Below are 55,034 nucleotides of genomic sequence, written 5' to 3'. Positions count from 1 at the left end.
AAGGAAAACTACGCTTCGAACGGTTTTGCGCTCGCCTTCGCGCTGAACGTCCCGATGGCCCATGTCTCGGCGCCGCCCGGCTATTCCGACAAGGCGATCGAAGCGATCGGCAAACCGCAGGTGACGGCCTCGGTACCTGCTGAAAAGCCCGACATCATCGTCGTCATGAGCGAATCCTTCTGGGATCCGACCAAGCTGCCCGGCGTCACCATCACACCCGACCCTATCCCCAATGTGCGGGCACTGCGCACGGGCTACATGTTCTCCCCCGAATTCGGCGGCATGACGGCCAACATCGAGTTCGAGGCCCTGACCGGCTTTTCCAACGCCTTCCTGCCGGCGGGCAGCATTCCCTACCAGCAATATGTGCGGACACCGACCCCTTCGCTGGCGACCTTCCTGAAAAGTCAGGGCTACCGGGCGCGTGCCATCCATCCCGGCACCAACTGGTTCTGGAACCGAGGGGCGGTCTATGCCGATTTCGGCTTCAACGACTTCAAGTCCGAGGAGACGTTGCCCCCCATGCAAAAACGCGGACCGCTCGCGTCGGACGCAGCTATGACGGACGAGATCATCCACGAGGCCGATACCAGCGCCGAGCCGGTCTTCTTTTTCGCCGTCAGCCTGCAGAACCACGGACCATATGAGCCGTATCGCTATAACAATCCGACCCATAAGGTGCAGGCGCCGATCAGCCAATGGGCGCGTGAATCGCTGTTGAGCTATGCCGAAGGCTCTTCCGACGCGGACCGCGGCCTCGAGCGGCTGATCGAATGGGCGAAGAAACGCGAGCGGCCGACGGTCATCGCTTTCTTCGGCGACCATCTGCCGCCGCTTGGGCCGGTCTACGTCGAGACCGGTTTCCTGAAGGACAATGTGGCGCCGCGCAAGGAGGCGGCCGACCAGATGCTGCTGCACCACCAGACGCCGCTGATCGTCTGGTCGAACCGCAGTGGCCCGGCCGAGGATCTGGGTGCCGTCAGCCCGGCCTTCCTGCCCTACCATATCCTGAAGACAGCCGGCATCACCCATCCCTATTACACCGGCTTCCTCGGCCAGTTGCGGGACCGTTATCGCGTCATCGACCGCAATTTGCTGTTGGCACCGGGGGGCGACGCCACCCCCGATTGGTCGCGTCGGAAAGAGATCGACCCGGCAATCCGCGACTTCCGTCTGCTGCAATACGACATGATGTTCGGCAAGCGCCATGCGGCGCCCGATTTCTTCCCCGAAACCACAGGCAAAGTGGCTGCGCATACGAGTTGAGCAGCGGCGGCGGGAGAGCGGCCTGTGGCCGGCGACATTGGTCTGGAAATAACGGTCGAAGACGTCCTTGCGCGTAGCGTCGATGTCGCCGAGATGCGAAGATGCAAGCCACGCCCGCCGGTGCTGGAACTTCGCATGGTGGTTAAGGTCCGGTTTCAGGAAATCCGTAAAACCTTGCCGTCGAGGCCCGTGGCGCTCTGGGACGGTGGGACACTAATCGAGCCGTTTGCCCTGTCGTTTGGCCTTGCTTTGCGGTCAAATTCCTGTATAGACGCCCGCAATCTGCCGGTCCTTGCTGGGGGCTGAACGGAGGGCCGGAGGTTTTTCGAACCTTCGCGTGAAGCCAGAAGCGCTTCCGCCTCCCGTGTCTCCGCTCTCGACCGTCTCGTCATGCTCCTTTCTTCCCCGCCTTCGCAAGGATTGCGGGTCAGAGAAGTTGCAGAGGCTTTTGCCGCCGGGAACCGGGAGAGAAACGAAGAAAGGCACGAACACTATGGCTCTATACGAACATGTGTTTCTTGCCCGGCAGGACCTCTCGCAGCAGCAGGTCGATGCGCTTGTCGAACAGTACAAGGGCGTCATCACCGCGAATGGCGGGTCCGTCGGCCGGGTCGAGAACTGGGGACTGAAGTCCCTCACCTACCGGGTCAACAAGAACCGGAAGGCATATTATACACTCATGGACATCACCTGCCCGCCGGCCGCGCTCAATGAAATGGAGCGCCAGATGGGCCTGTCCGAGGACGTACTGCGTTTCCTGACCATCAAGGTCGATGCGCATGAGGAAGGTCCGTCGGCAATGATGCAGAAGCGCGAAGAGCGCTCGGAACGCGGCGGCTTCGGCGATCGCGACCGTGGCGATCGTGGCCCGCGCTCATTCGGCGACCGCGATCGCGGTGACCGTGGTGATCGTCCGCCGCGCAGCTTCGGCGATGGCGGTGCCGATCGTGGCCCGCGCCGTCCGCGCGAAGGCTTTGAAGGAGCCGCAGAATAATGGTCGACATCAATCAGATCCCAACCCGGCGCCCCTTCCATCGTCGCCGCAAGACCTGCCCGTTCTCCGGCGCCAACGCGCCGAAGATCGACTACAAGGACGTGCGGCTTCTGCAGCGCTACATTTCCGAGCGCGGCAAGATCGTGCCATCGCGCATCACCGCCGTCAGCCAGAAGAAGCAGCGCGAACTCGCCAAGGCGATCAAGCGTGCCCGCTTCCTCGGCCTGCTGCCCTACGTGGTCCGCTAAAATTTACGCGGGCGGTTCGCCGCCCGCTTTTTTTCACCGGCCACGACGGGCGTAGCCGGATCGAACACTAAATCCCGGGTTGGATTTCGACAAGAGATCCTAACTGCCGCGACAGGCAGGACAGCGACACAGGCGGCGACGCCCCAGCTTCCTGACCTGTTCCAGACAATTCGGCGCCGATCCTGAGGATAGCGCCCAAGCGAAGGAACAAAACCATGGAAGTCATTCTTCTCGAACGCGTTTCCCGCCTCGGTCAGATGGGCGACACCGTCAAGGTCAAGGACGGATTCGCCCGCAATTTCCTGCTGCCGCAGGGCAAGGCGCTGCGCGCCAACGAAGCTAACAAGAAGAAGTTCGAAGGACAGCGGGCCCAGCTCGAAGCCCGCAACCTCGAGCGCAAGTCCGAGGCCGCGCAGATTGCAGAAAAGCTCGACGGCAAGAGCTTCATCGCCGTGCGCTCGGCCGGCGAAACCGGTCAGCTTTATGGTTCGGTCTCGACGCGCGACATCGCCGAGCTGGTGACGGCGGAAGGTTTTTCGGTCAACCGCAACCAGATCCTGCTCAACCAGCCGATCAAGACCATCGGCGTCACCAATGTGGCGATCGCGCTGCACCCGGAAGTCGAGGTTACCATCACGCTCAACATTGCCCGCACGGCCGACGAAGCCGAGCGCCAGGCCAAGGGCGAAACGCTGACCACCGCCGAAGCCATCTACGGCGAGGACATCAACGATAATGCGCGGCCGGAAAACTTCTTCGATCCGAATGCGGAGTTCGAGGGCGGCGAAGACAACGGCTGATCGTCATTCGTCGGCATTCGCCGGCTAATCGCTATTCTGGACCAATGCCCGGGCCTCGTACCCGGGCATTTTTATGCCAAATGGAACTTTTCGAACCCCTATATCTTGATGCAGAATAAGACAGCCTGTCTGACCGAGAGGGGACATTTGGTCATGAATATTCTGCTGAAACGCGTTCTCGACCGCCTGGTCCGCACAGGCAATCTCAAGGTGACAGGGCCGCAAGGCTCGATGGTGACTTTCGGTGACGGCAGCGGCGAGCCGGTGCACATGCATATCAAGACAAGGCATGCCGAGCGCGCCATCACTTTCGATCCGATGCTGGCGGTGCCGGAAGCCTACATGGACGGTGAACTCGACATTCTCGAGGGCGGCGTGCTGGGGGTGATGCGCATTGCGTTCCAGAACATGGGCAGCGGCGGTATCGATGCCACCTGGTCGAAGGCGATCGAGGGTCTGCGCCACGCCTTCCGGCGCCTGCAGCAGATCAACACGGCGTCGCGGGCGCGCCGCAACGTGCAGCGCCATTACGATCTGTCGGGCGACCTGTACCGCCTCTTCCTCGATGAGGACATGCAGTATTCCTGCGCCTATTTCGAGCAGCCGGACATGACGCTCGACGAGGCACAGGCAGCCAAGAAGCGCCATATCGCCGCCAAGCTCAGGCTGAAAGCGGGCCAGACGGTACTCGACATCGGCTCCGGCTGGGGTGGACTTGGGCTCTATCTCGCCAAGGCGTTCGACGTCGACGTACAGGGCGTGACGCTGTCGACCGAGCAGCACGGCGTCGCCACCGACCGCGCCCATGCGCAAGGCCTGCAAAACCGGGTTCATTTCGACATCAAGGACTATCGCGAACTCAATGAACGTTTCGACCGCATCGTCTCGGTCGGCATGTTCGAGCATGTCGGCGTCAATCATTTCCGCACCTTCTTCGACAAGTCGGCGACGCTGCTGAAGCCGGACGGCGTCATGCTGCTGCATACGATTGGCCGCTCCGGCGTGCCGTGGGCGACCAGCGCCTTCATCCGCAAATACATCTTCCCGGGCGGTTACATCCCGTCGCTCTCCGAAGTGATGCCGGCCATCGAAAAATCGGGGCTCGTCGTCACCGACATCGAGGTTCTACGGCTGCATTATGCCGAGACACTGAAGCATTGGGGCGAGCGCTTCGCCGCCAATCGCGACAAGGCCAAAGCGATTTATGACGAGCGCTTCTGCCGTATGTGGGAGTTCTATCTTGCCGCCTCGGAAGCTGCCTTCCGCTGGCAGGATCTCGTGATCTTCCAGATCCAGATCGCCAAGAAGAACGACACGCTGCCAATGACACGCGACTACATGGCCAGTTGCGAGAAGGCGCTGGAGATGCGCGATCTTGGACGTCGTGAAAAGGCTCCGGCGGCCAAGCCGGCTCGCCGCCGCAAGGTGGCGGATCCGGAGTAGACGGTCGGCGATCGCGCCATTGCCGCTTGCCATCGCCGGCTGGCACGCTGAAAAGGGTCCCGTCAACGCGGGACCTTTTTTCATGACCTACCTCCTCTACGTCGCCGCCGCACTTGCCGAGATCGCCGGCTGCTTTTCGTTCTGGGCGTGGTGGCGGCTGGACAAGTCGCCGCTGTGGTTGGCGCCCGGTCTCGTCTTGCTGGTGCTATTCGCGTGGCTGCTGGCGCTGGTCGACACCAGCGCGGCGGGCCGGGCCTACGCCGCCTATGGCGGCATCTACATTGCCGCCTCGCTGGCCTGGCCGTGGCTGGCGGAAGGCGTGCATCCCGACCGCTGGGACCTTGCCGGTGCCGCGATCTGCATCGTTGGCGCCTCGGTCGTTCTGCTCGCACCCCGGGCTGCGTGAGCGATGGAACTGCCCGTCCCGCTTAGACAAGGCGTCGACCGCCTTCTCGAACAGGTGCCGTTGCCGATGCTTAAGCAAGCGGCAAAGACGCTGTCGGACCGCTACCGCGCAGAGTTGCGCGACGGTCGCCTGCACATGGCCGAAGACATGGCGGTGAAGGCCTATCTGGCAACGCGGCTGCCGGCGACCTATGCGGCCGTTCGCGCCAGCCTCGATGCGGTGGGCGAGTCTCGACCCGACTATGCTCCGAAGACCTTGCTCGATGTCGGCGCCGGCCCTGGCACGGTGCTTTGGGCCACAATCGATCTCTGGCCCGATCTCGAACAGGCGGTGCTACTCGAGGCCGGCGCCGCGGTGCGACGGGTCGGCGAAGTACTTGCCGCGGATGCGATCACGGCCAGGACCGCCTGGCGGACCGGCGACGTCACCGTCGACCTGGTCGATCTGGAGCCGGCCGAGCTGGTGACTTCAGCCTATGTGCTGGATGAGATCGCGCCGGCATCGCTGGCAAAACTCGTCGATCGACTCTGGCAGCTGACCGCCGACACGCTGCTGGTCGTCGAGCCGGGCACGCCGGCCGGCTGGCAGCGCATCCTTGCCGTGCGTCGGCAACTGATCGAGGCGGGGGCGCACGTGCTTGCGCCTTGCCCGCATGAGGCGCCCTGCCCGCTCGTCGCGCCCGACTGGTGCCATTTCGCCCGCCGCGTCGCCCGCTCGCGCCTGCACCGTCTGGCCAAGGATGCCGAGGTGCCGTGGGAGGACGAGAAATTCATCTTTGTCGCCGCTTCCCGCCATCCGGCCGCTCCGCCTCGAGCGCGAGTGATCGCACCGCCGAAGTCGGGCTCCGGCAAGGTCTTGCTGAAGCTTTGCCAACAGGATGGGGGTGCTGCCGAGCGACTGTTCACCAAGCGCGACGGCGAGACATTCAAGGCCGCGCGGCGACTGGACTGGGGTGATGCCTTGCCGGAATGACCGGCAGCTATTTTCCTGTTTTGTTCTCGCCTGAGAACGGCTAGGCTCGCCATCTTGATTCGAGTCAATCGAGATTCTTTCCACCGAAAGATCCTGGCTGTGAATCGCGGGCATCAAAGTTGGTTGGTTGGGGACTGATGCAGATAAGTCATCACCGACTTGTCTCGTTCTGATATCGAGAGACGGGGATCAGGACCGGGGACATCATGGCAGAGGCAGCACGAAAATTCGGCGTGGCGGAAACACCGCTCTATCGCGAGGCGCCGAACAACATCGAGGCCGAGCAGGCACTGCTCGGCGCCATACTGGTCAACAACGATGCCTTCTACCGCGTCTCCGACTTCCTGAAGCCCGGCCATTTCTACGAGCCGCTGCATAGAAAGATCTTCGAGGTCGCGGCCGAGCTCATCCGCATGGGCAAGATCGCGACGCCGATCACGCTGAAGACCTTCCTGCCGGCCGACGAGAAGGTCGGCGACATGACGGTGGCGCAATATGTCGTGCGGTTGGCGGTCGAGGCCGTCACCGTCGTCAACGCCACCGACTATGGCCGCGCCATCTACGACCTGGCGACGCGGCGCGCGCTGATCACTGTCGGCGAGGACATGGTCAACATCGCCTATGACGCGCCGGTCGACATGTCGCCCTCCGACCAGATCGAGGATGCCGAGCGGCGCCTGTTCGAATTGGCCGAAACCGGCCGCTACGATGGCGGCTTCGAGAGCTTCACCGATGCCGTCAAGACGGCCGTCGACATGGCCAATGCGGCTTATATGCGCGACGGGCATTTGTCGGGCGTTGCTACCGGCTTGCGCGACCTCGACCGCCGCATGGGCGGCCTGCAGTCGTCCGACCTGATCATCATTGCCGGCCGCCCCGGCATGGGCAAGACCTCGCTCGCCACCAATATCGCCTTCAACATCGCCGAGGCCTATGTCCCGGCGCAGCAGGCGGACGGCTCGTTCAAGGCGGCCAATGGCGGCGTCGTCGGCTTCTTTTCGCTCGAAATGTCATCCGAACAGCTGGCCACCCGCATTATTTCCGAACAGACGGAAATCCCGTCGTCGAAAATCCGGCGCGGCGAGATCAGCGAGATGGATTTCGAAAAGCTCGTCGCCTGCTCGCAGACCATGCAGAAAATCCCGCTGTTCATCGACCAGACCGGCGGCATTTCCATCGCTCAGCTGTCGGCCCGCGCACGTCGCCTGAAGCGCCAGCGCGGCCTCGACGTCATCGTCATCGACTATATCCAGCTGATGCAGGGATCGAGCGCGAAATCGTCGCAAAACCGCGTCCAGGAAATCACCGAGATCACCACCGGCCTCAAGGCACTAGCCAAGGAGCTGGCGGTGCCGATCATCGCCCTGTCGCAGCTGTCGCGCCAGGTCGAAAGCCGCGACGACAAGCGCCCGCAGCTTTCGGATCTGCGCGAATCGGGCTCCATCGAGCAGGACGCCGACGTAGTGCTGTTCGTCTACCGCGAGGAATATTATCTGAAGAACCGCGAGCCGAAGCCGGGCACCGACGAATACATCAAGTGGGAACATGAGATGAACGAAATGCGCGGCAAGGCCGAAGTCATCGTCGCCAAGCAGCGCCACGGTCCAACGGGATCGGTCAGCCTCGCCTTCCAGGGCGAATTCACCCGCTTCTCGGACCTTGCCGAGGAACATCATTTGCCGGATCGGTTCGAGTAGCTTTTTGACCGACCGTCGCGCTCCGCCACACCCCCCTCTGGCCTGCCGGCCATCTCCCCCGCAAGGGGGGAGATCGGCAGTTTTGCCGCCGGTTCTCCTCTTGCGGCATCGGAGATTGGTGAAAGCATCAATGACAGCCAATCTCCCCCCTTGCGGGGGAGATGTCCGGCAGGACAGAGGGGGGTGCGAAGGATCGCCAGCCCTCGACCATTTGCGAACGGTATCCGCCTGATGGCCAAATCTCGCATTCAGTTCATCTGCCAGAATTGCGGTTCGGTGCATCAGCGCTGGGCCGGCAAATGCGATGCCTGCGGCGAGTGGAACACGCTGGTCGAGGAAGGCACGTCGGGCGGTATCGGCTCTGGCCCGGCCAATACGCGCAACGCCCGCAAGGGCCGCGCGGTGGTGCTGACCAGCCTCTCCGGCGACATCGAGGACGCGCCGCGTATCGTCTCCGGCATCGGCGAGCTCGACCGCGCCACCGGCGGCGGCTTCGTGCGTGGCTCGGCGCTGCTGGTCGGCGGCGATCCCGGCATCGGCAAGTCGACACTGCTCACCCAGGCCGCCGCGGCACTGGCAGCAAAGGGCCACCGCATCGTCTATGTCTCGGGTGAAGAAGCGGTCGCCCAGATCAGGCTGCGCGCCCAGCGGCTCGGCGTCGCCGGCACCTCCGTCGAACTCGCCGCCGAGACCAATGTCGAGGACATCCTCGCCACCATTGCCGACGGCAAGCGGCCGGATCTGGTCATTCTCGATTCGATCCAGACGCTGTGGACCGACATGGCCGATTCGGCACCCGGCACGGTCACCCAGGTGCGTGCCGCCGCCCAAGCGATGATCCGCTATGCGAAATCCACAGGAGCGGCGATCGTTCTGGTCGGCCACGTCACCAAGGAGGGCCAGATCGCCGGACCACGGGTGGTCGAGCACATGGTCGACGCGGTGCTCTATTTCGAGGGCGAAGGCGGCCACCACTACCGCATCCTGCGCACGGTCAAGAACCGCTTCGGGCCAACCGACGAGATCGGCGTGTTCGAAATGTCGGACAAAGGCTTGCGGGAAGTCGCCAACCCGTCCGAGCTTTTCCTCGGTGAACGCCATGCGAAGTCGCCGGGTGCCGCGGTTTTCGCCGGCATGGAAGGCACACGGCCGGTGCTGGTCGAGATCCAGGCGCTGGTGGCGCCGTCGACGCTGGGCACACCGCGCCGCGCCGTCGTCGGCTGGGACGGTGCCCGGCTGTCGATGATCCTGGCGGTTCTGGAAGCCCATTGTGGCGTCCGCTTCGGCACGCACGACGTCTATCTCAACGTTGCCGGCGGCTACCGAATTTCGGAGCCGGCGGCCGACCTGGCGGTGGCGGCGGCACTGGTTTCCTCGCTCACCGGTCTTGCCCTTCCCGCCGATTGCGTCTATTTCGGCGAAATCAGCCTTTCGGGTGCAGTGAGGCCGGTTGCGCATGCGCAGCAGCGCCTCAAGGAAGCCGAAAAGCTGGGTTTCGGAAGCGCGGTTCTGCCCTTGGGCAGCGAGGAACTTGTTGGTGGTAATGGAGCCGGGGGGATCGGAGCCGGCGCTTTCCAGCCCACCGAGCTGGCCGATCTCGTGGCGCGCATAGCCGGCTCACGGCGCAGCCGCGCCGACGAGCAAGAGTGATGCGGCTCGTCGAGCCGTGAAAAAGAGATCGGAGTGGGGCGAAAAACATGCCGATTACGCTGCTTGACGGAATTCTCGTCGGCTTCACCCTGGTCTCGGCGATGCTCGCTATGGTTCGCGGCTTTTCGCGCGAGATCCTGTCGATCATCTCCTGGGCAGCCGCCGCGGCGGCCGCCTTCTTCTTCTACAAGCCGGTGCTGCCTTACATTCAGCCCTATATCGATAACGAAAAGGCCGCCATGGCGGCGGCCGCCGGTATCGTCTTCATTGTCGCGCTGATCGTCGTTTCGGTCATCACCATGAAGCTCGCCGACTGGATCATCGATTCCAGGATCGGCGCGCTTGATCGCACACTTGGCTTCCTCTACGGCGCGGCGCGTGGCATCCTGGTCGTCGCTGTCGCGCTGCTTTTCTTCAATTGGTTGGCCGGCGCCAAAGCTCCAGGCTGGATTGCCAATGCCAAGTCAAAGCCGCTGCTCGAATCGATCGGCGCAAAGCTGGAAAGCCTGCTGCCCGAGGACCCGGAAAACGCCATCCTCAACAAGCTCAACCCGAATCAACCGGCCACCGAGACGCCTCTGGGCCCCGATGCGCCCGCAGCAGAAGCCCCTGCCGCCGGCGACGACGCCACTGCTCCAGCACCCGACGACAGCGACGCGCCGCCGGCCGACAATGCGCCCGCGACGCCGGCACCTGAAAACCCGGCGCCGGCAAACTGATTTCGGCAGACTTGCGAGGCTCAAGACTGCCGATCATGTGCACGACGTGCGTTGCTTTCGATGCGCTATGACCTTATATGGCGACTTTAGCGGAGCTTGAGCCCCAATGGCAGCCTCAGTGGCAGACGCAGACGACGTGCTTTCCGCCGAAGCCGACGACCATTTCCACGACGAATGCGGCGTGTTCGGCATTTTCGGCCGCCAGGACGCCGCAGCCATCGTCACACTCGGCCTCCATGCGTTGCAGCATCGAGGCCAGGAAGCGGCCGGCATCGTTTCTTATGACGGCACCCAATTCCATGTCGAACGCCATGTCGGCCTGATCGGCGACACCTTTACCAAGCAGCGTGTCATCGACAGCCTGCAAGGCAACCGTGCCATCGGCCACACACGCTATGCCACCACCGGCGGCGCCGGCATGCGCAATATCCAGCCTTTCTTCGCCGAACTTGCCGATGGCGGCTTTGCCGTCGCCCACAACGGCAATCTCACCAACGCCATGACCGTGCAGCGCGCGCTGCAGAAGCAAGGCGCCATCTTCTCTTCCACCTCCGATACCGAGACGCTCTTGCATCTGGTAGCCACCAGCAAGGAGCGCGACCTGAATTCGCGCTTCATCGATGCGGTGCGCCAGGTCGAAGGCGCCTTCTCGCTGGTGGCAATGACGTCCAAGAAGATGATCGGCTGCCGCGACCCGCTCGGCATCCGACCGCTGGTGCTCGGCGATCTCGACGGCGCCTGGATCCTCGCCTCCGAGACCTGCGCGCTCGACATTATCGGTGCGCGTTTCGTTCGCGACCTGAAGCCCGGCGAAATGGTCGTCGTCACCAGCAAGGGCATCGAAAGCCTGTTCCCGTTCGAGCCGCAAAAGACCCGCTTCTGCATTTTCGAATATGTCTATTTCGCGCGGCCGGATTCGTCAGTCGAAGGCCGCAACGTCTACGAAGTGCGCAAGCGCATCGGCGCCGAGCTGGCACTGGAAAGTCCGGTCGAGGCCGACATCGTCGTGCCGGTGCCGGATTCGGGTACGCCGGCGGCGATCGGCTTTTCGCAGGCCGCGGGCATTCCGTTCGAGCTCGGCATCATCCGCAATCACTATGTTGGCCGCACCTTCATCCAGCCCGGCGATTCGATCCGCCACATGGGTGTCAAGCTCAAGCACAACGCCAACCGCCGTATGATCGAAGGCAAGCGCGTGGTGCTAGTGGACGATTCGATCGTGCGCGGCACTACCAGCCAGAAGATCGTGCAGATGGTGCGCGATGCCGGCGCCAAGGAAGTACATATGCGCATCGCTTCACCGCCGACGCGCGCGTCCTGCTTTTACGGCGTCGACACACCGGAAAAGTCGAAGCTGCTGGCGTCGCGCATGTCGGTGGAGGAGATGGCCGAGTTCATCCGCGTCGATTCGCTCGGCTTCCTCTCGATCGACGGGCTCTACCGGGCCGTCGGCGAAACCGGCCGCGACAACGAGCAGCCGCAATTCTGCGACGCCTGCTTCACCGGCCAGTATCCGACCCGGCTTGCCGATTTCGAAGGCTCCGACAATGTGCGCACGCTGTCGCTGTTAGCGGCCGGCGGGTCTTAGCAGACGTCGCTTCAATGCTGAAGCTGTTCTGGCTGGATTTTGAAGCAGGACGCCGCCACGGTTTTCCGATGGGCGTCGGCATCACCGCAGAAGACGAAACGGATGCGGTAGATCTCGCCAAAACGCGGTTGTTTGCCAGCGGAAGATTTCCGACCCCCTACAGGATCAAGATCATCCCCGATCTCGACACCCTGGACCCGAACCATGTCAGGCCGAATATCGGCCACTACCTGCGTCGAGGAATCTGGTTTCCAACCGGTTATGATAGTAGCTGGTCTCCGTAACCTTTGATCTCAGAGTGACCTCATGATTTCTGCCCTCGATCTCTCCGGCCGCGTAGCGGTCGTCACCGGCGCCTCGCGCGGCATCGGCTATTTCATCGCCAGGGAGCTTGCCGCCGCCGGTGCGCATGTGATTGCGGTTGCTCGCACCGTCGGCGGGTTGGAAGAACTCGACGACCAGATCAAGGCAGGCGGCGGACAAGCGACGCTCGTCCCGCTCGATCTTGCCGACATGGCGGGGATCGACCGGCTGGGCGGCGCCATCCACGAGCGCTGGGGCAAGCTCGACATACTGGTCGCCAACGCCGCTGTGCTCGGCGTCATCGCCCCGATCGGCCATGTCGAGGCCAAGACCTTCGAGAAGGTGATGACCATCAACGTCACCGCAACATGGCGGCTGATCCGCTCGGTCGACCCGCTGCTCAGGCTTTCCGATGCCGGCCGCGCTATCGTGCTGAGCTCCAGCCTTGCCCACTCCGCACGCGCCTTCTGGGCGCCTTATGCGGCGTCGAAGGCGGCGGTCGAGGCCATGACGCGTTCATGGGCGCATGAGACCGAAAACCTGCCGCTCAGGGTCAATGCCGCCGATCCCGGGGCAACGCGCACCGCGATGCGGGCGCAGGCTGTACCCGGCGAGGATCCTGAAACGCTGCCGCACCCTTCGGAGATCGCCAAGCGTATCGTGCCGCTGGCCAGCCCTACGCTCAAGGAGACCGGGCTGATCTTCCAGGCCAAGCACAACCGCTTTGTCGCTTACCGGCAGCCGGAGTAAGCGGCCTAACATCACGCGGCTGTGATGCCGTGGCTTAACGCCGCGCTTTGGCCCAGCTTTCGCCGCTGGGCCGGAGTTGCTAGGATCGTGCGACTCCCAAAACAAGCAGAGCGAGGAAATACCCATGGCGGCACCGAGCGTAGCGTTAGTCTGGTATCTGGTGATCGCCGGCCCGCAAGGCGGCATGGTCGTGTTGCCCAGCACATTCGACACCCGCGAACAGTGCACCTTCGCCATAACCGAATACCAGAAGCAACCGACGCCGGCCGGCTGGTCGGTGCAGTGCGTGCCGAGCGCCTCGCCCTTCGCCGACGAGGGCGACGCCGAGGAGCCGTCGGCGCAGTAGGACAGCGTGATCTCCCCCCTTGAGGGGCCCTTGAGGGGGAGATGCCAAGTTTTGGCAAAGAGGGCAGGCCAGAGGGGGTCGCCACGCGTGGAGCGCCGGCCTCCATCTGCTGCAGCGGGCCGAGCCCGGTCGGACCAACCCCCTCTGCCCTGCCGGGCATCTCCCCCTCAAGGGGGGAGATCAGCAGCCCCAGCGTCGTGCGCTTACCGCCAGCTCCGGCTTCTGGCTGATGGTCTGGAACACGACGCAGTAGCGCTCGGTCAGCTTGATCAGCGCATCGACGCGCTCCTGCGGCTCGTCGGTGTCGAGGCCGAATGTCAGCCGGATGGCACGGAAGCCAACCGGCGCATCCTTTGCCACACCAAGCGTGCCGCGAAAGTCGAGATCGCCTTCGGCTTCCACCGTGGCGGCCCCAAGCTTGAATTCCAGCGCCGTCGCTACCGCCTTCAGCGTGACGCCGGCGCAAGCCACCAGCGCCTCCAGCAGCATGTCGCCGGAGCAGAGTTCGAGCCCGGTGCCGCCGGTCGCCGGATGCAGCCCGGCAATGGCGATCGCCGTGCCTGTCTCGACCTTGCAGGCGATCGATTGGTCGTCGATCGAGCCTTTGGCGCGGAGAGTAATCAGCGCGCGCGAGGCGTCGTCGCGATAGGCCTCCTTCAGCGGCGCCTGCATGGCCTTCAATGCGATCGCATCCATTTCGTCGTCTCCTATAGTTGCCTGGCTTCGCTGCTTAACGGCTATGCCGCCTGCCCCAAACGCAAGCGCGCGCTGGCGTAGCGCTTAGCAGGGTCTCGCCCGTATAGCCTGACGATACGGGGGCATCCAACGCTTTCACACCGTCTCTCGCAACACATTCGTAAGGCCGCCGGACAATGGCCGACATCGCCATCCTGGAAACGCGCGAAAGGCTTTCGCCGGCATCCTGTTCACCGGGGCTGCCGGTCTGCTGTTTCGATGCACGACGCCTCGATCAAGCTGACACTATGGTGTCAGGACGGGGCAGAGTAGGCTGGTGAGATGACGGAATTGCTGGACATGCCAGGCACAGTGGAAAGCGCCCGCGAACGTACCCTCGGCATCATCCTGGTCTCGGCATCGGCGGCCGTCTTCGGCCTCACCGGCGTGCTGACCAAATCGATCCATGCCGACCCGCTGACCATTACCTGCTGGCGCGGCTTCGTCGGCTCGATCCTGATCAGCCTCTATGTGCTATGGCGCCGCCAGCGCTCCGGCGGTCGCGACAGCCTGCGGCTCGGCTGGCGAGGCTGGCTGCTGGCGATCGAAGGCGCGCTCGCCAGCATCGCCTTCATCTCGGCGTTCAAGTTCACCTTTGTCGCCAATGTCGCGATCATCTATGCCACGGCTCCGTTCGTCACCGCGCTGCTGGCCCTCCTGTTGGTCCGCGAGCCGTTCCGGCTGCAGACGCTTGCCGCCGCCGCCGTGTCACTATGCGGGGTGGCGATCATGGTCTGGTCCGGCTTCGGCACCGGCCATTTGTTCGGCGACGGGCTGGCGCTGCTGATGACGATCGGCAGCGCGCTCTACATGATCATGGTGCGCGCCTTCCGCGACACGCCGGTGGTGTGGGCGGGTGCGGTGTCGGCATTCCTTCTGTTCGTGCTCGGCTGGTTCGTCGCCGATCCGCTGGCTGTCTCGGCCAGGGACGCTGTGCTTCTAGCCACCTTCGGCTCCTCGTTCGCGCTGGCTTCGATCCTGTGGACGGAGGGCACCCGGCTTATTCCGGCGGCCGAGTCCGGATTGCTGGGTTCAGCTGAAGTGCCATTCGCGATCCTGTTTGCCTTCCTGTTCCTGGCGGAGATCCCGCCGGCAGCCAGCATGGTCGGCGGCGCCATCGTGCTTTGCGCTGTGTTCGCCCACGCCGGCCGCGACTGGCTGATGGCCAGGCAGCGCGCAGCGGATGCATGACCAATCCTCGCCGCGTCCGAGCGCGAGTTGGTGGTCCGATCACGAGAAATCCGTTCCTGAAAATAAATTTTAAAAGTCACGGAACCATCATAGGGCTCAGGCATTATGGCTGCGACGGGCCACCCCAAGTCCCCCCAAACCCCTCGGCCCGTCTTACTCAGAAGCCGACCGCAAGGTCGGCTTTTTCTTTGCTGGCTCAATTGGCCAAGGCCAGGTTGCCGCTGAACAACGCGGCCAGATCCTGCGCCGGCCGGTCGGCATCCTCACGCAAGCGGACGGCGAATTCGGCGACCGGCACCGGCGGCAGATCAAGATCGCGCGGCGCCTCGACGATGCCGGAATGAGCGAAGCGCGCCGTCCTCAACGTCAAGGCGATGCCGGCGTGCACCGCCGTGCGCAGGCCGGCAAGGCTGGCACTGCCGGCAGCAATGCGGTAGCGACGGCCGGCCGCATCGAGTGCACTGGTCGCCGCTTCGCGAAACCCGCAATGGGGATCGAGCAGCGCCAAGGGCAGTTCGTCGTGGCGGGCGGCCAGCCCGTTCTGTGAGCAAAGCCAGATCATTGGTTCCTTGAGCACACCGACTTCGTCCCGTGTCGGCACCTGCCGCATGGCAATGGCCAGATCAAGGGTGCCGGCCTGCAAAGCCTGCGCCAGTTCGGCGGAACGGCCGACGCGCAGTTCGATCCTGACGCGCGGATGGCTGACAGCAAAAGCCCTGAGAAGCTGCGGCAAGCCGCTATCGGCGAAATCCTGCGTGGTGCCGATGGCGACGCGCCCGTCGGCGTGCGCCCCTTTGAGGGCCAGCCACGCCTCGCGGTGCGCGGCAAGGATGCGACGCGCGTGAGCGATCAGATCCTCGCCTGCCGGCGTCAGGCCGCGCCCTCGCCCCTGCGGCACCAGCAGCGGTTCGCCGACAACATCCTCCAGCCGCTGCATCTGCGCGGTCACTGCGGACGGCGAGCGACCGACGATCGACGCGGCCCGCGCCAGGGAACCGCCATCGACGAAAGCGAGGAAAGTCTTGAGGAGGTCGGGATCGAACATCTGCATAATTCGATATTATCAAAGTGTTTATCAAAAACAATTCGATTTTTTTGATCAAAGGACGATGGCATGATTTTCTCGACGGCGAAGAGGCGCCGCTTGAAACCGAGGAGAAGAAATATGCCGATCATCAATGTCAGCGTTACCGGCAAGCCCGATGCCGCTTTGTCCGCCGCCATTGCCAAGGAAGTGACCGAACTGACGGCCACGCATCTGCGCAAGGACGCGACGATTACAGCTGTTGCCATTTCCTATCACGACCCCGAGCACTGGTTCGCCGGCGGCAAGTCGCTGGCCGAGCATGGCGCCAACACGGCTTGGCTCGACATCAAGGTTGTCGACGGCACCAACACCAAGCTCGAACTGGAGGCGTATCTGCAGGCAATTTTCGCCGCATTCGGCCGGCTGCTGGGCAAGGTGCATGAGGAAAGCTACGCCCTCGTGCATGAAGTGCCTGCGGCCGCCTATGGCTTTGGCGGCAAGACGCAGGAATTCCGCTTCATCAGCGGAAGGATGAAAGCGGCGTAGCTGCGATAGGCAGCCGAGCCCAATTAAAGATAGGAGAGAAGGAAAAATGGAGCCGCATTGACGTTGATCCAACTTCGGCTAGGTTCTCACCCGAAGCGGCCACTGAAGAGCCGTGACGTGAGATCGTTGGGAGATGCGGCGATGATCCTGACACTGGCGCTGCTTGCGGGTCTTGTCGCGGCCTGTCTGCTGATCGGCGTGGTGGAGAAGTTCCGCCTCGGCCTGCGCTTGAGCCAGGCGCTGCTCTACGTGCCGTTCAAGCTCGCCTACCGGATCAGCGACGAGCGCATCAAGATTGCCCGCAAGTCGGCGGCCCCCGTCATCTACGTCATTTGGCATCAGTCACGCATCGAGCCGGCGCTGATGCTGTCGCTGCTGCCGGAGGACACGCTGCACATCCTCGATCAGGCTTCGGCCGGATCGCCGTGGCTGGAGCCGTGGCGCGAGCTCGGCCGCACCATCGCCTTCAACGCCGAGCATGTCTTCGTCAGCCGCAGATTGGTGCGGGTGCTGAAGGGCAAGGGCCGGCTCGCCGTTTACCTGCCGGATGCAGTCGAGCCCGACGTCAAGTCGTTTCGGTTGTTTCGCGCCATCACCCGTATCGCCATGCAGGCCGACGCCCGCATCGTGCCGGTCTTTGTTGCCGGCGCACGCAGCCTGCCGGCTTCGCTGACGCCGGCAGACAAGGCGCCGCGCCATTGGTTTCCGCAGCTGTCGATCAGCGCGCTGGAGCCGATGACCATCGCCGAGCTGGTGGCGCGGAACCCAGATCAGGCCTCCAACACCAATGCGCTGTTTGACCGCTTCGCCGAGGCCAGGCTTTTCGGCAGCGATCTCGATCGCGGCCTGTTTCTCGCCATGCGCGATGCCGCCGACCGTGTTGGCGCTTCGCACCCAATTATCGAGGACGTCATTGGCGGTGCGCTGAGCTACCGGAAAATGTTCATCGGCGCCAGGGTTTTGGGCCGCCGCTTCGAGGCAATAACAGCGCCGGGCGAAGCGGTTGGGCTGCTCCTGCCCAACGCCAATGGCGTCGTGCTGTCGTTCGTCGGACTTTTGTCGGCTGCGCGGGTGGCAGCGATGATCAACTATACCTCCGGCCCGGCGAGCGTCACCGCCGCCATCCGCACGGCGGTGATCCGGACCGTGGTCTCCTCACGCGCCTTTGTCGAAAAGGCCAACCTCGTCGACATCGTCGAGGCGGTGGAAAAGGGCGGGGCGAAACTGCTGTGGCTGGAGGATGTTCGCGCAAGTGTGACCGTCCTGGACAAGGCCGCAGCCGCGTTGCTGTGGCGCTGGCCGTTGCAGCGCCAGGATGCGGCCAAGCCGGCGGTGATCCTGTTCACCTCCGGCTCGGAAGGCACGCCCAAGGCCGTGGTGCTGTCGCACCGGAACCTTCTTGCCAATGCGATGCAGGCGGAAGCCCGCATCACTATCTCGCCGGCCGACATCCTGCTCAACGTGCTGCCGGTGTTCCACTCGTTCGGGTTGACCGGCGGCACCATCCTGCCGCTGGTCACCGGAGTAAAGCTGTTCCTCTACCCCTCACCGCTCCACTACAAGCTTATTCCGGAGGTGGCGCGCAAGGTCCGGCCGACGGTGATGTTCGGCACCGACACGTTCCTCGCCAACTATGCCCGCACCGCCAAGGACGGCGATTTTTCCAGCCTGCGCTTCGTCGTGGCCGGTGCCGAAGCGGTAAAGCCGGAGACGCGCCGGGTTTATCGCGAACGCTTCCAGGCCGAGATCATCGAAGGTTTTGGCTTGACCGAGGCCGCACCGGTGGTTGCCGTCAACACAGCCATCCACGGCCGCGACGGCACGGTCGGGCGGCTGCTGCCGGCCATGCGCATGAAACTCGAACCGGTCGAAGGCATCAGCGACGCCGGCCGGCTGTGGCTCGACGGGCCGAACCTGATGATGGGCTACATGACTGGCGACCGGCCTGGCGAGCTGCAGCCGCTCGAAGGCTGGCACGACACCGGCGATATCGTTTCGGTCGATCGCGAAGGCTTCATCACCATTCGCGGCCGCGCCAAGCGCTTCGCCAAGATAGCCGGCGAGATGGTATCGCTTGGTGCGGTCGAGATGCTGGTGCAGTCGCTATGGCCGGAAGAGCATCACGCCGTGGTGGCGGTGCCAGACAAGCGGCGCGGCGAGCGCCTCGTTCTCGTCACCACCGCCGACAATGCCGATCCCGACGAATTGCGCGAATTCGGCAAAAAAGCCGGCGCGGCCGAACTGATGGTGCCGAACGACATCGTCAAGGTCGAGGAGATCCCGGTACTGGGCTCCGGCAAGACCGACTATGTCTCGACTAGAAAGCTGGCACTCGAGAGGCTGGGACTGAGCGCAGCCGCCTGAGGTTTGCTGTCGAGAACTCTAGAGGACCACCACCGACAACAGCAGAATGGCGCCGACGGCCATCATCAGCAGGCCCGGCCAGTTCTGCGACAGGCCGAGAAAACGGAGCCCGCGCCGCCGCGGCTCCAAGGTTGGACCTGGTGTTGCGAGATTAGGCGTCGCACTATCCGGCGCGGTGGAGACAGCGGTCGGCTCACTGAGCCGCCCGCGCATGATGACTGCTACCGCCATATAGACAAAGCCGGCGACAGTCAGTAACACGCCAATGAGGATGACAGCCATTTCTCCTCGTTTTCCGATGGTCCTGCCGCCCGATGCGGCAGCTTGCGCGACGCTGACGACGTATCACGAGCAGCCGCTCAAACGAATCTACCGATACAAACGGTCAGGCGCCCAGCAAGTTCCGAAAACGCGGCGATGCCCCCACAGCGCCGCGTCCCCTGCGAGCCGCTCCCTGATCTAAACTGGTGACCCTTTTCGTGCACTGCCAGGCGCAGGAGGAATTGGCACCAAATCTGTCAGCCAATGTCCGAGGACGGCACCTTCTCGCCTTCGCGCTTGGCGCGTCTCGAATAGGCGCGCACGCTGAACGGCAAGAAGAGCAGATAGCCGGCAACCGAGGCCGTCAGCGTGTACCAGGGATAGGTCATCAAAAGCAGGACGTAGAGGACGACTGCGAGGATGATCGGCAGCACCCTGTCGCCTGGTATCCTGACGCTCTTGCCGGAATAGACGGGCAGTCTGCTGACCAGCAGGAACGCCACCAATATTGTAAAGCCGGTGGCAATGAAGGCTGCCAGGCGGCTGGGTTCAAGGCCAAGCCTGAGGAAGAACAGATAGAGCGGCAGCATCACCAGCACCGCACCCGCCGGCGCCGGCACGCCAACGAAATATTCGGTCTGCCACTGCGGACGGTCGAGCTCTTCGTCGAGCACGTTGAAGCGGGCAAGCCTCATCCCACAGGCGATGGTGAACAGCAGCGCCGCGATCCAGCCCGGCGAACCTGCCCTGTCGAGCAGAAAGGCATAGAGCACCAGCGCCGGTGCCACGCCGAAATTGACGATATCGGCCAGCGAATCCATCTGGGCGCCGAATTTGGAAGTCGCCTTCAGCATTCGCGCCAGACGGCCGTCGATACCATCGAGGAAGGCGGCGAGCAGCACCATCACCACCGCCGGCTCGAAGCGGCCCTCGAAGCCGAAGCGGATGCCGGACAGGCCGGCGCAGATGGCGAGCACCGTGACCAGATTGGGCAGCACCATGCGCATCGGGATTTCGCGAATGCGAGGGCCACCGCCGCCATGCGCCTCGAATTTCTTGAACGGCGGCGCCACCGGTCAGGAGACCCGCACGAGCGGCGTTGCGGCAACGCCGCCGAATTCCGCCAGCACCGTCTCACCGCCAACCGCGGTCTGGCCGACGGCGACACGCGGCGTCGCGGTCGAGGGCAGGAATACATCGACGCGCGAGCCAAAGCGGATCAGCCCGAAGCGCTCGCCGGTCCCGATGGCGCCGCCGGGCTCGGCCCAGCAGACGATGCGCCGCGCCACGAGGCCGGCAATCTGCACCGCGGCGACCGTTCCATTGGGGCTTTCGATGACCAGCCCGTTGCGCTCGTTCTCGGTGCTTGCCTTGTCGAGTTCGGCGTTGAGGAATTTTCCTGGCCGATGCTCGATCCTGGAAATGCGGCCACGCACCGGGGAGCGGTTAACGTGGCAGGAAAAGACGTTCATGAACACCGAGATGCGGGTCATTTCACCGCCGCCGAGGCCAAGCTCGCGCGGCGGCACGGCCGGGCCGACCGCCGAGACGATGCCGTCGGCAGGGCTGACAACCAGCCGGTCGTCGATCGGCGTGACACGCTCGGGATCGCGGAAGAAATAGGCGCACCAGGCGGTCAGGATGAGACCGATCCAGAACAGGGTCGAGGAGAAATAGCCCAGAAAGAGCGTCGCCGCGCCGAACGCAGCGATAAAGGGATAACCCTCGCGATGGATCGGAACGAACGCATTCTTGATCGTGTCGACGAGGCTCATGGGATGAGGACAACCTTGGTTCCAAGTCCGGCCTCAATAGCGGAAACACCCCGCGGTCGCAACGCGACAATGGGAGCGCTTGGAGGTGGCGGTCGTCGCCGTCTCAGAACGGCCAAGCGAAATCCACTCAGGCACCCGCTGCCGCCGCTTGGTCGAAATACTCCTCGAGCTCGCGCCGATCGGCCTCCGCCAAGCTCTCTTCGTGGGTGCCGCGTAGCACGCCGCCTTTCAGGGTCGACTGGAGGAGGAATACATGCTCGTCGGCCATAACCACCCAGTTCACAACCGCGCCGCCTTCCCTAGGCACGACCGAGTTCGCAGAGACGACAGCATCGGTCGGATCGAACCCGGCCCTGCGCAGCAAGAGGTCGACAGCGACCGGCGCATGATAGGCTGCGGCCAATTCGAGCACCGTTTCTATTGCCTGCGCTTCAACACGGCCAAGTCTCTTGCCGACGAGGGCGGTGCGTGCGTCGGCAATGACGGTGTCGAGTTCTTCGCCAGAATTATAGATGAACTGGCTATGGCCGCCATTGTTGACCTCAGCCAAATAGTCATCGGCATGACAGGCCTGCATTGCCTTGGGGCTGATTTCGGTGGAACGGTAAAGGCCTTGGGAGACCATGGCTTCGACGAATTCTCTGACGGCTACAATGAGACCGAAAGGATTGTCGGCCGCGTCTTCCACGACTGAGCGCGGCACGATCACCGAAGATGATGGCTTGCCTGGGAATGACTGCTTGGACCGAGCCGGTGAAATGGTCGCTGATCGCTGAAATTTCTTCTTGGCCCAGCGGGAAAATCTTTCGAACACGCCAAACGCCCTTCCTGCTTGCCACAACAGGATTTCTGCGGGCCAACGTGATTCTTGCATTTGACTTTCCCGTCCGCAAGCACCGGCCGGTTATACTTCATTGAAGAAGGATGAGTGGAGGCGCACGGCGCATCGCGCGGTTCCGTGCGGCTACTCAGGTCAAATATAAACGACGCCGTCGCCATCCTCATTGTCGGAACGCAGCACTCTGGCCCGTCCTTGGCAAGACAGCGCCTCTCATCGGCCTTTCAGCCATGACGATTTGCGCAAACCCGGAGGTTCTCGGCCCATGCAGGAATTAGCAGCTAGGCAAGTGCAAGTGGTGATGAACGGCTTGGCCTTCGGCGAGTCGCCGCGCTGGCACGATGGCCGGCTGTGGTTCTGCAACTGGGGCACAGGCCAGATCATCGCCGTTGACGCTCTGGGCAACAGCGAGATCGTGCTCACCGTGCCGGCCACCCTGCCCTACTCCATTGACTGGCTTCCGGACGGGCGCCTGCTTGTCGTCTCCGGCCGCGAAGGGCTGATCCTCAGGCAGGAGGCAGACGGAACATTGGTCACCCATGCCGATCTGAGACAATTATCAAAGGGCCCGTGGAACGAGATCGTCGTCGATGGACGCGGCAACATCTATGTCAATGGCGGTGGGCCTGCTCCGGCTCCCGGCCAGCATTTCGGCCCCGGCACCATCGTGCTGGTTGCACCTGACGGCTCGGTTCAGCAGGTGGCTGAGAACCTCGCCTTCGCCAATGGCATGGCAGTGACGCCTGACAACAAGACGCTGATCGTTGCCGAGTCCCACGCCAACCGGCTGACCGCCTTCGACATCGCTGCCGATGGCCACCTTTCCAACCGCAGGATCTGGGCCAATCTCGGCAACGGTTTTCCCGACGGCATCTGCCTCGATGCCGAAGGTGCGGCCTGGTACGCCGACGTTCCGAACCGGCATTGCGTGCGGGTGCGCGAAGGCGGCGCGATGATCGAAAGCGTCGATGTCGACCGCGGCTGCTTTGCCTGCATGCTCGGCGGCAGCGAGGGAAAAACGCTGTTCATCGTCGCCGCCGAATGGCGCGGCTTCGAACATATGATCAGCGATGCCCGTACCGGCCAAGTGCTCAGCGTCGAGGCTACTGCGCCGGGCGCCGGCTGGCCGTAGAGAGCTTACACCCCGGGAATCCGCTGATAGTTGGCAATATCGGCCTTGACGCCAAGTCGCGCAATGGTCTCCTGAGGATTGAAGCCGATGCGCTCATGCGCAGCCTTGATGATCGGCACGACCTTGTCGACAGCGGCCTGCCCTTCCCATTCGACAATGGTCACGAGGTTGAACTCGCCCGGCCCCGAGAATTGCTCAAGCAGGAAATCCTGGACGAACCCTTGCTGCTGGCGCAGCAATTCATGCGTCATCCGGACCTTGGCAAGAATCTCCTCGCGGGCGTTGGCCGGAACAACAAACTTGTCCACCCGGAATACGCTGCCGCCACTAACTGCCTGATTTATCTCACTCATATCGATTGTCTCCGTTTTCAACGACGCATCTTGCTGCGATCCAAAACGGTCTACGATCTCAACTTAAGTTGAGGTCAAGCACGAATTTTCAGCTCACCTCCGAGGTGCGGCGGCGGACGACGACGCCGAACTCGTCGCTTTCGCGGGCAATGCGCAGCCGCTCCTCGGCCTCGCTTGCCTCGCGCTGGCGGTCCCACATCGATGCATAAAGGCCGCGCTTGGCCATTAAGGCGGCATGGGTGCCGCGCTCGGCGATCTGGCCGTCCTGCAGGACGATGATCTCGTCGGCCGAAATCACTGTAGACAGCCGATGGGCGATGACGAGGGTGGTGCGGCCTTGGCTGACCAGGTCGAGTGCCGCCTGGATCTCCTGCTCGGTGTGGCTGTCCAGCGCCGAGGTCGCCTCGTCGAGCATCAGGATCGGCGGTGCCTTCAAGATGGTGCGGGCAATCGCCACCCGCTGCTTCTCGCCGCCGGACAGTTTCAACCCGCGCTCGCCGACCATTGAGCGATAGCCGTCGGGCAGCCGCTCGATGAACGGTCCGATCTGGGCCAGTTCTGCCGCCTTGCGCACATCCTCCTCGCTGGCGCCGATGCGGCCGTAGCGGATGTTGTAGGCGATGGTGTCGTTAAACAGCACCGTGTCCTGCGGCACCATGCCGATGGCGGCGCGCAAGCTCTCCTGCTTGACGTCGCGAATGTCCTGGCCGTCGATCAGAATCTTGCCGCGCTGAATGTCGTAGAAACGAAACAAAAGCCGCGAAATGGTCGACTTTCCGGCTCCGGAGGGGCCGACGATGGCCACCGTCTTGCCGGCCGGCACCTCGAAGCTGATGCCCTTCAGTATCTTGCGGTTGGGGTCGTAGGAAAAATGCACGTCACGGAACTCGACCTTGCCGGCTTCGACGACCAGTGGCTTGGCGCCCGGCCGATCGACGATCTCGCGCTTGACGTCGAGCAGATCGAACATGTTTTCGATGTCGGTCAGGCCCTGGCGAATTTCGCGGTAGATCATGCCGATGAAATTCAGCGGCACCGAAAGCTGCATGAGCATGGCGTTGACGAAGACGAAATCGCCGACGCTCTGTGTGCCTGCCTTCACCTCGAGCGCCGACAGCACCATGACGACGGTCATGCCGATGCCGAAGATGACGCCTTGGCCGAAGTTCAGCCAGCCAAGCGAGGTCCAGGTCCTGGTCGCCGCCACCTCATAGCGCGCCGTGGAACGGTCGAAGCGCTCGGCCTCCATGGCTTCATTGTTGAAATATTTGACTGTTTCGTAGTTGAGCAGCGAATCGATCGCCTTCGTGCTGGCTTCATTGTCGCTGTCGTTCATCTCGCGGCGGATCGAAATACGCCAATCGCTCGCCCTGACGGTGAACCAGACATAGAGCCAGACCGTGACCGCGATCACCAAGACGTATAGCCAGCCATAGGTGACGGCGAAGATGCCGGCGGTGAGCGCGAATTCGACGATCGTCGGCGCCGTCGCCAGCATGGTGAAGCGGACGATCGTCTCGATGCCCTTGGTGCCGCGCTCGATGACGCGCGACAGTCCGCCGGTGCGCCGTTCGAGGTGGAAGCGCAGCGACAGTTCGTGCATGTGCACGAAGGTGCGGAAGGCGAGCCGGCGCACCGCATGCTGGCCGACCCGTGCAAACAGGGCGTCGCGCAACTGGTTGAAGCCGAGCTGCACCAGCCGCACGGCATTGTAGGCGACGACCAGCATGACCGGCGCCAGCAGGAAGGCCGGCAGCGGCGGCGGCGATTTGCTATCGCCGGCCAGCGCGTCCGTCGCCCATTTGAAGAAATAGGGTCCGGCCACCAGGGTCAGCTTGGCGACAACCAGCAGTACGGTTGCCCACACCACGCGCGCCCTCAGATCGGCGCGGTCGGCCGGCCACATATACGGCCAGAGATTGCGCAACGTTCTGAAGGTCGAGCCGGAATCGGCGGAAACGGTTTTCTCGGCCATTCTTGTTTACCTTTTATATCTTAGCGGCCGGAGCAGCAGGAATCGACCAGCGCGGCTAACGATGCGGAAACATCGGCGAGCGCGGCACGGTCGAGTTCATAGCGCGAGCGCTGGCGGTCAGGCTCGAAGCGGATCAGCCCGGCCTCGACCAGTATCTTCAAATGCTGGGAAACGGTGGACTGCGCCAGGTCGAGATGCTCGACGACCTCGCGGCAGCAGCAGGAACGGCTGGCGGAAAGGTGTTTGAGAATGTCGATCCGCGCTGGATGCGAAAGGGCCGCGAGCTGGACAGCGACGGCGCGGCTAACCGGCGTGCAGTTGGCCGGCGCGTGTTCATCTGCCGCGCGGCGTCGGTCCGTTACGAGGGGGGATTCGGTCATCGTCCATCGGCGATAAACGATGACTGGCCCTGCCGCAAGCTATCCTGATGGGCAGAACGCTACTCGGTCTTGGCTGGCGCCGTCGTCATTTGGTCACCCATTGCCTTGAGATCGGCGGGCTCGCCTTCCTTCGATTTCTCCGGCACCTTGAACACCTGCCCCGGCCAGATGCGGTTCGGATTGCTGATCTGGTCCTGGTTGGCGAGATAGATGGTCGAGTAGCGCATGCCCTGGCCATAGACCCGCCGCGAAATCCGCCACAGCGTGTCATGGCGGCGGATAATGACTGCGCCATCGGCATGTTCGAGCTTTGGAGCCACCGTCTCGGGAGTTTCGCCCGAAGGCGTTGTGGCGGCCATTTCGGCCGGGGCCTCGGTGGCAGGAGTGGGCGCAGTTGCGGGCGTTTCGGCGGCTGTTGCCGGCGTAGCCGGCGCGGCTTTGGTCGCCGGAGCATTCGGCTCGGCTGGTTTTATCTCGGCAGGCTTTGGCTCGGCGGGCGCGACGGCGGCAACCGCCTCGCCCGGCTCGCGCTCGAACGGCACGGCGGCACGAGCCACCACCGTCACCCCGTCGGCGTCGAGCGCGTCGACATGAATGGTGTAGGTGCCGACCGGAATGTCGCGTGTCGCTTCGACCAGGAAGTGGCGGTCGGGCGAGGTCTTCGCGTCGCCGAGCAGGATATCGTTGGCATAGGCGCGCACCTTGCGGCCGGGATCAGCGACGCCGGCAACGAAAATCTTGTTGCCGTCGATTTCGACGGCTTCGACGACGATCTTGGGCTCCGCCACGGGAGCAGCAGGCGCTGCCGGTGTGGCGGGCGCTGCCGGAGCCGGTGGGGCTTCAATGGCGGCCGGGGCGGCTGGCGCCGGCGCGGCGGCGGCCGGCAGTTCGGTGCCGGTGGCAGGCGGCGAGGCATCAGATTTTGCCTCAGGGGCTGGAACAGTGAGCAGTTCGGACGGCTTGCCCGGCTCCTCGACCATTGCCAGCACTTGGCCGGTGGAATTCTGGGGGATCGAAACGACGGCGGTCTGCGCCGAGGCGATCACGACATTGCCAGCCGTCGAGCGCAGCGTGATCGTGTAGTCGCCGGGCTTCAGCGGATCGTCGAGAATAATGGCAAAGGCGCCGTCGGGACCGGCCACCGTCGAGCCGAGCACAGTCGAACCGTTGAGAATCTCGACCTTGGCGTTGGGCGCCGCATTGCCGGCGACGACGATCGAGCCGTTGCTTTCGACACGCACGATATCGAAGGTCGGCACGATTGCACCTGCTGCGGCCGGGGCGGCGGGCGCTGCCGCATCGGTGGACGCGGCAGGCGCAGGCGGCAGCCGGCCCTCGGTCGCCGGAGCGGCCGGTTTCGAAGCCGGCGGCGTCAGCGCCGCGACCTCCGCAGGCGGGGCGGAATTGAGATACGGGTCGAGTGCGCCCGATACATAGGCGGTTCCCGCCGCGGCGACAGAGCCGCCAGCCGCGAACAAAAACGCCTTCAATGGATTAATTGCCATGTTTCCCTGCCCCTTAGCCACCTAATTTCGGTCTAGCCTGTTTTACCAAAGCCGACAAGAAAAAGCCCGCCCCAGGGCTTGACCATGCCAATAGTCCCTATCACCAATCATAACATGAACACGATTCGATCTGTCTGCGTCTATTGCGGCTCGTCCCCGGGCCGAGATGAGACCTATATCAAGGCCGGACACCTGCTTGGCCGCTCGATCGCCAAGTCCGGCCTGCGTCTGATTTATGGCGGCGGCACTAAAGGGATCATGGGTGCCGTCGCTGAAGGGGCATTAAAGGCCGGCGGCAAGGTAACCGGCATAATTCCACGTTTTCTGATCAACCGGGAGGCGACCGAAACCGCACTTAACCGGCTCGACGAACTCGTCATCACCGACAACATGCACGAGCGCAAACACAGGATGTTCGAGAAATCCGACGCCTTTGTGGCGTTGCCCGGCGGCATCGGCACCGTCGAGGAGATCGTCGAAATCATGACTTGGGCGCAGCTCGGCCATCATCGCAAGCCGATCGTCTTCGGCAACATTGGAGGGTTCTGGGATCCGATGCTGGCGTTGCTCGACCACATGGCAACGGAGGGCTTCATCCACACGGCGCAACGGGTCAAGCCGCTGGTGGTCGAGGACCCGGAAGCAATCGTCGCCGCTATCATGGTGGCGGGCTCCTCCGTAGATGCACCGACGGAGGGCGTGCAGTCGGTGATTGATAAGATGTAGAGTGAATGGTGAATGGTGAAGTACAAGACCTTCCGAACCGGCGCCTGTCTATCCCCTACTGACTATTCACTATTCACTGTTCACCCCTGCCCTACCGCCCTCCTTAAGTCGGCAATGACCGCACGCTTGTCCTGACGCCGCCAGGCGAGATGGATCGAGACCGTGCGTTCGAACCACGGCAGATCACGAAACACGATCTGAGGCGGCGCGGCACTCCGCAGGCTGGCCTGCACCGTCGCCAGTCCAAGCCCGGCGCTGACCAAGCCCAATGACGTCAACGGATCGGTCGTCTCATAGGCAATGTCGGGCAGGAAGCCGGCCTTCGCACAGGCGGCGAGAAATTGGCTGCGGTTGGTGTCGTCAGGCTGGCGCACCACCGTGATCCAGGTGCGTCCGTCCAGTTGCTGCGGCAGCATCTCCGCGATATCGGCCAATGGATCGCTTTCCGGCATCGCCAGAACCAGCGGCTCGCGCATGATGAGCATGGCGGCGATGTCGGGATCATCGGCAGAAGGAGGCGTGTAGACGAGGCCCAGATCGAGCGATCGTTCGCGCAGCGCTTCGATCTGCGCGGCGGAACGCTGGCCCTTCAGTTGAAGATGAAATTCGGGCCGGTCGCGGCGAAACTGGCGCAGCATCCGAGCGACAAGCCCGGCATGGACCGCGCCTTCGACATAGCCGATGGCGAGACGGCCGACCGTACCGCTGGCGAGATTGCGGCCGAGCTCCTCCAGCCGTCTTGCATGGGCCAGCAGCGCACGCGCCTCGGCAAGAAAGGCGCGGCCTTCGGGATTGAGATGAACACGCTGCCTCGCCCTCTCGAACAATGCGACGCCCAGTTGCTCCTCCAGCTGCATGATCTGACGGCTGAGCGGCGACTGCGAGATGCGGAGCAATTCGGCGGCACGCCCGACATTGCCGGTTTCGGCCACCGTGATGAAATAGCGGAGCTGGCGCAGGTCGAACATTGTTGCTCCGATGCTAAAGTCCCGTAAGGTCTCAACTTTAGCCTAATCAGTCTTGGACTGTCTGGCCAGTCGAAGCGAATATTTTCGCCATTCCAACGGCCAACATCAGGAGATTCCGATGCAGTTCTTTGCCCTTCTTGCGCGCAACACCGAAAAGTTCACCGACGCCGATTTCGCGCCACTGCTGCCTGGCGAGGCCGAGCAGCGCCGCACGCTCTATGCCGAAGGCGCCGTGCGTCAGGTGTGGAATCGAGGCGACATTCCCGGCAGCGGCATGATGTTCGAGGCCGGCAGCGATGCCGACGTGCGCAACCATCTCGCAACCTTGCCGCTGGTCAAGGCCGGCATGATGGACATTGCCGCCGTCGTGCCGCTGCAGCCCTATCCCGGCTTCGGGCCGAAGCGCTGAGCGATCGTGAAAGAGGCGGCTGCCGGCATTAAGACTGGCCAGCCGCCTTTTCTTCGTTAGGTGGCTCGAGCGGATGCGGCAACGATCTTGCGCGCCGAAGAAAACATCGACCAGGAGTACATCGCCAGCGCCGCCCAGATCAGTCCGAAGGCTATGGCCTGAACGGTGCCGAAGGGTTCGCCGAAAATCAGCACCGCGATCAAAAAGACGATCGTCGGCGCGATATATTGCATGATGCCGATGGTGGAGAGGCGCAGCAGCCGGGCGCCGAACGCAAACAACAGCAGCGGCACGGCGGTGACCGGACCGCAGCCGATCAGCAAGGCGGTGTCGTTCAGCGAGCTGGAGACGAAATGATCCTGTCCTGTGGCGATCAGGAAGATGATGTAACCGAGTGCCGGCACCGACAGCAGCAGCACTTCAAGCAGGAAGCCCTGGCTCGGGCCGATTGGCAGCGTCTTGCGGAAGAAGCCATAGGCGGCAAAGGAAAAGGCCAGCACCAGCGACACCCAGGGCAGCTTGCCGGCGTCGATGGTCAGCACCGCGACCGCGATTGCCGCCAGCACCACCGCCGCGATCTGCAGGCGGTCGAGCCGCTCCCCGAGCAGCAGCGCGCCGACAACGACGCTGACCAGCGGGTTGATGTAGTAGCCGAGCGCCGTCTCGATGGTGCGGTTGACCGCGATCGCCCAGACATAGATGCCCCAGTTGACCGAGATCAGCGCCGCCGTCAGCACCGCCATCGAAATGATGCGCGGCGAACGAACTGCCGCTTTGAAATCGGCAGTGCGGCCGGCCCAGACCAGGACAGCGGCCGCGATTGGCACCGACCAGACGATGCGGTGGGCGATGACTTCGGCCAGCGGCAGATGCGCGACAGCCTTCATGTAGAAGGGCAGCAGCCCCCAAAGCAGGTAGGCCCCGAGCGCCAGCAGGAAGCCGCGACGAGCTTTGGTATCGGCCTCGATTTGAAGTGCTTGGGTAGCCATGGCCCAAGGCTATGCGCCAGCGGCTTGCCCAAAACCATCGCAAATTGCTGATGGATCAATGGAGTCTCGCTGATGGTTCAACGCTACTCCGCCGCCGCCAATCCCGCCATGTCGCGGTTCTTCATCAGCTTGTAGACGATCGAATCCATCAGCGCCTGGAACGAAGCATCGATGATGTTTTCGGAGACGCCGACCGTCCACCAGCGCGCGCCGGTGCCGTCATGCGATTCGATCAGCACGCGGGTGATCGCCTCGGTGCCACCATTGAGGATACGCACCTTGAAGTCGGCCAGCTCGAGATCGGCGATCTCGCTCTGGAATTTGCCGAGATCCTTGCGCAGCGCAATGTCGAGCGCGTTGACCGGGCCATGGCCTTCGGCGACCGACATCTTCTCCTCGCCCTCGACCAGCACTTTCACGATCGCCTCCGAGACCGTCTTCAGCTGGCCGTTGGCATCGAAGCGGCGCTCGACCATGCAGCGGAACGAGGTGACGCGGAAGAATTCCGGCAGGCCGTGCAGCATCTTGCGCGCCAGAAGCTCGAAGCTGGCGTCGGCACCTTCGTAGGCGTAGCCCTCGGCCTCGCGCTCCTTGACCACAGCGATCAGCGCGTCGAGGCGATGGTCATCCCGGGGCATGTCGATGCCTCGCCGCTTCAGCTCGGCGAGGAAATTGGCCTTCCCACCTTGGTCCGAAACCATGACGCGGCGGCGGTTGCCGACAGTCTCTGGCGGCACATGCTCGTAGGTCGCCGGCTCCTTGGCGAGCGCCGAGGCATGGATGCCGGCCTTGGTGGCGAAAGCGGAGGCCCCGACATAGGGCGCCTGCGCTTCGGGCGCGCGGTTCAGCAACTCGTCGAAGGCGCGGGACAGGCGCGATATACCGGTCAACGCCTCTGCCGAAATGCTTGTAGCAAAGCGGCCCGAAAAGGCCGGCTTCAACGCCAATGTCGGCACGATCGAGATCAGGTTGGCGTTGCCGCAGCGCTCGCCGATGCCGTTCAGCGTGCCCTGGATCTGGCGCACGCCGGCCTCGACGGCGGCAAGCGAATTTGCCACCGCCTGACCGGTGTCGTCATGGGCGTGGATGCCGAGATGGTCGCCCGGTATGCCGGCCGCGATCACCTTTTCGACGATGGCGCGCACCTCGGAGGGCTGCGTGCCGCCATTGGTGTCGCACAGCACCACCCAGCGCGCGCCGGCTTCATAAGCCGTCCTGGCGCAGGCCAGCGCATAATCTGAATTGGCCTTGAAGCCGTCGAAGAAATGCTCGCAGTCGACCATCGCCTCCTTGCCGGCAGTGAGCGCCGCCTCGACCGAGGCCTTGATCGCCTCGAGGTTCTCCTCATTGGTGCAGCCGAGCGCGATGCGGACATGGTAGTCCCAACTCTTGGCGACGAAGCAGATGGCGTCCGACTTCGACTGGACCAGCGCGGCAAGGCCGGGATCGTTCGAGATCGACACTCCTGCCCGTTTGGTCATGCCAAAGGCGACGAACTTGGCATCGGCCGTGCGACGCTCGGCAAAGAAGGCGGTGTCGGTTGGATTGGCGCCGGGGTAGCCGCCCTCAACGTAGTCAATGCCGAACTCGTCGAGCAGCTTGGCGATGGCGATCTTGTCCTCCACGGAAAAGTCGATACCCGGCGTCTGCTGACCATCGCGCAGCGTGGTGTCGAACAGATAAAGGCGCTCGCGAGCCATGGTCATTTCCCGGCAAACATGTCCGTCGCGCGGATCAGCCTGTCGAGGATGCCCGGCTCCGAATAGGCGTGGCCGGCGCCTTCGATCAGATGGAAATCCGCTTTCGGCCACGCCTTGTGCAGCGCCCAGGCATAGCGCGCCGGGCACGGCATGTCGTAGCGGCCGTGAACAATGGTACCCGGGATATCCTTAAGCTTCCATGCATCGCGCAGCAGCTGTCCCTCTTCCAGCCAGCCGGCATGGACGAAGTAGTGGTTCTCGATGCGGGCGAAAGCCAGGGCATAATCATCCTGGCCGAAGGGACCGCTGGTTTCCGGTTCCGGCAGCAGCGTGATCGTCTCGCCCTCCCACAGGCTCCAGGCGCGGGCGGCCTCGACCTGCGCCACAGGATCGCTGCCGACCAGCCGTTTGCGGTAGGCGGCCATCATGTCGCCGCGCTCAGCCTCCGGGATCGGCGCCACAAACCGCTCCCACTTGTCGGGGAACATCTCTGACACGCCGAACTGGTAGTACCATTCGAGTTCGGCGCGGGTCAGCGTGTAGATGCCGCGCACGACCAGTTCGCTGACCCGCTCGGGGTGGGTCTCGGCATAGGCCAGCGCCAGCGTCGAACCCCACGAGCCGCCGAACACCAGCCATTTGTCGAAGCCGCACATTTTTCGCAGGCGCTCGATGTCGGCGACCAGGTGCCAGGTGGTGTTGGCTTCAAGCGAGGCATTGGGCGTCGATTTTCCGCAGCCGCGCTGGTCGAACAGGATGACATCGTACAGCTTCGGATCGAACAGCCGCCGGTGCTTTGGCGAAATGGTGCCGCCCGGCCCGCCATGCAGGAACACAGCCGGCTTGGCACCGCGGGTGCCTGAGCGCTCCCAATAGACCTGATGGCCATCGCCAACGTCGAGCATGCCGGACTCGAAAGCCTCGATCTCGGCATAGAGGGTACGGAATTCGCTGCTCATAATTTCAGGCCCTGCTGCGGCCAGTTGGCCGTCTCGTGATCGGGATGCTGGAAGGAGATGATGGATTCCTGTCGCGCGTAGAAATCCGGGTCGTCATGGACCGGCGCGTCGAAGATCGTCTCGACCCAGGGCAGCCTGGCGGCGTAGTTGACCTGGATCTGCGGCGCCAGATCGGAACGGTCGTCGAAGGCGCCGATGGCGATCTCCAGCGCGCCGGGCTGGCGGTAGGTCAGCGGTGTGCCGCAGCGGGCGCAGAAGCCGCGATCGATGTTGACCGACGACTGAAAGTAACTCGGCTCCTCGCGCAGCCATTCGACGCCGTCGCTCGGCACCGTCACCAGCGCGCCGAAAAACGAGCCGAACTGTTTCTGGCACATGCGGCAATGGCAAATCGAGGGGCGGCCGAGCGCGCCGTGGATGCGGAAGCGCACGGCGCCGCACTGGCAGCCGCCGGTACGAACGGTTTCGGTCATGATCTTTCCTCCGTCGGCCATTGTTCGGTGTCGTGGTCGGGATGCTGGTAAGAGACGAGGTCGGCGAGATAGGAGGCAGACGAGACGTCGGCCATCGTTTCCTCACCGGGCAATTCGTGAACATGATCCACATAGGGGAGCTTGGCTTCGACACCCCATTGGATCGTCGGCGCGATCTCCTCGGGGTGGTCGAATGCGGCGATGGCGAGCGCCACGCCGTCGGGCGCTTCGAAGGTCAGCGGCGTGCCGCATTCGGCGCAGAAACCGCGCAAAGCCGCGTTGGACGAGCGGAAGCGTTTGGGCTCACCGCGCGTCCAGTCAAGCTTTGCGCCGCGCACCGAGACCAGCGGCAGGTAGAAATTGCCGCTCGCCTTCTGGCACATGCGGCAATGGCAGACGGAAGCATCGCCGAGCGTGCCTTCGACGCGGAAGCGCACCGCGCCGCACTGGCAGCCGCCTGTATACACCGGTCTGTTGTCGAGGCTCATCGCGCACTACTCCGGAGCATGGCAGACCGCCTCGACATTGTTGCCGTCGGGATCGAGGACGAAGGCAGCGTAATAGTTCGGATGGTAGTGCGGGCGCAGGCCAGGCCCGCCATTGTCCTTGCCGCCGGCGGCGATCGCCGCGGCGTGAAAGGCATCGACCTCGGCGCGGCTGCGCGCGGTGAAAGCGACATGCTGATGATCCTTCGGCTTGTCCTTGCCGGCGTGCAGCCAAAACACCGGCCGGTCGCGGCCGTAGCCGCCGACCTTGGCGCCGCCGGTATATTCCTGCGGCACCATGTAGAGCAGCGAGGCGCCGAGCGGCGCCATCGCCCTGTCGTAAAAAGCCTTCGACGCGTCGAAATCTGAAACGGTGATGCCGAGATGATCGATCATCTTTTTACCTCCCAGGTGGTGATGCGTTCGCCGGTGACGGGGTCCTTGCCGTCCTTCAACTGGATGCCTTGCGCCAGCAACTCGTCGCGGATGCGGTCGGCGTCGGCCCAGTTCTTGGCGGCGATCAACGCGAGGCGTTTGGCGATCGCCTTGGCAATGGCGTCTTCATCCACCTTGGCTGTTGCGACATCGAAGCCGAGGAACAACAGCGATGTCTTCAGTGAAGCGGCAGCATCGTTGTCTTCGGCGGCGGCGTTGCCGCTACCAACGGCGAAATCAACAGCATCGCCAGCCAACTGCGTCAGCAACTGGAATGCGGCATAGGTGGCCAGGTCGTCCGACAGCGCTTCGATCACATCCGCCGGCACCGGCTTTGCCGTCGGCGGCGCCAGATCGGCCGCCCGCTTCCATTTACGCAGCGTATTCTCCGCCTCTTCCAGCTTGCGCACCGAAAAGTCGATCGGCTCGCGATAGTGCGTCATCAGCATCGCCAGCCTGAGCACCTCGCCCGGCCATTTGCGGCCGCCAAAGGTCTCCGTCTCCAGCAATTCGGTGATCGAATAGAAATTGCCCAGGCTCTTGGACATCTTCTGACCTTCGACCTGCAGGAAACCGTTGTGCATCCACACCTTGGCCATCGTTTCGGTGCCGTGGGCGCAACGCGACTGCGCGATCTCGTTCTCGTGGTGCGGAAAGATCAGGTCGAGACCACCGCCATGGATGTCGAACACCTCGCCGAGATAGGCGGCCGACATCGCCGAGCACTCGATGTGCCAGCCCGGCCGACCCCTGCCCCACGGGCTGTCCCAGCCCGGCTCCTCGGGCGAAGACAATTTCCAGAGCACGAAATCCTGGGGGTTTTTCTTGTGCGCATCGACGGCGACGCGGGCGCCGGCCTGCTGCTCGTCGAGATTGCGCTTCGACAACTGCCCGTAGTCCGGCATGGAAGCGGTGTCGAACAGGACTTCTCCAGCCGCGACATAGGCATGGCCGCGTTCGATCAAGCATTGAATCAAGAAGATCATGTCGACCTTGCCGTCGGGCCTAGGCTCGACGAACTCGGTGGCGCGCGGCTCGACCGTCGGCTCCAGGCAACCGAGCGCCGCCACGTCCTTGTGGAACTGACCGGCGGTCTTTTCGGTGACCCGCCTGATCGCTTCGTTCAGCGACAGCTTGCCCGATGCAATCTCGTCGCCGAAATCACGCAGTGCGCGGGCGTTAATCTTGTCGTCGACGTCCGTGATGTTGCGGACGTAAGTGACGTGCGCTTGCCCGTAGAGATGGCGCAGCAAACGGAACAGCGCGTCGAAGACGATCACCGGCCGCGCATTGCCGATATGGGCGAAGTCGTAGACCGTCGGGCCGCAGACGTACATGCGCACGTTGCGCGGATCGATCGGGAAGAAATCCTCCTTGCTCCGCGTTAGCGTATTGTAGAGGCGCAGGCTCTTCGATGCGTCAGACATACGTGCGTTCCCGGTGCGTTACTTTGGCATGATCTTTTGGGATCGTGCTCTGGATGGAGTCGGTTACGCCGAGGCGCAAATCGGGGTCCAGCCTGCTGGCCGGGGCGTTTGTCCAATCTGGGAGGAAGGCGAAAACGTCCAGGACCAGCGCGAGGCTAGCCGATAATGCAAATGCCACAAATGGCGAAAGACGTTCTCATGGCGGGCTTTATCGCCTTGCCCGGTGTTGCCGTCAAGTCGCTACCTTCGCCAAAAATATCGTTGCCTCACAGGAATTGAGCTATTGAAACATTTTATTAAACAGGTCGGCACTGTCATGAAACATTCGCCGGCTAGATCAGCAAGCGTCACGATTTGGTCGGATTCGGCCAGCAAATGCAGACACGAAGACGTTACCAGGGAAGAGAACAATGGCTAAGCAAGAATCCAACCGCGCCAAGCAACCGGCGCTCGCCAGCCACTACCGGGCGATCGGCCCGGCAGCAATCGTCGCAGCTCTTCTGCACACCGCGAAGAAGAAGAAGCCGGCGCAGAAGATCGTTTCGCCGCGCGCTGCCTGAGAATGCCGTCGGGAAGATTGAGGCGCTCACGGCGTACCGTAATAGTAGCTTTTGCTAAAATAAACTCATCTGCCTGTCGTTCGCGCCGGACTTCTGGCGCCTGACCTTCTCGGGCTCAGGCTCGACGACGCCCTTCTCCTGAATCTCCGGCCCGGTATTGGCGACCTTGTTGACGAGGTCGGAAACCGGGACCGCTTCGAAGAAATCGGGCTGGGCGGGTCTCAGCAGATCGGCCACGTCGCGCGGCTCGAGCGTGCGGCAATCCAGCCAGCGCGCGAAATCCTCGGGATGGATCACCACCGGCATGCGGTCGTGGATATGGGCAGTATCGGCATTGGCATGGGCGGTCAGAATGGCGCCGGTGTCCATTTCCGACCCGCCCGGCTCGGCATAGGTCTCAATCAGCCCGGCGAAGGCGACAAGCCGGCCATGCCTTGGCCGCACCCAATAGGGCTGCCCTCTTCTGCCACCCGTTTGGTGCCATTCGTAGAATCCCGAAGCCGGTACCAGGGCGCGGCGATGGCGCATGGCAGCGCGAAACGACGCCTTTTCCGAAGCGCCCTCAGAACGCGCGTTGAACAGCAGCGGGAAGTTACCCGTATCCTTGACCCAGGCCGGGATCAGGCCCCAGCGCACCAGCATCGAGCGGCGGTCGGGCAGGTTCGAGCCCGGCGCCTGCGGCAATCCGGCGAGCGCCATCAGCACCGGCTGCGTCGGCGCGATGTTGTAGCGGGCCGGAAACCCCTCAAGTTCCGCCAGGCCGAGAAAGGCGGCGGTCTGGTCCGGAGTGGCTGTCAAAGCAAAGCGTCCGCACATGAATTCAGCTCTCGAATTGGTGGCATGTGAAAGTGGCCATGGAACCCGCCTTTCGCAACCGCTAAAGCTGTTCGCCGACGGCCGGTCCACAACGGGCTATGCCAATCGAGCGATCCGGAGCCCATGGAAGCACGCAAGATCATTCCGGCAGTCTCGGTCTGCGTCGTGCGCGAGAACACGGTGCTGCTGGTCAAGCGGGCCAGGCCGCCCTCGCAAGGCCTCTATGCCTTTCCCGGCGGCAAGGTCGAAGCCGGCGAGACGCTGGCACAGGCAGCACGGCGCGAATTGCTGGAAGAGACCCGATTGCAGGCGCGCGGCTACCGGCCGCTGCGGGAAATCCACATCGACGGCAGCGGCGACGGGCATCCGGTCGACTACTGGCTGACGGTGTTTGGGGCCAATTATGCCGGCGGCGAGGCGGTTGCCAGCGACGACGCCGAAACCGCGGCTTTCTATACGCTGGCCGAAATGACGGCGATGCCGCTCGCCGATGCAGTGTTTGAAATTGCCGACGATCTACTCGGCCCCAACAAAGACGGCGAGACCTGAGCCAGAGAATCGCCTTGCAGGCGACAAATTGTTTCAGCACAAAGCCTCATGAGCCGCACGTCCTCGTTTCTCGCCGCCTGCCTCGCCGTCAGTGTGAGTTTCGGCGTGCGTCCGGCAATCGCTGCCGAAGCGCCATTCGAGCCTGGGCTGATGCGGCTGGCGGAAGTGCTCGGTTCTCTGCATTTCCTGCGTAATCTGTGTGGCGAGAAAGGCGACCGGTGGCGAGCCGAGATGGAAAAACTGATCGCATCGGAAAATCCGAACCCGGAGCGGCGCGCCCGCTTCATCGCCAGCTTCAACCGCGGCTACCGGTCCTTCGGCGGCACTTATACCCAATGCACCGCCTCGGCGACGGAAGCCATCAGCCGCTACATGAAGGAAGGCGAGACACTGTCTCGCGACATAGCCTCTCGCTACGGAAACTGACGACGGCTGCTGCCGTTCCGGCAAACCGGCATCAAGCGCCGGCGCTGTGGGTGGCGGACGCGTTCGACACTTCTCCGCTTGCCTCGAGTGAGGCCTTGGTGCAAACCTGATGTTGCACTTTTGCAACTATGTTAACGAAACGTTAGCGCGCGAATGTGAAATTAACTCAAACTGAAGGTTTCCGTCCCCTTGGCCGGCCTAATCGGCTAAGTTTGAAACGGATCGGACGCAGGTTTGCTGGATGCGACGGAATTTGTAGAAAACGACCAAAAAATGTCGCATTACAAATACTTACTGCGCCTGCGTGTAAAAGGGACAACTCAAGCTTGATCCCTATCCAACGGATCACCGCTTGAAAGGGTGGACATCGCAATGGAACATGGCGTCAACGACATCGACGCGCTGGTCAGGGAAGAAAAGCGCCTGACCGCCGTGGAAAGCCACAGCGAAGCCTGGGCAGAAGGATTGTCGGCCGGGATCGAGCCGGAAATCATCGCCGAGGCAGCCCTCGAAACGGCATTCGGCGAAATGCTGCGCACCAACGGCGAGACCTCGGCGCTTGCCCTGCTCGATCGCATGCGTGAAAAGGTGATTGCCGGGGCCTTCGAGCCCGAAAGGCTGCGGCACTGACCCCGGTTCTTTGACGACGGCGCGCCGCCGGACATCGTGTTCGGGCACATGGATGGGCTGGAACCAGGGAGTTGCAGGCGGTGAATTTTTCGATATCAGGCAAGCCGCGCGGCCTGGTCCTCAGCATTTGGCTTACTGCTTCCTGCGCCACGATTCCCCTTGCACTGTTTCTTGCGAGTAGTCCCGCTCACGCCCTCAGCGAGATCAAGCGCGAAGACCTGCCTTCGCCGGTCACACCGCCGCCCGACGGCGACATGTCGCCGCCCGGAAGTACCGTGCCGATGCCCGGCCCGCTCGGCACGACGCCACCTGCAGCCAGCCAGCCGACTCCGTCCGACGAGCCAGAGCAAACCGAGCCGAAAGGGCCAGCGGACGATGGCGGGATGGCCAATCCGCATGTCGATCCGGACGCGCCTGTGCCCGAAGTCGTCTACGACCTTGCCAAGTTGCCAGAACCGGTCAGGCGCATGCACGATCTGATCGTCGAGGCGTGCAAGAGCGGCGACATCGAAAGACTGCGGCCGCTGATCGGCACGGGCGACATGATGACCCAATTGTCGCTGGGCGACATGGAGGGCGACCCGATCGCCTTCCTGAAAGGCCTTTCGGGCGACACGGAAGGCCAGGAAATCCTCGCCATCCTGGAAGAGGTGCTCAATGCCGGCTATGTCCACGTCGATGCAGGCACTCCGCAGGATCTGTACGTCTGGCCGTATTTTTTCGCCCTGCCGCTGGACAAGCTCGATGCCAGGCAGCGGGTCGAGTTGTTCAAGATCGTCACCGCCAGCGACTTTGACAACATGAAGCAGTTCGGTGCCTACATCTTCTACCGAGTCGGCATCACGCCGACCGGGCAATGGACGTTCTTCGTCGCCGGGGATTGAGTGGTCTAGCCTGGCCCTTATCGAGGCAGAGAGCCTAGCGCGCCAACGCCTCGGAAAACTCCACCGCCCTGCCTTGGCCTGGCGTGGCAATCTCGCCTTCCCACATCACGCGCCGGCCCCGAACGATAGTGCCGACCGGCCAGCCGGTCACCTGCCTGCCGTCATAAGGCGTCCAGCCGGCCTTGGAACCTTGCTGGGCGTTGGCGATGGTCTCGTGGCGCTTCAGATCGACAATGGTGAAATCGGCATCGTAGCCGGCGGCAATTCGGCCTTTCCTGGCGATGCCGAAGATGCGTTGCGGGCCATGGCTGGTCAGGTCGACAAAGCGCTGCAAGGTGAGCCGGCCGGCGTTGACATGGTCCAGCATGATCGGCACCAGGGTCTGCACGCCGGTCATGCCGGACGGCGACGCCGGATAAGGTTTCGCCTTCTCGGCCAGCGTGTGCGGCGCATGGTCGGAGCCGAGCACGTCGACAACGCCCTGCGCAATGCCCTGCCAAACCCCGTCGCGATGGCGCGTGGCGCGTACCGGCGGGTTCATCTGGATCAGGGTGCCCAACTGCGCATAATCATCGGCGCTCAGCGTCAGATGATGCGGCGTCGCCTCGCAGGTCGCGACATCCTTGTGCTGTTCGAGGAAGCCTATCTCCTCGGCGGTCGAGATGTGCAGCACATGGATCCGGGCGCGGACCTGGCGCGCGATGCGCACAAGGCGCTCCGTGCAGCGCAACGCAGCGATCTCGTCGCGCCACACCGGATGTGAGGACGGATCGCCCGCGGTGCGCTCGCCAAGCCGCTCGCGCAGCCGGAACTCGTCCTCAGAGTGAAAGGCGGCGCGGCGGCGTGTGTTCCTCAGGATCGAGGCAACGCCTTCATCGTCCTCGACGAGCAGGTCGCCGGTGGACGAGCCCATGAACACTTTTATGCCGGCCGCACCCGGCAGCCGCTCGAGATCGCCGGCGTCGTTCGCATTGTCGCGGGTGCCGCCGACCCAGAAGGCAAAGTCGCAATGCATGCGGCCGGTGGCACGCCGCACCTTGTCGGCAAGGGTTGCCTCGCTGGTGGTCAGCGGATTGGTGTTCGGCATCTCGAAGACGGCGGTGACGCCGCCGAGCACCGCTGCCCGCGAGCCTGTCTCCAGATCTTCCTTGTGCTCCAGGCCCGGCTCACGGAAATGCACCTGGCTGTCGACGATGCCCGGCAGGATGTGCAGCCCGCGGCAGTCGATCGTCTCGCCCGCCGACGCCTGGCGAAGGTCGCCGATGGCAGCGATGCGCCCACCATTGATGCCAACGTCGCGAAAACCCTCGCCGTCATGGTTGACCACGATGCCGCCTGTCAGGATGAGATCGTAGATGGGGGCCATGCGGATCCGGTCTCTTGCGGGGGAAGTGCCAGCGGCTTACGTAATGGCCGATAGTTTTGCAAGCTCAGGCTCGTTTTCCCACCATGCCCTTTGCCTCGCTCAGAGATCGCGCACTCGTTTCCGTGTCGGGGCCGGATGCCGAGCACTTTTTGCAGAACATCCTGACCACCGACCTCGACGCGCTCGGTAGCAGCGAAGCAAAGCCCGGCGCGCTGCTGACGCCGCAAGGCAAGATCCTTTTTGACTTCCTGATCTCGCGCGCCGGCGAAAATGCTTTCCGCCTTGAGTGCCGTGCCGAGACCGCTGACGATTTCATGCGCCGGCTGACGCTCTACAAGTTGCGCGCCAAAGTCCAAATTGCCAAGCTGGATCAGCCGGTTGTGACCGTTCTATGGGAAAGCGATTCAACCGCCTCGCAATTTGAAGCAGCGCCGTTTGCGGATGCGCGGTTCGTCGATGCTATCGTCAAGCGCTTCTATGATGGCACCGCAGAAGGAGGCGACCTTGCCGCATGGCAAGCCGTTCGCATTGCCCATGGCATTGCCGAAAGCGGCGCGGACTACCAGCTCGGCGATGCGTTTCCGCATGACGTGCTGCTCGACGAGATCGGCGGCGTCGGCTTCAAGAAGGGCTGCTATGTCGGCCAGGAGGTCGTCTCGCGTATGCAGCATCGCGGCACTGCCAGGCGCCGGGTGTTGATCGTCTCGGCTGAACGCTCCCTGCCCGCCTCGGGCGCAGAGTTGACGGTGGAGGGGCGACCGGTCGGCACGCTTGGCTCGACCGCCGGCACGACAGGCCTTGCCATTACCCGCATCGACCGGGTCAAGGCAGCACTCGACGCCGGCCTGCCGATCCTGGCTGACGACGTCGCCGTGTCGCTCGCCATCCCGTCCTGGGCGAAATTCAGCTTTCCGCACGAAGCCGTCGGCGCGGAGGACGCCTGATGGCGGCCGATCGCGTCGGGGCGCCGCCGCGCGCCTGGCAGCGCATGCTGTCCGGGCGACGGCTCGATCTGCTCGACCCCTCGCCGCTCGACATCGAGATCTCCGATATTGCCCATGGCCTTGCCCGCGTCGCACGCTGGAACGGCCAGACCAGAGGCGACCACGCCTTTTCGGTCGCCCAGCATTCACTGCTGGTCGAAACGCTTGTCGGTGAGCTGATGCCGGATGCCGACGCCGATATGCGGTTGGCGGCGCTGCTGCACGACGCGCCGGAATATGTCATAGGCGACATGATCTCGCCGTTCAAATCCGTGATGGGCGGCAGCTACAGGGATTGCGAGATCAGGCTGCAGCGCGCCATCCATCTGCGCTTTTCACTGCCGGCCGAGCTCGACGCGGGACTGCGCAAGGAGATCAAGCGAGCGGATCAGATCGCCGCTTATTTCGAAGCAACGCTGCTTGCTGGTTTTTCGACGGCAGAGGCGACGGAGTTCTTCGGCAGGCCGCGCGGCTTCAATGCCGAGCGCTTCGACGTGACGCCGCGCTCGGTGACTTGGGCGCAGAATGCCTTTCTCAAACGCTTTGCGGCGATCGAAAAGTCGCGACGCCAGACTGCCGTTCCAGCCGGCTGAAAACGGTAAATTAACCGGCAGGGACAACAGTGCCGTGGTTAACCATGGTCCATAGGCTTGCCTCATGCCCGTTGCCGGTATCAAGGCTGGTTCATCCGTCCGCCGACGGAGGGCCAAAGGCGTTGGTCTGCCGCGACAGATCGACGACGAGCTGCGCGAACAGAACGAGCGTTTTTCGGCAGCGGTCGAGAACATGTCACATGGCCTGTGCATGTTCGATGCCGATGAACGGATGATCATCTGCAACAGGAACTACATCAGCGTCTTTCGCCTCGACGCCGAAGTGGTGCGACCCGGCATCCGGTTTTTCGACATCCTCCAGCACAGCGTGGATATCGGCATCGCCTCGCAAAGCGCTGAGCAACTCTATGCGATCCGCAAGCCCTATATCGACCAGGCAAAACCTTCCACCTATGAGGAATCGCTTGCAGACGGGCGCATCGTCAACATTTCGCACCGGCCGCTGGCGTCAGGTGGTTGGGTCTCGATCTACGAGGACATCACCGAGCAACGGCGCGCCGAGCAGGAGTTGAAGGAGCAGCACCGCCGTTTCGACGCGGCACTTGCCAACATGTCGCAAGGCCTTTTGATGTACGATGCGGACGGCAAGCTGATCGTGCGCAACGAACGTTTCCTGGAACTTTATCATGTCAGGCCGGCCGACTTCCCGCTTGGCATGAGTCACCATGATGCGTTCAAGCGGCTGCTGGAACTGGGCATTTATACAAAGCTCGACCCCGACAGCGAAATCTCGCAAATCGAAGCCTGCCTGCGGGCGGGGAAAACACACGTAACGCATCGCCATCTCGCTGACGGCAGAACACTGCTGGTTGCGCGCCGCCCGATGAGCGGCGGCGGCTGGGTCGCGACGTTCGACGACGTCACCGAGCGCAGGCGTGTGGAAGAGCGCATGACCCATCTTGCGCACCACGACACACTGACCAACCTGCCCAATCGCTCGATGCTTCGCGAACGGCTGGACCAAGCCCTCAGCGAGACGACAGACGGATCGCTGGCGATATTCTCGCTCGACCTCGATCACTTCAAGGCAGTCAATGATAGTTGGGGACACCCCGCCGGCGACTGGCTGCTGAAATGCGTGGCCGAACGGCTGCAACGGTGCCTGCGCAATGAAACGGACGTTGTCTCCCGCTTCGGCGGCGACGAATTCGTCATCATCCAGTTCAATCTCAAAAGCCCGGGCGACGCGGAAAAGCTGGCCAAACGCATCGTCGAGATCATTGGAAAGCCGTTTCGCGACAAAAGACACGACATGCGCGTCGGCATCAGTCTCGGCATCGCGCTGTTTCCGAATGACGGCAAGGACGCCGACACGTTGCTGAAAAACGCGGATATGGCGCTCTATCGGGCAAAGAGCGAAGGGCGCAACCTCTACCGCTTCTTCGAACCAGCCATGGACGCGATGGTGCGGGCACGCCGGGCGTTCGAAATCGATCTCAGGGCAGCGCTGTCGCGCCGCGAATTCGAGCTGGATTTCCAGCCGATCATGAACATCGCCTCCGGCGAAATCGTCGGCGCCGAAGCCTTGATGCGCTGGCGTTCGCCGGTGCGCGGCCTGGTGCGGCCGGACGACTTCATTCCGGCCGCCGAGGAGACTGGGCTGATCGTGCCGCTTGGAGAATGGGCGCTGCGAAAAGCCTGCACGACCGCGGCAGGCTGGGCGCTTTGGCGCATCGCAGTCAATGTCTCCGCCGTGCAGATCAAAAGCGGTACCTTTGCCCGCAGCGTCATTTCGGCACTGGCGTTCTCGGGCGTGCCGGCCAACCGGCTTGAACTGGAAATCACCGAAACGGTGCTGATGGACGAGAGCGATCTGGTGCTCAAGACACTCAGGCAGCTACGCGATCTGGGTGTCCGCATCGCGCTGGACGATTTCGGCACCGGCTATTCCTCGCTGGGCTACCTCAGGCGCTTTCCCGTCGACAAGATCAAGATCGATCGTTCCTTCATCAGCGATATCGACAGCCGCGATACCGCGGCTATCGTGCGCACCATCATCGGGCTTGGCGCACAGCTGGGCATCACCGTCACCGCCGAAGGTGTCGAGACCGAAGCGCAGTTTGAATTCCTGAAAAAGGAGGGCTGCGTCGAGGCCCAGGGCTATTTGATCGGGGTGCCGTCAAAAGCGTCGGACATTAATCGGCTGCTGAAGTCGAGCGCGACGATCAGGCAGTCTGGCTAAGTGCGACAGCCGGGCGAGCCAGTCATCGGCTCAGCCTGGAGATCTGCTATCAATACAATGTCTGGATATATCTCGTCGAAGCGCGCGCGGGTCAGAGATGTCCGCTCAATGCCTCCACCATATCCTTGTTCGTCGCCACGGGAACGATCTCGAATTCGACCAGATCCGCCCATTCGATGACCCACCGCTGCAGGAGCGTGACGTCATCGGCCTCCACCAGCAGGAAGCAGCGGCTCATATCCGCTGCGATCCAGCTGTGGTGCACGAGAAGCGCGTCCGGCTTCAGGCGGCCCTGGTCGCGGAAACGGCGGTAGATCTCCTTACGGTCGCAGCCGCGAAAATCCTCGGTTACGAAGAACAGCATCTTTTCCCCTCAATTCGGATGTCATCGGCCCGGCCGGTCCAACCGCTCCAGGAACCACTGCGTCAGCCGCACCCAGACCTCGTCTTTTTCGCCGGAGTCTTCCCAGCCGTGGTCGAGGTTGGGGTTATCGTTGACCTCGATGACGAAGACGCCGTCCCTGGTTTCTTTGAGGTCGACGCCGTAGAGGCCGTCGCCAATGCAGCGCGCCGCACTGACCGCCGTCTCGACGACGTGGGCCGGCGCTTCCTTCAGGGTGAAGGTCTTGATGCCGCCCTGGTCGGGCTTGCCGTTGGCCTTATGATTGACGATCTGCCAATGTTTCTTGGCCATCAGATAATGGACGGCAAACAAAGGTTGGCCGCCGAGGACACCGACGCGCCAATCATATTCCGTCGGAATGAATTTTTGCGCGATCAGGAGGTCGGAATCCTCCAGCCATTCGGTTGCGAGCGTCTTCAACTCTTCGAAGGTGCCGCATTTCTTGACGCCGCGCGAAAACGAGGAGTCCGGGATCTTCAGCACCAGGGGGAAGCCCAGCGTCTGCGCCGCAACTTCCAGATCCGAGATGCCGGCAATCATCACCGTCGGCGGCACCGGTACCTTGTTGTAGGTCATCAGCTCGTTGAGATAGACCTTGTTGGTGCAGCGGATCATCGACAGCGGATCGTCGATGACCGGCATGCCTTCCTGCTGGGCGCGGCGGGCAAAGCGGTAGGTGTGGTTGGAGATCGAGGTGGTCTCGCGGATGAACAGCGCGTCGTAGTTGGCGAGTTTGGCCAGATCCCGCTTGGTGATCGGCTCGATTTCGACGCCCATCTTTTCGGCGATCTTTGCCCAGTGGCGCAGCGACGAAATCTCCGACGGCGGCAGTTCCTCATGCGGATCGACCAGCGTGGCGAAAGTGTAGCGCGCCGGCGTGCGGCCCTTGGTGTCGCGCCACTCGCGGTTGGTGTAGGTCTCCAGGCACTGGAGAAAGTGCGTTTCCTCGTCCTCGGTCATCCTGGCCAGGGGATGGAAGCCGATCTTGCGGATCGAGGCCCATTCGGCGCTGTCCCTGATGTGGACCTCGAGCGCCGGGGCACGGAACCAGTCGAACAGCAGTTTGGCGAAGCGATCCCATATCCTGGACGGTCCGATGCCGAAGAAGATGCAGACCTTCTGCGGGAAAGCGCCGCCCAGGTCCTTGCGGCACTTGTTGAGTGCGAGTTCGAGTTCCGGCAACGCGTGCTCGTAGAGCTTGCGCTCCGACAGATCGATCATCGTCTCGACAGTCGGGATGACCTTGTGGCCACGCGAACCTGCGAGCAGCGAAGCGTAATAGCCGCGGCTCTGGTAGCCGTAATTGTTCGACAGGTTGATGACCTTCGGCCGCTGACCGCGAAACAGTGCCGGATGGGCAAGGTAGTCGCGATTGGTGATGATCTTGTGCGGCGTCGCCACCTGGTCGAGATCGTTCTGCCTGCCGGTAAGGATGACCCAGGTCATTGGCTGTCGCGCTTTCCGAGAGTGATGGCGGCGCGCAATCCGTCGCGGCCGAATTGCGCCATGTTCATGAAGATGCCGTAAGGCACGGGAATGTTGGCAGCATCGAGGATCGTCTCCTGCCGCTCGTCCTCGACCCAGGGGTCGTGGATCAGGATATGATCGCCATCGTCACCGATGGCCAATACCCAGTGCGGAACCTTCTTGCCGAACATCAGGAAGCCGCTGATCAGGACCAGTACCAGTTTTCCCTCTGCGATCGCGGTGCGAATGTCGTCAAGCCCGAATGAACGGTAATTCACCGGGATGCGGTAAAGTTCCGCGCGGCGGCGAAAGTCGACCTGCGCCAGCTCCATGACCCGGCGCTTGTCCTCGCTGCGCACCGACTGCAGGAACAGCGCGCCGTAGAAGGAGACATAGATCTCAGCAGCAAGCCCGCTCTCATAGCCGGCGACGGCCAGCCCGAACGGTTCGCAGCCGCCCGGCCCCGACATCATGAAAACGGTCGTCGCCTCACGCCACAGCCGGATTTCCATCACCGGGTCCGGCACGAATCCGGGGCCGAAGTAAGCCATCGCCATCATCAGGCAGCATGGTCCGCAGGTGAACTCGCAAGTCTGCTGATAAAACGGCACTTCGGTGGCGACCGGAATGTCGCCGCGCAAGGTCTTTTCGTAGCGCAGCGCCGTGGCGCCATCCTCGTAATAGTCCGGTTCGCGGCCGATCTTGCGGTAGCCGCTCTGCTCGTAGATCTGGATCGCGCGCGGGTTGTCCTCGCGGACTTCCAAACGAAGCATCATGCGGCCGTGCACGAAAGCGGCGGCTTCGGCCTCTTCCAGCAGCAGCCGGCCAACGCCACGGCCGCCGAAAAATGGACCGACGGCGATCGAATAAAGCCGCGCGACGCCGCTGCCCTTGCGAAACAGTACGACTGCATAGCCGGCGACACGGCCATCGCTTTCGCCAACCAGCAGTTCGGCGGTGTCGCGTTCGATCAGTTGGCGAAAGGAACGGCGAGAAATGCGATCGCTCGAGAAAACGGCTTTTTCGATGGCGGCGAGGTCATCGACGTCGGACGCGCGGGCCTTGCGAATCTCGGCAGGCATGCGGGCTCAGAAAACCTCGATTGGGTTGTGGAAACGGCCCTAGTCTAAACATCGGTCACACCAGCCGAAGTGCCAGTATTCAGCAAGCGCTATCGCACCTCGATTAGGGCCGAATTGTGACAGTTTTGACGGCAGGCAGGTCCGCGGAAAGGCTTTGAACGACCTTCGTGTTTCGGCATCGGCGCGGCTCCGGAAAAACAAGCGCCTGCTCAGCTTTCCAAGCCCGCCAGAAGCTGGCCATAGGCGCTCTTGGCCACCGCGGCCAGCCGCTCGCGCGGCAGCGAGCCGACGACGGCGCAGCCATAACCCTTGTCCAGCCAGTAGACAGCCGCAGGACCATCTTCCTCCGACCCATAAGTGCCCTTGGCCTTGGCCGCCGATTCGGCGGTGACGAAGAGCGATATGCGCTCCCCTTTGTCGTCCTCGTAAAGCAGCATCGCGGCCTTGCCCTGGCCGGCAGGCAGCAGCCGGCCACCGACCAGTTGGAATCCCTGCGCCGCCAGATCCGGCGCGACGAGCTTCAAACCCACCTGGTTCGACAACCAGCTCTGCAAATGATCCTTGTCGCTTGCCGGCACTTCCACCGCATGCCGCTTTTCGGCGGCATAGATGACATGGGCGGCGATCGCCTCTTCGGCAAGCTGGTCTTCGGCCGTGTTTTCCAGGCCGAGGCGGCCGATGCCGGCAAGGTAGCCGCCAGTGCCGCCAATCACCAGGATGGCGGCAGCGGCGGCCGCAAGCCACCAACGCGAGCGCGACGCCGCCGCTCTGACCACCGGCGCCTCGCCAAGCACCACCTTGCTCAGCCGCACCGGGACGGGTTCGTCCAGCACGCCGTTAAAGGCTGCGCGCAACGCTGCCCGGTCGGCGGCGTAGCGTGCGCTCTTGGCCTTCATCTCGGCATTGGCCTCGAGCCATGCCTCATAGGCCGTCCGCTCGTCGCCCGGCAACTCGCCATCGAGAGCCATGTGGATGTCGCGTTCGGAGAAATCGCGCCGGCTCATTTCTAGACGATCCTTATCGAGCGGCGGCGCGCGGTATCATCCAGCAGCGCGCGCAGTTCCTCACGCCCGCGCGCGATGCGGGACATCAAGGTGCCGGCGGGAACCCCAAGGATGTTGGCGGCTTCGGCATAGGAAAACCCTTCGATGGCGACCATCACAAGTGCCGCGCGCCGGTCAGGGCTGATCGCCTGCAGCGCGTCGACGATCTCGCGCGAGGCGATGCTCTCGACCTGCTCGGCGGGTGCTGCCTGCGCCTCGCTTGCCTCGAGCGGCAGCATCGCCGCCTCGCCGCGCCGGTTCACCTTGCGCATCTGGTCGATGAACAAATGGTGCATGATCGTAAACAGCCACCTCCTGGGGCTTTCTCCTGTCTGCCAATTGTCGAGCCGCACAAGCGCCCGCTCGAGACAGTCCTGGACGAGATCGTCGGCGGAATCGCGGTCGCGCAACAGCGAGCGTGCATAGCGGCGCAGACGCGGTATTTCTCCAAGGATTGCTGCCTTCTTTTCGTCCATGACCGCTGGTTCTGGGGCCCCTGTCCGTGGTGATTGAACGCGCCTTTGCAGCGCGGCGCAAGCGGCCAGCGCGAAGCGGTCCGCCGCCCCGGTCACCCAAGCAACTGGAATAACGCCGCCCAAGGCAGGTTTATTCCCGGCTTGCATCCGATTGTCAAAACGCCGGTTACGCCAGATCCGTCTGAAGAAAATCGTCGCCCTTGTAGAGCAACGGAAGATCTAGGGCCTTTGCGCAGGCGTAGGCGAAGCAATCGCCAAAATTGAGATCGGCCGGATGACCGACCGCCTTGCCGTAGCGGATGCTCGCGTCGATAGCGCGCGCGCCGATGTCCTCGTCGATAGGTACATTGCGGGCACTGATTTCGACAATGAACGAATCGACTAGATCGCGCGCCACGGCCAGCAATTCGGGCGTCGGCTTTTTGGAAACGGCGTTTATGCGTCCAAGGGTAAGTGTCGCCTCGAGCCGAACAAGCGCGGAAATATGCAGCGGACTGCCGGCACCAGAGATTCGCTTGAGCAATTCCGCCCAACCCGGTTCCTTGGCGAGAATGGCGACGATGACCGACGCATCGACGAACATCAATCTTCCCACATCTCGTCGGTGAACGCCTTCATGTCGAAGTTGGGATCGGGCGGCCCCAACGCAGCATACCTGGCCTGTAGCGCCGCAATTCTGTCGCGCAGGGGCTTGCGGGCGCGGTTGCGCTCGAGCTCGTGCAAAAGCGCGGTCCGCACTGCTTCCGTCTTGCTCGGGGCGTTGGTCTCACGCTGCAGTTTTGCGGCCAGCGCATCCACCTCGTCGTCGCGGATATAGAGAGGCAACTGAATATCTCCTTTGGAATATTCATATATTCCATCTTGAATATTCATGCAACTTGACCTCACGTCCCTTTCGCTGCTCTTGTCAGCAGACGCTGATAGAACAAGCCGATGCCGATGAGCACCGCGCCGAGGCCGATGAAGGACAGCGCCCGCAACACGCCTTCCAGTTCGGACATGTCGAAGATGAAGACTTTGAGCACGGCGACCGAGATCAGCGCCGCCGACGCTATGCGCAGCACCTGCGACTTCAGCCAGACACCGGCGGTGAGCAGCACCACGCCGATGACCAGCCACAGTGCCGAATAAGTATAAGTCTCGAGCTGGCCGAGACCGCTCCAAAGCCCGATGAACTCGCCCTTGAACAGGCGCCTGACCGACAGCGTGGCATAGGCAAAAGCGAGCACCGCCGCCACCACCGCCAGCATCGCCGCATACCATTGCGGCCGCTTGTCACGGGCATAGAGTGCCAGTGCGCCTGCCGCAACCGCCGGCAAGAGGTAGGCGAGGAACAGAAGGTTGAACACCGGAATGCTGCCGGTCGATTCATCCGTCAGCAACGGGTTCAGCGCCAGAAAATGCTGGAGGACGATGAAAGCGACCGAGACCACGCCCGCTGCAATCGAGCCGTAGCGCAGCACCGAACTTGGCGAGCGCATGTCTATGGCGACCAGGATGGCACCCGCACCGATGGCGATCAGCGTGTAGATCGCCTGTTCGGCAAGCGTCGCAGCAGCCGTATCGATGACGCCGCCATGCATGACATGGCGCACCAGCATGGCGACGGTGAGCAGGCAAAACAGCGCGGCGCCGGCCTCCATGGCGAGGCGCGGCCGGCCATTGGTGGTGCGGGCGAGTTGCCAGGCGGCAAAGCCGAAGGCGAGCGCCGGCACGCCATATCCAAGCAGCAGCCAGTTGAACACCGGCGTCTTCGACAGGAACTCGGCACCGACGATGGTCGGGTCGAAGGCGACGCGGCCGAGCACTGCAATCACCGCACCAACCGAAATCCAGCCAAGCACCGGATAGCTACGCCAGCGCGTTGCCAGCGCCGGCACGACGGCGGCTGCTCCGAGCAAGATGGTTGTCCAGCCCGAACCAAAGGCCATGTGCAGCATTAGCAGGCCGGCAACCGCCGCCCCGCCGAGCGCGAAGGAGACGGCAGCGCCGCCGGTTAGCGGCGGCGCTTCGCCGCGCGCTATCCACTCGCCGCCGGCGACGAAGACTCCGACCAAAACGGCTGCGACCGCCGCATAAGCAAGGTCACGGTCGAGATTGCCGAAGGTAGACCAGAGCGCCAGCAGGATGACCAGTGGCGCGACAGCGCTCCAGGCCGCCCATGCGGCGGCGCGCAGCCAGCCAGGGGCCGCAAAACGGCGCGCCGCCCAAAAGCCGGCGCCGATGAAGACCAGGCCCAGCGCGATGCCGATCCTGAGCATCAAGGCATCGGACGCCACAACCGGCACGCCATCGACACCGAGAGCGCCGCCCGAAGAATCGACGGCGACCGTGGTCGGCGGAATGATGCCGAGATAGACCAGCACCGTCGCCAGCCCGGCGGCGTGCAGCAGTGCCAGCGCCCGCGGCCGATAGAGCGCCACCGCCACCAGGGCTGCGACAAGGGCTGCGCCCTGCAAGGCATCGCCGGCGGCGGCAAAGACCGGATCGACGAACAGGGCCAGCGCTGAAAGAGCGACGAAGAAGCCCGGCGCGATCGACGGCCAATCGAAGCCGCTGCCGGCGACCGCTTCGCCGCGACGGCCGAGCCAGACGAAGGCGAGCACGGCCAGTGTCACCACGTCGATAAAGAGGATGACGGAAAGCTTCGCCCCCGGCGCGTCGGTCATGTAGAAGATGGTCCAGATGCCCGTGGCGACGAAGGCTGCGGCCATCAAAAGCCTCCAGTCGCGGATGCGGGCGATGACGCCGGTGGCGGCGAGCACGATCGCCAGATAGCCAAACAGCGCCCACGGGTTGGGCGCCTGCGAGGCGACCGGCAGCGGCGTCACCATGGCACCGAGCAGGCCGACGCCGGCCAGCGCCTGACCGTGGACCAGGCTTGCCGCGATCGTCGCCACGCCGATGGCGCCGAGCAGCGTGAAAGCGAGAGTCGGGCCGATGAAGCCGTAAATGCTGTACGCGGCGTAGACGGTACCGAACAGGATGAAGGCGCCGGCCGCCGTCAGGATCGCCGGGATATAGGCACCGGCGGCACCTTGCACCGGCACCCTGAAGCCGGTGCGCCGGATGAACTCGCCGCCGGCGACCAGCACCAGCCCGAGTGCCGCCGCCATGGCAAGCCGCACGCGTGGCCCGAAAATGCCGGCCTCGATGGTGTAGCGGATCAGGAACAGGCCGCCCAGCGCCAGCGCGATGCCGCCAACCCATACCGCCCAGCGGGTACCGAGCGCCGTTTCGACGTCGGATTGGCGGGCGGCTTTCGCCGCTGCCGCCGGTTGCGCCGACTCCGGTGCGGACGGCGCCGTCGTATCGGCATCGGCCTCTGTGGCTGACACGACCGCTGCGGTCCCTGGCGATGCGGCCATGTCGGCTGCGGCCGCCGGCGGGATTGCGCCGTCCGCCGGTTTGCTGTCGTTTGCAGCCGGTTCCTTGGCTTGCGGCGGCAGCACAGGCGCGCCTGAAAGCACAAGGCTGCGCAAGGCGCCAAGCTCGCGCTCGATCAGGCCGATGCGGCTCTGCTGGCGTGAAATGATGACGAACAGCGCGATGATGGCGACGAGGCCAATCAGGCTTTCAAACATGGCGGTTCCCCCAAACCAGGCCAGTTGTCACTGACATTCAATGTTCAGTGACATTCAAATGCGGCGGCCAAACGGCCGGTCCATTCAACGTGCCGCCAGATTGGCCGCCGGAAAGATCGAGCATGTTTCGGTGCCGAAAGCCAGCAGCTTGCCATTCGCGTCCTTCAGCGCCGCTTCCGAAACCGCCAGCGTGCGGCCCTTGTGCACCACTTTGCCCTCGCACACCACCTCGCCCGTCCTTGGCGTGATCGGCCGCGTCAAATTCACTTGAACTCGGCCGTGGCATAGGCCTCGCCCACCTGCGGAATGGTGCCAAGGCCGAGCGGCGAAACGTTGCCTGGATCAGGTTCAACTTCGCTCATCTGGTGGTTTCCCCGGTGGCGGCTTCCCCGGCGCTTGCCTTGCCGGATTCAAGGCCGGGTGGATGATGCCTGCGCAAGGCAGCGAGAAACCCGGCGCGGGCGCCGGGAGGCTCGATGCCGCGCGGCTCGTAGACATGGCGGGTCAAAAAGAAGCCGGTCAGCCGGAAGGCGTCCTCGATCGCCGCCGGATCGGCGCGCAGCCCGGAGCCGCGCTGCAGGAAGGCAGGCAGCGCCAGCATCTTGTCGCGCCACGGCGCGCCCGCCGCCCGCGACACGGCGCGGCCGGATTTCGGCGAGACATAGGCAAGATCCTGCCTCGTGCCGGTCGCCGCACACTGGCTGAGATCGAGGCCGAAGCCGAGTTCGTCGAGGACCAGCAGCTCGAAGCGGGCCACCAGCTCGCCGGCGGCATCGGCATCGCCGAGATGAGCGATCATCACCGCAAGCGTCTCGTAAAGGCCGCCATGGGCGTCGCGCTCAGGCAGAAGACGCAAATGCGCGGCCATCGTCTGCAGGCCGTAGACGGCAACGGCGCTGTCCATCAGCCGGGCGGCGTTCATCTCGATGGCCTCGACCTGGAAGGTGCCGAGATGCTCGTCGAGCCGCGCCCGCCACAACAGGTCGACGCGATTGCCGGGCTGCAAGACAGGCTGCTGTTTGCGCGAACGGCCGCCGCGCACGAGACCGAGATGGCGGCCATGCGCACGTGTCATCACCTCGAGAATGGCGCTGGTTTCGCCATGCTTGCGGGTGCCGAGAATGATTCCCTCGTCTCGCCATTCCATGACGAGAGCTTGTCACCGGTTGGATGGCGAAATCAAGATGAGCGACCTATCCGCTGCAAACCGAAACGGCCCGTAGCGTATCGCTACGGGCCGTCCTTGCGAGATCGTCGTTTGATCAGAACGAGCGCTGGAAGCGGAGGATGCCGCCGATGCTGTTTTCCTTGTCGGCATTGGTGAAATTCGTGACGGAATCTTCACCAAGATGCAAGTAGTCGACTTCGGCTGTGATCTTGAGACCTTTTGACCTGCCACGGGTAATTTCCTCCATCTGAGATTAGAGTCCGGCCTCGATTGAAGGACGGACTGATGAAGAGAAAGCGGTTTACGGAAGAGCAGATCATCGCGGTTCTGCGTGAGCACGAAGCGGGGGCGAAGGCGGGCGACCTGGCGCGCAAGCATGGGATCTCCGAGGCGACGCTGTATAACTGGAAGGCGAAGTATGGCGGGATGGACGTCTCCGATGCCAAACGGCTGAAGGCCTTGGAAGACGAGAACGCGAAGCTGAAGAAGCTGCTCGCCGACCAGATGCTGGAAGCCTCGGCACTGCGCGAGCTTCTGTCAAAAAAATGGTAGGGCCCGCCGCCAAGCGCGAAGCCGTCGCGCATCTGCAGGCCACGATGGGCCTGTCGGAGCGTCGGGCCTGTTCCTTCGTCGACGCCGATCGTAAGATGATCCGCTACCAGTCTCGCCGAGCGCCAGAGGCGGCACTGCGCGGCCGGCTACGCGACCTGGCCAACGAGCGCCGGCGCTTCGGCTATCGGCGGCTGTTCATTCTGGCGCGAAGGCGAGGCATCGGGTATCAACCGCATCTACCGGCTATACCGCGAAGAAGGACTGGCCGTGCGCAAGCGACGCTCCAGGCGCCGAGCGGTAGGAACGCGGGCACCGATCCTGGTTCAGGCGAAGCCGAACGCGCGCTGGTCGCTGGATTTCGTCCATGATCAGTTCGCCTGCGGCCGGCGCTTCCGCGTCCTCAACATCGTCGAC

Annotated in this window: 60 protein-coding genes and 1 pseudogene (1 of these 61 running past the window's edge); 30 read left to right on the top strand and 31 right to left on the bottom strand. The window is 63.3% G+C overall.

Annotated elements, in window-relative coordinates:
- The 15 genes from NKH70_RS05945 to NKH70_RS05875 form a co-directional block, all read left to right on the top strand.
- Positions 1-1,266, top strand: partial view of an LTA synthase family protein gene (locus tag NKH70_RS05945; protein ID WP_352911492.1) — the 3' portion only. It extends 660 nt beyond the left edge of the window; the window shows 1,266 of its 1,926 coding nt (coding positions 661-1,926); its start codon lies beyond the left edge, outside the window; the stop codon is at positions 1,264-1,266.
- A 24-nt stretch (positions 1,267-1,290) separates the two neighbouring features.
- Positions 1,291-1,572, top strand: coding sequence for a hypothetical protein (locus NKH70_RS05940; protein WP_352911495.1), 282 nt, complete (start codon positions 1,291-1,293; stop codon positions 1,570-1,572).
- Positions 1,573-1,759: 187 nt separating this feature from the next.
- A complete protein-coding gene (gene rpsF, locus NKH70_RS05935; RefSeq protein WP_292663863.1) occupies positions 1,760-2,260 on the top strand; it encodes a 30S ribosomal protein S6 in 501 nt (166 codons plus the stop codon).
- Positions 2,260-2,508: a 30S ribosomal protein S18 gene (rpsR, locus tag NKH70_RS05930; RefSeq protein ID WP_006203718.1), complete on the top strand. Its 249-nt coding sequence runs from the start codon at positions 2,260-2,262 to the stop codon at positions 2,506-2,508. The genes rpsF and rpsR overlap by 1 nt, the downstream gene beginning before the upstream one ends.
- 215 nt (positions 2,509-2,723) lie before the next feature.
- Entirely contained in the window at positions 2,724-3,308 is a 585-nt protein-coding gene (rplI, locus tag NKH70_RS05925; protein WP_254820243.1) for a 50S ribosomal protein L9, read from the top strand.
- Between the two features lie 153 nt (positions 3,309-3,461).
- Positions 3,462-4,751 carry a cyclopropane fatty acid synthase gene (locus tag NKH70_RS05920; RefSeq protein ID WP_352567445.1) on the top strand — a complete coding sequence of 430 codons (1,290 nt, stop codon included), beginning with the start codon at positions 3,462-3,464 and terminating at the stop codon, positions 4,749-4,751.
- A gap of 82 nt (positions 4,752-4,833) precedes the next feature.
- Positions 4,834-5,157: a YnfA family protein gene (locus NKH70_RS05915; protein WP_353024953.1), complete on the top strand. Its 324-nt coding sequence runs from the start codon at positions 4,834-4,836 to the stop codon at positions 5,155-5,157.
- A gap of 3 nt (positions 5,158-5,160) precedes the next feature.
- Positions 5,161-6,129 carry a small ribosomal subunit Rsm22 family protein gene (locus tag NKH70_RS05910; RefSeq protein ID WP_352911501.1) on the top strand — a complete coding sequence of 323 codons (969 nt, stop codon included), beginning with the start codon at positions 5,161-5,163 and terminating at the stop codon, positions 6,127-6,129.
- A gap of 206 nt (positions 6,130-6,335) precedes the next feature.
- Positions 6,336-7,826 (top strand): replicative DNA helicase, encoded by a 1,491-nt coding sequence (locus NKH70_RS05905; RefSeq protein WP_023677714.1) that lies wholly within the window; start codon positions 6,336-6,338, stop codon positions 7,824-7,826.
- A gap of 231 nt (positions 7,827-8,057) precedes the next feature.
- Positions 8,058-9,476: a DNA repair protein RadA gene (radA, locus tag NKH70_RS05900; RefSeq protein WP_352911504.1), complete on the top strand. Its 1,419-nt coding sequence runs from the start codon at positions 8,058-8,060 to the stop codon at positions 9,474-9,476.
- 47 nt (positions 9,477-9,523) lie between these two features.
- Entirely contained in the window at positions 9,524-10,195 is a 672-nt protein-coding gene (locus NKH70_RS05895; RefSeq protein WP_352911507.1) for a CvpA family protein, read from the top strand.
- A gap of 118 nt (positions 10,196-10,313) precedes the next feature.
- Positions 10,314-11,783 carry an amidophosphoribosyltransferase gene (gene purF / locus NKH70_RS05890; RefSeq protein WP_352911510.1) on the top strand — a complete coding sequence of 490 codons (1,470 nt, stop codon included), beginning with the start codon at positions 10,314-10,316 and terminating at the stop codon, positions 11,781-11,783.
- 14 nt (positions 11,784-11,797) lie between these two features.
- Positions 11,798-12,067, top strand: a complete 270-nt coding sequence (locus NKH70_RS05885) for a hypothetical protein (protein WP_352911513.1) — start codon at positions 11,798-11,800, stop codon at positions 12,065-12,067.
- 22 nt (positions 12,068-12,089) lie between these two features.
- On the top strand, positions 12,090-12,836 hold the full coding sequence (locus NKH70_RS05880; protein ID WP_352647445.1) for an SDR family NAD(P)-dependent oxidoreductase: 747 nt from the start codon (positions 12,090-12,092) through the stop codon (positions 12,834-12,836).
- Positions 12,837-12,960: 124 nt separating this feature from the next.
- Positions 12,961-13,182 (top strand): hypothetical protein, encoded by a 222-nt coding sequence (locus NKH70_RS05875; protein WP_292662211.1) that lies wholly within the window; start codon positions 12,961-12,963, stop codon positions 13,180-13,182.
- A gap of 180 nt (positions 13,183-13,362) precedes the next feature.
- On the opposite strand, the gene NKH70_RS05870 is transcribed toward NKH70_RS05875, so the two are convergent.
- Positions 13,363-13,878 (bottom strand): OsmC family protein, encoded by a 516-nt coding sequence (locus tag NKH70_RS05870; RefSeq protein WP_352911517.1) that lies wholly within the window; start codon positions 13,876-13,878, stop codon positions 13,363-13,365.
- A gap of 321 nt (positions 13,879-14,199) precedes the next feature.
- On the opposite strand from NKH70_RS05870, the gene NKH70_RS05865 reads away from it, so the two are divergent.
- On the top strand, positions 14,200-15,108 hold the full coding sequence (locus NKH70_RS05865) for a DMT family transporter (protein WP_502908320.1): 909 nt from the start codon (positions 14,200-14,202) through the stop codon (positions 15,106-15,108).
- 196 nt (positions 15,109-15,304) lie between these two features.
- On the opposite strand, the gene NKH70_RS05860 is transcribed toward NKH70_RS05865, so the two are convergent.
- The gene (locus NKH70_RS05860; RefSeq protein ID WP_352911520.1) at positions 15,305-16,159 is read right to left on the bottom strand and encodes a LysR substrate-binding domain-containing protein; all 855 of its coding nucleotides are present in this window, start codon (positions 16,157-16,159) and stop codon (positions 15,305-15,307) included.
- Between the two features lie 114 nt (positions 16,160-16,273).
- On the opposite strand from NKH70_RS05860, the gene NKH70_RS05855 reads away from it, so the two are divergent.
- Both NKH70_RS05855 and NKH70_RS05850 read left to right on the top strand, forming a co-directional pair.
- Entirely contained in the window at positions 16,274-16,681 is a 408-nt protein-coding gene (locus tag NKH70_RS05855; protein WP_352467176.1) for a tautomerase family protein, read from the top strand.
- A 141-nt stretch (positions 16,682-16,822) separates the two neighbouring features.
- Positions 16,823-19,045 (top strand): AMP-binding protein, encoded by a 2,223-nt coding sequence (locus NKH70_RS05850; protein WP_352911523.1) that lies wholly within the window; start codon positions 16,823-16,825, stop codon positions 19,043-19,045.
- 18 nt (positions 19,046-19,063) lie between these two features.
- Here NKH70_RS05850 and NKH70_RS05845 read toward each other — a convergent pair whose 3' ends face one another.
- From NKH70_RS05845 to NKH70_RS05830, 4 genes are all read right to left on the bottom strand, one after another.
- Complete coding sequence (locus NKH70_RS05845) at positions 19,064-19,327, bottom strand: hypothetical protein (protein WP_352911525.1); 264 nt, start codon at positions 19,325-19,327, stop codon at positions 19,064-19,066.
- A 236-nt stretch (positions 19,328-19,563) separates the two neighbouring features.
- Positions 19,564-20,379 carry a CDP-alcohol phosphatidyltransferase family protein gene (locus tag NKH70_RS05840; protein WP_023719846.1) on the bottom strand — a complete coding sequence of 272 codons (816 nt, stop codon included), beginning with the start codon at positions 20,377-20,379 and terminating at the stop codon, positions 19,564-19,566.
- 3 nt (positions 20,380-20,382) lie between these two features.
- Positions 20,383-21,081: a phosphatidylserine decarboxylase gene (locus NKH70_RS05835; protein WP_352615861.1), complete on the bottom strand. Its 699-nt coding sequence runs from the start codon at positions 21,079-21,081 to the stop codon at positions 20,383-20,385.
- A 127-nt stretch (positions 21,082-21,208) separates the two neighbouring features.
- A complete protein-coding gene (locus tag NKH70_RS05830; protein WP_352911527.1) occupies positions 21,209-21,784 on the bottom strand; it encodes a DMP19 family protein in 576 nt (191 codons plus the stop codon).
- Positions 21,785-22,184: 400 nt separating this feature from the next.
- Between NKH70_RS05830 and NKH70_RS05825 the strand changes: the two genes are divergently transcribed.
- A complete protein-coding gene (locus NKH70_RS05825; protein ID WP_352911529.1) occupies positions 22,185-23,051 on the top strand; it encodes an SMP-30/gluconolactonase/LRE family protein in 867 nt (288 codons plus the stop codon).
- Positions 23,052-23,056: 5 nt separating this feature from the next.
- On the opposite strand, the gene NKH70_RS05820 is transcribed toward NKH70_RS05825, so the two are convergent.
- The 4 genes from NKH70_RS05820 to NKH70_RS05805 form a co-directional block, all read right to left on the bottom strand.
- On the bottom strand, positions 23,057-23,404 hold the full coding sequence (locus NKH70_RS05820; protein WP_352717518.1) for an antibiotic biosynthesis monooxygenase: 348 nt from the start codon (positions 23,402-23,404) through the stop codon (positions 23,057-23,059).
- Between the two features lie 88 nt (positions 23,405-23,492).
- On the bottom strand, positions 23,493-25,379 hold the full coding sequence (locus tag NKH70_RS05815; protein ID WP_292662189.1) for an ABCB family ABC transporter ATP-binding protein/permease: 1,887 nt from the start codon (positions 25,377-25,379) through the stop codon (positions 23,493-23,495).
- A gap of 20 nt (positions 25,380-25,399) precedes the next feature.
- On the bottom strand, positions 25,400-25,759 hold the full coding sequence (locus tag NKH70_RS05810) for an ArsR/SmtB family transcription factor (RefSeq protein ID WP_353024950.1): 360 nt from the start codon (positions 25,757-25,759) through the stop codon (positions 25,400-25,402).
- A gap of 59 nt (positions 25,760-25,818) precedes the next feature.
- Positions 25,819-27,264, bottom strand: a complete 1,446-nt coding sequence (locus tag NKH70_RS05805) for a LysM peptidoglycan-binding domain-containing protein (protein WP_352911535.1) — start codon at positions 27,262-27,264, stop codon at positions 25,819-25,821.
- A 114-nt stretch (positions 27,265-27,378) separates the two neighbouring features.
- On the opposite strand from NKH70_RS05805, the gene NKH70_RS05800 reads away from it, so the two are divergent.
- A complete protein-coding gene (locus tag NKH70_RS05800) occupies positions 27,379-27,990 on the top strand; it encodes an LOG family protein (protein WP_352911537.1) in 612 nt (203 codons plus the stop codon).
- 80 nt (positions 27,991-28,070) lie between these two features.
- On the opposite strand, the gene NKH70_RS05795 is transcribed toward NKH70_RS05800, so the two are convergent.
- Complete coding sequence (locus NKH70_RS05795) at positions 28,071-28,958, bottom strand: LysR family transcriptional regulator (RefSeq protein ID WP_352911540.1); 888 nt, start codon at positions 28,956-28,958, stop codon at positions 28,071-28,073.
- 118 nt (positions 28,959-29,076) lie between these two features.
- Between NKH70_RS05795 and NKH70_RS05790 the strand changes: the two genes are divergently transcribed.
- Positions 29,077-29,367 carry a muconolactone Delta-isomerase family protein gene (locus NKH70_RS05790; RefSeq protein WP_352490924.1) on the top strand — a complete coding sequence of 97 codons (291 nt, stop codon included), beginning with the start codon at positions 29,077-29,079 and terminating at the stop codon, positions 29,365-29,367.
- A gap of 56 nt (positions 29,368-29,423) precedes the next feature.
- On the opposite strand, the gene rarD is transcribed toward NKH70_RS05790, so the two are convergent.
- The 7 genes from rarD to cysS form a co-directional block, all read right to left on the bottom strand.
- Positions 29,424-30,356, bottom strand: a complete 933-nt coding sequence (rarD, locus tag NKH70_RS05785) for an EamA family transporter RarD (RefSeq protein ID WP_352911543.1) — start codon at positions 30,354-30,356, stop codon at positions 29,424-29,426.
- Between the two features lie 83 nt (positions 30,357-30,439).
- Positions 30,440-32,062: a citramalate synthase gene (gene cimA, locus NKH70_RS05780; protein WP_352911546.1), complete on the bottom strand. Its 1,623-nt coding sequence runs from the start codon at positions 32,060-32,062 to the stop codon at positions 30,440-30,442.
- On the bottom strand, positions 32,059-33,015 hold the full coding sequence (gene pip / locus NKH70_RS05775) for a prolyl aminopeptidase (protein ID WP_352911548.1): 957 nt from the start codon (positions 33,013-33,015) through the stop codon (positions 32,059-32,061). The genes cimA and pip overlap by 4 nt, the downstream gene beginning before the upstream one ends.
- Entirely contained in the window at positions 33,012-33,488 is a 477-nt protein-coding gene (locus tag NKH70_RS05770; RefSeq protein WP_352911549.1) for a GFA family protein, read from the bottom strand. Before NKH70_RS05770 ends, pip begins: the two co-directional genes overlap by 4 nt.
- Positions 33,485-33,976, bottom strand: a complete 492-nt coding sequence (locus NKH70_RS05765; RefSeq protein ID WP_352911552.1) for a GFA family protein — start codon at positions 33,974-33,976, stop codon at positions 33,485-33,487. Before NKH70_RS05765 ends, NKH70_RS05770 begins: the two co-directional genes overlap by 4 nt.
- A gap of 6 nt (positions 33,977-33,982) precedes the next feature.
- Entirely contained in the window at positions 33,983-34,369 is a 387-nt protein-coding gene (locus tag NKH70_RS05760) for a VOC family protein (protein ID WP_352911555.1), read from the bottom strand.
- Positions 34,366-35,835, bottom strand: a complete 1,470-nt coding sequence (cysS, locus tag NKH70_RS05755) for a cysteine--tRNA ligase (protein ID WP_353024948.1) — start codon at positions 35,833-35,835, stop codon at positions 34,366-34,368. The genes NKH70_RS05760 and cysS overlap by 4 nt, the downstream gene beginning before the upstream one ends.
- 410 nt (positions 35,836-36,245) lie before the next feature.
- On the opposite strand from cysS, the gene NKH70_RS05750 reads away from it, so the two are divergent.
- Positions 36,246-36,395, top strand: coding sequence for a hypothetical protein (locus tag NKH70_RS05750; RefSeq protein ID WP_352911561.1), 150 nt, complete (start codon positions 36,246-36,248; stop codon positions 36,393-36,395).
- A 54-nt stretch (positions 36,396-36,449) separates the two neighbouring features.
- Here the strand turns inward: NKH70_RS05750 and NKH70_RS05745 are convergent, their stop codons facing one another.
- Positions 36,450-37,211 (bottom strand): SOS response-associated peptidase, encoded by a 762-nt coding sequence (locus NKH70_RS05745; protein WP_352911562.1) that lies wholly within the window; start codon positions 37,209-37,211, stop codon positions 36,450-36,452.
- Positions 37,212-37,334: 123 nt separating this feature from the next.
- Here NKH70_RS05745 and NKH70_RS05740 point away from each other — a divergent pair, with 123 nt between their 5' ends.
- The 4 genes from NKH70_RS05740 to NKH70_RS05725 all read left to right on the top strand — a co-directional run bounded on the left by NKH70_RS05740 (position 37,335) and on the right by NKH70_RS05725 (position 39,700).
- Positions 37,335-37,760 (top strand): NUDIX hydrolase, encoded by a 426-nt coding sequence (locus NKH70_RS05740; RefSeq protein WP_352911565.1) that lies wholly within the window; start codon positions 37,335-37,337, stop codon positions 37,758-37,760.
- Between the two features lie 48 nt (positions 37,761-37,808).
- Positions 37,809-38,186 carry a TIGR02301 family protein gene (locus NKH70_RS05735; protein WP_352467197.1) on the top strand — a complete coding sequence of 126 codons (378 nt, stop codon included), beginning with the start codon at positions 37,809-37,811 and terminating at the stop codon, positions 38,184-38,186.
- 372 nt (positions 38,187-38,558) lie between these two features.
- On the top strand, positions 38,559-38,816 hold the full coding sequence (locus NKH70_RS05730) for a hypothetical protein (RefSeq protein WP_023677749.1): 258 nt from the start codon (positions 38,559-38,561) through the stop codon (positions 38,814-38,816).
- Positions 38,817-38,896: 80 nt separating this feature from the next.
- On the top strand, positions 38,897-39,700 hold the full coding sequence (locus NKH70_RS05725; protein ID WP_353024946.1) for a hypothetical protein: 804 nt from the start codon (positions 38,897-38,899) through the stop codon (positions 39,698-39,700).
- Between the two features lie 34 nt (positions 39,701-39,734).
- On the opposite strand, the gene NKH70_RS05720 is transcribed toward NKH70_RS05725, so the two are convergent.
- Complete coding sequence (locus NKH70_RS05720) at positions 39,735-41,066, bottom strand: dihydroorotase (RefSeq protein ID WP_352911569.1); 1,332 nt, start codon at positions 41,064-41,066, stop codon at positions 39,735-39,737.
- A gap of 83 nt (positions 41,067-41,149) precedes the next feature.
- Here NKH70_RS05720 and ygfZ point away from each other — a divergent pair, with 83 nt between their 5' ends.
- From ygfZ to NKH70_RS05705, 3 genes are all read left to right on the top strand, one after another.
- Positions 41,150-42,010 (top strand): CAF17-like 4Fe-4S cluster assembly/insertion protein YgfZ, encoded by an 861-nt coding sequence (gene ygfZ / locus NKH70_RS05715; protein ID WP_352911570.1) that lies wholly within the window; start codon positions 41,150-41,152, stop codon positions 42,008-42,010.
- On the top strand, positions 42,010-42,642 hold the full coding sequence (locus tag NKH70_RS05710) for an HD domain-containing protein (RefSeq protein WP_352911572.1): 633 nt from the start codon (positions 42,010-42,012) through the stop codon (positions 42,640-42,642). The genes ygfZ and NKH70_RS05710 overlap by 1 nt, the downstream gene beginning before the upstream one ends.
- A 64-nt stretch (positions 42,643-42,706) precedes the next feature.
- Positions 42,707-44,845, top strand: a complete 2,139-nt coding sequence (locus NKH70_RS05705) for a putative bifunctional diguanylate cyclase/phosphodiesterase (protein WP_352911574.1) — start codon at positions 42,707-42,709, stop codon at positions 44,843-44,845.
- A 91-nt stretch (positions 44,846-44,936) separates the two neighbouring features.
- On the opposite strand, the gene NKH70_RS05700 is transcribed toward NKH70_RS05705, so the two are convergent.
- From NKH70_RS05700 to NKH70_RS05650, 11 genes are all read right to left on the bottom strand, one after another.
- Positions 44,937-45,209, bottom strand: a complete 273-nt coding sequence (locus tag NKH70_RS05700; protein WP_023719871.1) for a DUF3303 domain-containing protein — start codon at positions 45,207-45,209, stop codon at positions 44,937-44,939.
- A 21-nt stretch (positions 45,210-45,230) separates the two neighbouring features.
- Complete coding sequence (locus tag NKH70_RS05695) at positions 45,231-46,694, bottom strand: RimK family ATP-grasp domain-containing protein (RefSeq protein WP_023719872.1); 1,464 nt, start codon at positions 46,692-46,694, stop codon at positions 45,231-45,233.
- Positions 46,691-47,797, bottom strand: a complete 1,107-nt coding sequence (locus tag NKH70_RS05690) for a peptidase C39 family protein (RefSeq protein WP_352911577.1) — start codon at positions 47,795-47,797, stop codon at positions 46,691-46,693. The genes NKH70_RS05695 and NKH70_RS05690 overlap by 4 nt, the downstream gene beginning before the upstream one ends.
- Positions 47,798-48,006: 209 nt before the next feature.
- Positions 48,007-48,801: an anti-sigma factor family protein gene (locus tag NKH70_RS05685; RefSeq protein ID WP_352911580.1), complete on the bottom strand. Its 795-nt coding sequence runs from the start codon at positions 48,799-48,801 to the stop codon at positions 48,007-48,009.
- A gap of 2 nt (positions 48,802-48,803) precedes the next feature.
- Positions 48,804-49,316: a sigma-70 family RNA polymerase sigma factor gene (locus tag NKH70_RS05680; RefSeq protein ID WP_292657948.1), complete on the bottom strand. Its 513-nt coding sequence runs from the start codon at positions 49,314-49,316 to the stop codon at positions 48,804-48,806.
- A gap of 166 nt (positions 49,317-49,482) precedes the next feature.
- The gene (locus NKH70_RS05675; protein ID WP_352911583.1) at positions 49,483-49,899 is read right to left on the bottom strand and encodes a type II toxin-antitoxin system VapC family toxin; all 417 of its coding nucleotides are present in this window, start codon (positions 49,897-49,899) and stop codon (positions 49,483-49,485) included.
- Entirely contained in the window at positions 49,899-50,141 is a 243-nt protein-coding gene (locus NKH70_RS05670) for a type II toxin-antitoxin system VapB family antitoxin (protein ID WP_292658021.1), read from the bottom strand. Before NKH70_RS05670 ends, NKH70_RS05675 begins: the two co-directional genes overlap by 1 nt.
- A gap of 59 nt (positions 50,142-50,200) precedes the next feature.
- Positions 50,201-52,900 (bottom strand): DUF2339 domain-containing protein, encoded by a 2,700-nt coding sequence (locus NKH70_RS05665; protein ID WP_353024944.1) that lies wholly within the window; start codon positions 52,898-52,900, stop codon positions 50,201-50,203.
- Positions 52,901-52,984: 84 nt separating this feature from the next.
- The gene (locus tag NKH70_RS05660) at positions 52,985-53,167 is read right to left on the bottom strand and encodes a PaaI family thioesterase (RefSeq protein ID WP_352911588.1); all 183 of its coding nucleotides are present in this window, start codon (positions 53,165-53,167) and stop codon (positions 52,985-52,987) included.
- A gap of 91 nt (positions 53,168-53,258) precedes the next feature.
- Entirely contained in the window at positions 53,259-54,047 is a 789-nt protein-coding gene (gene recO, locus NKH70_RS05655; protein WP_352911590.1) for a DNA repair protein RecO, read from the bottom strand.
- A 115-nt stretch (positions 54,048-54,162) separates the two neighbouring features.
- Positions 54,163-54,315, bottom strand: a complete 153-nt coding sequence (locus NKH70_RS05650; RefSeq protein WP_352911591.1) for a hypothetical protein — start codon at positions 54,313-54,315, stop codon at positions 54,163-54,165.
- Positions 54,316-54,353: 38 nt separating this feature from the next.
- On the opposite strand from NKH70_RS05650, the pseudogene NKH70_RS05645 reads away from it, so the two are divergent.
- Positions 54,354-55,034: pseudogene (locus NKH70_RS05645) on the top strand (transposase); the annotation flags it as partial.

The organism is Mesorhizobium sp. M0991 (assembly GCF_040318915.1).
In the GTDB taxonomy this organism is placed as follows: domain Bacteria; phylum Pseudomonadota; class Alphaproteobacteria; order Rhizobiales; family Rhizobiaceae; genus Mesorhizobium.
The sequence above is the reverse complement of the archived record's forward strand: the minus strand, read 5'-3'. Positions and strand labels throughout refer to the sequence as shown.

Bases quoted from the DNA above. Each gene is read 5' to 3' on its own strand.
- rpsF (WP_292663863.1), top strand. From the start codon at position 1,760: ATGGCTCTATACGAACATGTGTTTCTTGCCCGGCAGGACCTCTCGCAG.
- rpsR (WP_006203718.1), top strand. From the start codon at position 2,260: ATGGTCGACATCAATCAGATCCCAACCCGGCGCCCCTTCCATCGTCGC.
- rplI (WP_254820243.1), top strand. From the start codon at position 2,724: ATGGAAGTCATTCTTCTCGAACGCGTTTCCCGCCTCGGTCAGATGGGC.
- NKH70_RS05920 (WP_352567445.1), top strand. From the start codon at position 3,462: ATGAATATTCTGCTGAAACGCGTTCTCGACCGCCTGGTCCGCACAGGC.
- NKH70_RS05915 (WP_353024953.1), top strand. From the start codon at position 4,834: ATGACCTACCTCCTCTACGTCGCCGCCGCACTTGCCGAGATCGCCGGC.
- NKH70_RS05910 (WP_352911501.1), top strand. From the start codon at position 5,161: ATGGAACTGCCCGTCCCGCTTAGACAAGGCGTCGACCGCCTTCTCGAA.
- NKH70_RS05905 (WP_023677714.1), top strand. From the start codon at position 6,336: ATGGCAGAGGCAGCACGAAAATTCGGCGTGGCGGAAACACCGCTCTAT.
- radA (WP_352911504.1), top strand. From the start codon at position 8,058: ATGGCCAAATCTCGCATTCAGTTCATCTGCCAGAATTGCGGTTCGGTG.
- NKH70_RS05895 (WP_352911507.1), top strand. From the start codon at position 9,524: ATGCCGATTACGCTGCTTGACGGAATTCTCGTCGGCTTCACCCTGGTC.
- NKH70_RS05885 (WP_352911513.1), top strand. From the start codon at position 11,798: ATGCTGAAGCTGTTCTGGCTGGATTTTGAAGCAGGACGCCGCCACGGT.
- NKH70_RS05880 (WP_352647445.1), top strand. From the start codon at position 12,090: ATGATTTCTGCCCTCGATCTCTCCGGCCGCGTAGCGGTCGTCACCGGC.
- NKH70_RS05875 (WP_292662211.1), top strand. From the start codon at position 12,961: ATGGCGGCACCGAGCGTAGCGTTAGTCTGGTATCTGGTGATCGCCGGC.
- NKH70_RS05870 (WP_352911517.1), bottom strand. From the start codon at position 13,878: ATGGATGCGATCGCATTGAAGGCCATGCAGGCGCCGCTGAAGGAGGCC.
- NKH70_RS05865 (WP_502908320.1), top strand. From the start codon at position 14,200: ATGACGGAATTGCTGGACATGCCAGGCACAGTGGAAAGCGCCCGCGAA.
- NKH70_RS05860 (WP_352911520.1), bottom strand. From the start codon at position 16,159: ATGCAGATGTTCGATCCCGACCTCCTCAAGACTTTCCTCGCTTTCGTC.
- NKH70_RS05855 (WP_352467176.1), top strand. From the start codon at position 16,274: ATGCCGATCATCAATGTCAGCGTTACCGGCAAGCCCGATGCCGCTTTG.
- NKH70_RS05850 (WP_352911523.1), top strand. From the start codon at position 16,823: ATGATCCTGACACTGGCGCTGCTTGCGGGTCTTGTCGCGGCCTGTCTG.
- NKH70_RS05845 (WP_352911525.1), bottom strand. From the start codon at position 19,327: ATGGCTGTCATCCTCATTGGCGTGTTACTGACTGTCGCCGGCTTTGTC.
- NKH70_RS05835 (WP_352615861.1), bottom strand. From the start codon at position 21,081: ATGAGCCTCGTCGACACGATCAAGAATGCGTTCGTTCCGATCCATCGC.
- NKH70_RS05825 (WP_352911529.1), top strand. From the start codon at position 22,185: ATGCAGGAATTAGCAGCTAGGCAAGTGCAAGTGGTGATGAACGGCTTG.
- NKH70_RS05820 (WP_352717518.1), bottom strand. From the start codon at position 23,404: ATGAGTGAGATAAATCAGGCAGTTAGTGGCGGCAGCGTATTCCGGGTG.
- NKH70_RS05815 (WP_292662189.1), bottom strand. From the start codon at position 25,379: ATGGCCGAGAAAACCGTTTCCGCCGATTCCGGCTCGACCTTCAGAACG.
- NKH70_RS05810 (WP_353024950.1), bottom strand. From the start codon at position 25,759: ATGACCGAATCCCCCCTCGTAACGGACCGACGCCGCGCGGCAGATGAA.
- NKH70_RS05805 (WP_352911535.1), bottom strand. From the start codon at position 27,264: ATGGCAATTAATCCATTGAAGGCGTTTTTGTTCGCGGCTGGCGGCTCT.
- NKH70_RS05800 (WP_352911537.1), top strand. From the start codon at position 27,379: ATGAACACGATTCGATCTGTCTGCGTCTATTGCGGCTCGTCCCCGGGC.
- NKH70_RS05795 (WP_352911540.1), bottom strand. From the start codon at position 28,958: ATGTTCGACCTGCGCCAGCTCCGCTATTTCATCACGGTGGCCGAAACC.
- NKH70_RS05790 (WP_352490924.1), top strand. From the start codon at position 29,077: ATGCAGTTCTTTGCCCTTCTTGCGCGCAACACCGAAAAGTTCACCGAC.
- rarD (WP_352911543.1), bottom strand. From the start codon at position 30,356: ATGGCTACCCAAGCACTTCAAATCGAGGCCGATACCAAAGCTCGTCGC.
- cimA (WP_352911546.1), bottom strand. From the start codon at position 32,062: ATGACCATGGCTCGCGAGCGCCTTTATCTGTTCGACACCACGCTGCGC.
- pip (WP_352911548.1), bottom strand. From the start codon at position 33,015: ATGAGCAGCGAATTCCGTACCCTCTATGCCGAGATCGAGGCTTTCGAG.
- NKH70_RS05770 (WP_352911549.1), bottom strand. From the start codon at position 33,488: ATGACCGAAACCGTTCGTACCGGCGGCTGCCAGTGCGGCGCCGTGCGC.
- NKH70_RS05765 (WP_352911552.1), bottom strand. From the start codon at position 33,976: ATGAGCCTCGACAACAGACCGGTGTATACAGGCGGCTGCCAGTGCGGC.
- NKH70_RS05760 (WP_352911555.1), bottom strand. From the start codon at position 34,369: ATGATCGATCATCTCGGCATCACCGTTTCAGATTTCGACGCGTCGAAG.
- cysS (WP_353024948.1), bottom strand. From the start codon at position 35,835: ATGTCTGACGCATCGAAGAGCCTGCGCCTCTACAATACGCTAACGCGG.
- NKH70_RS05750 (WP_352911561.1), top strand. From the start codon at position 36,246: ATGGCTAAGCAAGAATCCAACCGCGCCAAGCAACCGGCGCTCGCCAGC.
- NKH70_RS05745 (WP_352911562.1), bottom strand. From the start codon at position 37,211: ATGTGCGGACGCTTTGCTTTGACAGCCACTCCGGACCAGACCGCCGCC.
- NKH70_RS05740 (WP_352911565.1), top strand. From the start codon at position 37,335: ATGGAAGCACGCAAGATCATTCCGGCAGTCTCGGTCTGCGTCGTGCGC.
- NKH70_RS05735 (WP_352467197.1), top strand. From the start codon at position 37,809: ATGAGCCGCACGTCCTCGTTTCTCGCCGCCTGCCTCGCCGTCAGTGTG.
- NKH70_RS05730 (WP_023677749.1), top strand. From the start codon at position 38,559: ATGGAACATGGCGTCAACGACATCGACGCGCTGGTCAGGGAAGAAAAG.
- NKH70_RS05720 (WP_352911569.1), bottom strand. From the start codon at position 41,066: ATGGCCCCCATCTACGATCTCATCCTGACAGGCGGCATCGTGGTCAAC.
- ygfZ (WP_352911570.1), top strand. From the start codon at position 41,150: ATGCCCTTTGCCTCGCTCAGAGATCGCGCACTCGTTTCCGTGTCGGGG.
- NKH70_RS05710 (WP_352911572.1), top strand. From the start codon at position 42,010: ATGGCGGCCGATCGCGTCGGGGCGCCGCCGCGCGCCTGGCAGCGCATG.
- NKH70_RS05705 (WP_352911574.1), top strand. From the start codon at position 42,707: ATGCCCGTTGCCGGTATCAAGGCTGGTTCATCCGTCCGCCGACGGAGG.
- NKH70_RS05700 (WP_023719871.1), bottom strand. From the start codon at position 45,209: ATGCTGTTCTTCGTAACCGAGGATTTTCGCGGCTGCGACCGTAAGGAG.
- NKH70_RS05695 (WP_023719872.1), bottom strand. From the start codon at position 46,694: ATGACCTGGGTCATCCTTACCGGCAGGCAGAACGATCTCGACCAGGTG.
- NKH70_RS05690 (WP_352911577.1), bottom strand. From the start codon at position 47,797: ATGCCTGCCGAGATTCGCAAGGCCCGCGCGTCCGACGTCGATGACCTC.
- NKH70_RS05685 (WP_352911580.1), bottom strand. From the start codon at position 48,801: ATGAGCCGGCGCGATTTCTCCGAACGCGACATCCACATGGCTCTCGAT.
- NKH70_RS05680 (WP_292657948.1), bottom strand. From the start codon at position 49,316: ATGGACGAAAAGAAGGCAGCAATCCTTGGAGAAATACCGCGTCTGCGC.
- NKH70_RS05675 (WP_352911583.1), bottom strand. From the start codon at position 49,899: ATGTTCGTCGATGCGTCGGTCATCGTCGCCATTCTCGCCAAGGAACCG.
- NKH70_RS05665 (WP_353024944.1), bottom strand. From the start codon at position 52,900: ATGTTTGAAAGCCTGATTGGCCTCGTCGCCATCATCGCGCTGTTCGTC.
- recO (WP_352911590.1), bottom strand. From the start codon at position 54,047: ATGGAATGGCGAGACGAGGGAATCATTCTCGGCACCCGCAAGCATGGC.
- NKH70_RS05650 (WP_352911591.1), bottom strand. From the start codon at position 54,315: ATGGAGGAAATTACCCGTGGCAGGTCAAAAGGTCTCAAGATCACAGCC.